Origin of the sequence: Paenibacillus rigui (genome assembly GCF_002234615.1) — a bacterium.
Lineage (GTDB): Bacteria > Bacillota > Bacilli > Paenibacillales > NBRC-103111 > Paenibacillus_S > Paenibacillus_S rigui.
On sequence record NZ_NMQW01000002.1, the window covers coordinates 115,344 to 173,014 of the forward strand.

Below are 57,671 nucleotides of genomic sequence, written 5' to 3' on the forward strand. Positions count from 1 at the left end.
CGCCCTCTCATGACCGGCAGCCTCCGGCCAAAAGGTCTTCAGCTCTTCGGGCGGTACTTGCCGCCATAAATTATAGTGCAGCGTCTCGTTTGGGACACTTTGCAGCAAAGCGTCCATACCGGACAGCCCGGTCACGGTATCCATTTCCAGCCCGTGGGCCAATAGCGTCGTCGTCCCCTGCGGCACGATGACCTCAGATAGCGTCTCTGGCGTCAATAATGTCGGTTCTATCGATACATGCGCATCAATGAACCCCGGCAGCACAAATCGGCCTTCACAATCATACTGCCCGATTGCCAATAAACTGTGCTCGTGTCGGATTGCTGCAATACGCCCATTCTTTATATAAAGACAGCCCTCCATGATTTCTTCCGTGTGAAGCATAACGAGTCTCGCATTCAAAAGCACCAGGTCAGCGGGCTTAAGCCCTTTTGCAACCTGTAATTCTTCTATCATTTGTTCAATGCTTCGCATGAGATCACCTCGCAAGCTTCCATACGTTCTTAAGAACTTAACTAAACTATATGCCTGCGTTATATAAGCGTCAATAAACATAACATGAGATTTGTGCAGTATTCTCAAAGAGCAGAACATTCCTTGTGCTTAATGCACTTCAAGCAGCAAATTACCTAATTTTATGACCGTAAACCTGACACAGTCTTAAGAATTTGTTTGATCTCTTCCCAATCCTCCGGTGTGTCTACGTCAAAAAAACGGGCTTGTTCCGGCTCCTCCACAATCACGCCGGAGTACTCCGACCCTACAAGCAGCCGCCTTGCGCCTAGATCCCCCTCCAGCTCCTGAAGCGCATCGAACATATCGTGACCGAACAATAAAGGCGGCTTCGGCTTCCCCCGGTCCCCGGATGCCACATAGGAAGGCCTCACCTCGGCATGCCGGTAGGTAAAAATAAGCCGCTCAATCATTTCCGAATTCACTAGCGGCTGGTCGGCTAAAACAATAACGACGGCTTCCGGTTTGAACCGTAAAGCCGCCGCTATGCCGCATCGGATGGAATACGCCATCCCTCGCTCCGCTTCAGGGCACACAACCCGAAACGCATTTTTATTGAAGCACCCTGCACCGTTTCCATCAGAAGGACATTCCTCTCCTTCCAGCAGAGAGACATCACCGCCCAACCAGTTGCAGCACTCACCCGGCTTGGTTACCGCAATCACAGGACACAAGGAAGTGTTTCTCAACTGCCTCCATGCAAACTCACCTAGACCGACTTCTTTCCGGGCCCATGCCGGGCTTCCCTTCACTGCCGACACCTCTATTTCCACCGTTAGCCCCAGCTTAGCGGACCCCATACGACGGCTTTGTCCTGCGGCCAAATAAATACCGGCTATGACGGTCATTGCCGTACACCCCCTTTAGGATACTGTCGGTCTGCCGAACGGCGGCATGTCTTCGGATTTGAATTAATTCCGCAACGATACTAACGGCTATTTCCTCTGCACCCTGCGCCCCAATGTCAAGCCCGACTGGCGCATGGAGCCAAACCGGAGGCTGTCGTCCATTCAGCAGCTGTGCTGTTCTTGATACCGACCCCAGAATGCCCAAATAAGCCAGAGGTATATCCCAGGCAAGATCCAAAAACTGTTTATCTCTTTGCAGCTGATGGCTCATGATAATGACATAATCGTTCGCGCCGAGGGCAAGCCGAGACACAAGCTCCTCGGGAAAGCCGATGATTCGCGTCACCCGATCTGCATAATCATCAGTTGAACAGACTGCATGCCGCCAATCCGCTACCGTCACGCTAAATCCCGCCCGAAGCGCCCCGTTGGCCACAGGAACCGCATCGGTTCCCGCACCAAAGATAACAAGACGCGGCTTAGCTTCGTACCTGCAGCTCCATAATCTCAGGCCGGCGGCTGGTGTAATGGCGCATGCCCACTCTTCGGCAGAGATGCTGTTGCCATTCGCCCGCCACGAGCCCACAACTTTATCCGTTTGCGCCAATAGCAGCCGATAGGCAGCTACTGCGTCATGAAGCTCCTCTGTCATAACCCTTTCGATGCGAATCCCTAGCCCTGCGTCCAGGCACCTTTTCAACTCCAGCAAGCATGCTTTTAAAGGTCCCTTCACTGGCTCAAGCAATATGCGTAGCAGACCGCCGCATCCGACGGCCTCCCCCCAGGACAAATCCTCCGTCGGACGCATATCGTAATCTACTATTTTCGCACATCCAGCTTCAAGCAGCTGAAGCGCATGCTCTGCCAAGTCGGCTTCCAGGCATCCGGGGCTAAGATGGCCAAGCGAGGTACCGTCATCCCATAGGACCATGGAAACGCCTTGCTTCCGGTAAGCATGGCCCTCCACCTCCACAATGGTAGCCAGCACGGCTGCCCGTTGCTTTTTCACGATGGCCGTTACAATGTCATGCAGCTCCATAGGCCTGCCTCCTCTTGCTGTACTTATCCCATTTGCCGAAACAAGAATACAAGCTTCAGACGGAGCAGATCGTTGACTTTCTTGAAATCGACCTGCAGCATTTCACTGATTTTCTCCAGACGATATGTGGCCGTGTTCCGATGTATAAAGAGCAGCTTCGCCGTCTCATTCACCTGCCCATCGTTCTCTATGAACGTCTCCAGCGTACGCAGCATTTCCTGAGCGTATTCCGGGTCCTTCTCCAACAAAGGCCGCAGCACTTGATCACTGTAAGCCTTCATCCCTGCTGGGGGAACATGCTGGAACAAATAAGCAAATTCGATCGTTTCAAATTTAAGCACCAGCGAATGAATTTCCAGCCGCTCCGCCATTTGCTTCGTTTCGACGCATTCTCGGTAAGCCTCAGCGAGCAGCTGCGGCTTCATTTTCTTCGTGCTGAGGAACAATCTCGGTCCTGCTTCAACCCCGTTACCGGCCATGGAAGAAATGCATTTTTCCAATATCACCTCAAGCTTATGGCCGTTCTGGAACGAATCCGAAGGAAACAGAGAGAAAATCCCCTCTTCCACATAAAAATGGATGACCGGCAGCTCCTTCAAAACCGGATGATACTGGAGCTCTTCCCGAATCTCACGCAGCATTTTCTCGCGACGCCTTGCCTCTGCCAATGGCGAAACCGTAGTCAGTACACATTGATAAGATCCGTTGAATAACTGAATGCCCAGTCCCTCCGCATAATCCGTCAGCGTCTCGATAGGTACGCTGCTGCGCAAATAACGAAGAAACAAGGAGCCTAGATCATTTTGCAGCGAATGCTCCAAATAATCCTTATAAATAAACCCCATATGATAGGAAATGATTTCAGCAGCCTGATGGAAGAGCCCCTCCTCCACCTTCATTAACGCTGCGTCCGTCGGATGAAAAATGGCATAGCCGATACATTCTTCCTTTTGAAATAACGGAATCCGGAAAAAGCGTCCTTCCTCTGTATACACCCACTGATAATGATCCTTCCAGGGCCAATTCCTTAACAAAAGCGGCTCCTCGAGCGGCGTCGAATTGAAAACAATATGTCCGCGGGACCCGATAACGGCCATAGGATAACCGATAATCCCGGCAACTGTATGGAAAAAGCTGTTGACTTGATCAGGCTTCAAAGCAAATTGCATCAGCTTTTTTTGCTTATCCAGCACAGTATGAAGCACCTTGGTGCTGCGCTGCAGCTCCGCTTGAAACAACCCGTTCATTTGATCGGAGAAAGTGAACTGATAGGGAAGCTCAATCAGCGGAAACTTCAGCCGGTTCGCTTCTTCTACAATCGGCTCGGGAATGCGGGTCCAAAACCGACCCAGCTTAATTCCTAATCCGGCACTTCCCCGTTTATCCAGCGTCCGAAGCAGTTGAATGGCTCCCTCCGGGTTATCCTTCATGAGATAAGCGGTTGTGAACAGCATCTCGCCGTCTTTGATCCAATCGGTAATATCAGGCGCATCCATGACGTTCACGGATTTGACGATCCGGGACGTGCCTGTATTCCCCGCAATCAATTTCCCCTCCGATAACGGATAAATCGATAACGCTTGCTCCACGGTTATATGCATGATCGTCATCCTCCCTGTTGAATCCATCCGAACGATATGAATTTATTATATGCCTTCTTCCAAGCGTAAGACAATACTCAATGTCATATTTACTAACATTAATAATGGAAAAATTCATAATTTTGTGCTTTTTCCTTCTTTTATGCTTTAAATTATGTTATTTTTCCTAACATTAAAAAGAGCCCTTTCCCCGATTGTTTGGGTAAGAGCCATTTGAAGGATTTTGTATTTCGGTATGCGGCCAAGGCTTAATTACATTCCCGTCATGCGATCCTTCAGCTGTTGAAGGATGACAAAGGCCGACACTCCCATCGGCTTGACGAATGCGTTCCACATCAACACGAAAGTAATGGTGATGCAGATGCTTTCCACCAGAAACCCGCTGAATTTCCCTGTGCTCATGAGCGGGATTTTCCATTTCCATGAAAAAGGCGGGAACGGCTGTATCCCCTGCTTGGTCAACACATCGCACAATAAATGCAGCGTATAAGATAAACCGCCCGCAAGCCACAGCGGCACAGATAGCATCAGGGAGGCAAAATACAACAACCCTCCCCAAATGGCAGCGCCATAAATCGTATGCGTCAAGCCACGATGCGGCAGCACGGCGCATACCATCAACAGCGCCCCGATGGTAGCCCACCAGGGGCCTGCCTCGAATGTGACCGCTGCATACAGCAGTACACCCCCCAGCAGGATCATCAGCAGCTGCCTGAACAGCCTATGGTTTACGAGACACGCTGCAATCATCAGCCCGCCGGCCATGTAGCTGTATGGTGGATAGAAAGCGGTCAGCCTGGCATACACGATAAGTCCAAGCCCGAGCAGGGCCAGCAAGATTTTTACAATATGGATCAGCTTCTTGGGAAGCGTCTTCTGGAGTAGCAGACTGTTCGGCTCATCGATATCCGGGAGCAAGGAGCCGATAACAGCTGCTGCTGCTGCCGGAAGCGTCACTGGCTGCCCCCACAAGGAAAGGACAGATAAAGTGATACCGGTGCTGACGATTAAATGAGTTCTTCCTGTCATAAGATATGGACTTCCTCCCAATGCTTGGCGCGTTCGCTAAGAACACGGGTATACCCCACTATCATACCACAGGATTCACAATCATGCGAATGTACGTTCTATATCTCATCATGAAGGAACAGGTTTACGAGTGAACAACGGCTTCACGTCCTTCACGACGGCTTGCATTTGTCCGGAAAATGAAAAAAAGGCAGCATCGCAGCTGCCTCAACTTTGCTAAACCTTTTTGTCCAATATGGAAAATACAATCGTCTGTCCGTCATTTTCCACATGAATTTCGACCGAATACGCCCCAACCTGCACAGTCGTATCCTCTACCTTTTGGCCAATGATTACCTGGTTGTATACCTTCATAAACTGTTCATCGAATGCCATGGCGTCATAGGCGAACAAATAATTGGTAAACGTTTTGATGGCTTCAAGGTTTCTTGCAAGCATCCCTTCCTGTACTTTTACCGTAACCCCATACGTCCGGTATTGAGGCTCCAGCCACAAGGCGGCTTCCTCTCCATGTACATCCGTGACCGTCGTTTTGCTTAAATCCTTACTCTTTGCTTCCGCATCTTTATACAGGCGAAGCGTCGTTTCTTCCAGATCATAATTCGTCCCTCTGCGTTTGGCCGCTTCCTGGAGCACATCGTAAGCCTGCAGCATTTTGGCATCAGGGAAAATGAGCTTTTTGTACCCGCCGTCCTGGGTCGGTACGATTTTTTCCAACCCCAGCTGGGCCGAGCCAGTAGTCTGAATCCGCTTATCCTTATGTATGATTCTTTCCAGAATAGCCAGCGACTCCGCCCGTGTCACATCGCGCCCGACACCGAAGTAACCGTTCGGATAGCCTTCCATGATCCCCTTTGTGAATGCCTCAGCTATAAATTTCTGCTCCCGCGGTTTCGCACTCTGTAAATCCCCGATAGAAACAGCCGTCTTTTGGCTGTACTCCTCATCCTCAAGGTATTCCGTTTCTTTGGCCGTGTAATAAATAATTTCAGCTACCTGCTCACGCTTCAGCTTGGCCTTAAAGTCAGGAAACTGACTTTTGTTAATGAATTGCAGGTCACTGGCAATATCGATAAAAGGCTTCGCCCAATAGCCGGTCGTACTGGGCTTAAAGTTGAAGGAGCGGTAATCCTGCTGCAAAATACTTTGGTTCAGCGCGCTTAAAGATTGCACGAAGTCGTTCGTCCACTTCCGCTCTCCGTTCGGGTACTGCTGAGAATAAGATAACAGCAGCATTTTGACAAATTGATCCGCAGTTACCGGCTCATTCGGACGAAACGTACCATCCGGAAATCCGTCCAAAATTCCTTCATCCACTAATCGGGAAATTGTTTTCTCCGCCCAGTGGCCCGAGATATCGCTAAACCGAGCCGAATCGACGGGAATAGCAGATGCGGTGCCGGATAAACCTATCCATAAAGCCAAACTCAAAGAAATCCATTGTACGACTTTCATTCGTCAAACCCTCTCTTTTTTGTTGAATGTCGATTTTTGTTCTAAATTGAACTAATATGTAGGAAGACCTTCTATAGAATAAAGGCAATGAGCAAAAATTGGTAGTGAACTGCAATCCTAAAATAATGGCGTTCTTCAAGTAGAGAACATTAGTTCGAAAGTCGTTTAGTCTGTGAAGAAAGTCACAAAATCGTATGCCTTTCGACCCCATTCTCAACGATGGGCTTCCGGCATCCGACTTTTTTCCTAAGGAACTGATGCCAATTTCTCTATTTGGGCTCATTCACAAAAGTTCCACATTCCCTTAACTTTCCTGTAACAAAGCTGGCTTAAGCTAAATGAATCCTTACTTATCATCTGGAGGTACCCTATTTATGAACACTTGGAGCATCACACTCGCCCTGCTGTTGGGCTTTCTATCCAATCCTTCCGCACCTGCGGCCGTGACAGAGCCGACTCCTGCCCCGACCCCGGCTTACGCCCAACCGGTCGAGCAGCTGCGTTTATCGTTTCCTGTCGTCAGTGACATTCACATTCAAGCCGATGACAAAAATTCACATAACAAGCTGAAAGCCGCACTTCAGGATCTTCAAGAATTACGTCCTCAAGCAGACGCTTTAATCATTAACGGAGACTTAACCGACGGCAAACCCTCCGATTACAAGAAGCTGACGGAATTATTAAATACGTCTCCGCACCCCAGCTTAATCTGGTCTTCGATCGGGAACCATGAGTTTTATAAAGCCTGGTACGATGCCAGAGGCAGGTGGAATCCGGACGGTTTCCCGAACGGTGAAACTGAGAGTGCCTCCATCCATCGCTTTCTCCAGTTTAACGGAGAATCGAGCGTATATTATGACAAGCAGTTGAACGGCTACCATTTTATCTTTCTCGGTTCCGAGCAATATCGCCAGTCCGATCCGAACAACAACGAAGATGCTTATTTGTCCGCCGAACAGCTAAACTGGTTGAAGCAAACCTTGCAGAAGGACGCGGGGAAACCGCAGCCCGTCTTCATTTTCCTGCACCAGCCTCTGCCTGACACCGTGGCAGGGACATCCAATTTCATTAATAACCGTGCCATCGTTCAGCACCAGGAGCTCAAGAAGATTCTGTCTGAATACCCGCAGGCCATCTTTTTTACAGGCCATACGCACTGGGAGCTTAAATCGCCCAACACTTTAGCTAAGGGCGCTTTTACGATGGTCAACACTTCGTCCTTAGAGCAGCCGTGGACAAACGATGCGACCGGTGCAGGACAGCAAGCGAGTCCGTCCGCAAGCGAAGGCTTGGTCGTTGACGTATACAACAACAAGGTCGTCATAAGGGGAAGAGATTTCGAGGCCAAACAATGGGTACCGGAAGCCCAATTTACGGTCCCGGCCGCTGCCCCGCAGACCGCTCCATAATAAAATACATACATTAAGTGTGCCACTCAGGCTAGCTGTGAGGAAGAATCGGCGGCAAGAGCTTACTACTTCGCTTTGTCTTGCAGTATCAGGGGAACATCGCATCTGGCGGTGAATGATTTGTCAATTCAAGGTTTGATAATTATGAGGGTAAGAAGGGCTGCCGTGGGACGGGGCCATCACTGGAGAATAACGGAGCAAATAAGTAGGGACCGAGGAGCCGTCAAATGACAGCACTCAGTCCCCCATATTTGGATATGGCAAGCAGCAAATCGTCGTGTACCGGTAAAATAAACTGAGCGGCGCCCAGCGTAAAAATTCCGCTTCGGTTGTGCAGCGTAGCATTTTGGACATGAATGCGATAATGGCTCATACCGGAAGACATATTTATAATTTCATTGCCGGAGGCACGTTTATTTTGAAAAGTAATCCCTTTGCCTCCTAAAGGTTCAAATGGCATGATACTAATAATATGTTCAAGCTGAATATGATAATTGGCATGAGGCTTTTGGTATACCAATTCCTTGGTTGAGACGGTAATACCGAAGTCACTTTTCTTGTGGGAAATTTTGAGCTCTCCTTCAAGCGACTTTATTTTAATAAATTGATAATTCATGGTTGTTGCCTCCTTCTGCATCATCAAACTGCGGGATGGGAGCTTCATAAATCATGTCCCCTCAGCATACCACAAAATGTTCAGGGTGAGAAACCTCTTGAATTCGATCACCCCCGACAAAAAAAAGGAATCGCACCGCTTCAGCAGCACGATTCCTCCTCCTTAAATAAGCGATTCCACGCCATCAATAAATAATTCGGTTCCCGAAATATGATGGGAGGCATCCGAAGCAAGAAAGGCGATAAGATTGCCCACCTGCTCGGGTTGACCCGGTCCATGCTCCAATGGCTGGCCGCCCTCCGGATATTTCACCGGAATTTCTATCTTTTTGAGCTCCGGTGTTTTGTGCGTGCTCTCATTGATATGCGTTTGGATGGAGCCCGGACAAATCACATTCACTCTGATTTTATAACGCGCCAGCTCCAAAGCGGCCATTTTGGCAAAAGCCACTTGACCGGCCTTCGAGGTGCTGTAAGCCGACATTCCGAAATTGGAAAATACGCGACTTCCATTGATCGAGCTTGTGATAATAATACTCCCGCCCTCTTGCTTCATATGAGGGATCGCATATTTTACAGTAAGAAACGTCCCCTTCAAATTCGTTGATAGAGTGTGATCCCATTCCTCGGGACTCATGTCCTCAATCGGTGCCAACACTCCGTTAATGCCTGCATTGGCAAAGACGATATCAATTTTGCCCCAGCGCTCCATGACGCCTTTCATCGCTTGCTCGACCCGCTTCGGATCCGAGACATCGACATCAGCGATCATCGCTTCGCTCTGGAGTGATTCTATCTCCTGCTTCGCCTTCTCCGTACGCTCATCCTGTAAATCAAGCAAGGCTACTTTAACCCCCTGCTCTGCCAAGACAAGTGCCGCGGCTTTGCCGATACCGGATCCCGCCCCAGTCACAACGGCCACCCGATCCTTGAGCTCGGGGTAAGAGGCTTTGGGCTTGTTCATCAACTGTATACTCACGACTGCACCTCGATTCTTTGCTTCTTTATTTGGCTTCAATGGAAACCCGTGAAGGCCCACGATTATTTTGCCAATAAAACGAAGCAATTATGAGGTCTCGTCTTCACTTCAACTTTATGCTACAATACGGGAATTGACGTTTGAATACGACGCTTTGGGCGTAGGAGGTTCCGGATTTATATGCTTATTATTGGTATCGCAGGAGGAACGGGTTCAGGCAAAACGACCGTCGCCCGCTCCGTCATTGACCAGCTTGGCAGCAACCAAGTCACTTTCATTTCACAGGACAACTATTACCGGAGTCACGATCATCTGGATCTCAAACAAAGGGAATCCATCAATTACGATCATCCCTTGGCCTTCGACAATGAACTCTTGTTGGCCCATTTGAAGCAATTGAAAGAGCAGGAGCGTAAAGTACAGTCACCCACCTATGATTTCTCCACCCATTCCCGTTCGGATAGAACGCTGGAGCTTCTGCCTAACCCCATTGTAATCCTGGAGGGTCTGCATGTGCTCTCCGATGAGATGATCCGCGGCATCCTGGATATTAAAGTGTTCGTTGATACGGATCCGGATGTACGGATTTTACGCCGTGTGCTGAGAGATATTCAAGACCGGGGACGTACGATCGAGTCCGTATATGAGCAATATTTAAATACCGTGAAACCGATGCACGAAGCTTTTATTGAGCCTTCCAAAAAATATGCCGACATCATCATCCCCGAGGGTGGACATAATGAAGTCGGCATTCAGATGCTTACAATTTTGACGGAGAAATATTTGGACCAAGCTCGGCAGCTGCAGTCTGCTTATCCTCATCCCATCGGAGACTAACGCGAGGATCATTCTTCAGCTTTACATTGCATAGCTTCAGCTGATTCTCAGACAGCTCCAGCAGCCCCCATGCTTGCATGTCTTCAATTCCTTGCGACGCTAGAAAGCTGTTGAGCTGCTGTTCCGCCTCTTCCCGTCCTTCCCAGTACTTGGTTCCATAATAGGCCAGCTGGTAGTTGTTGACGAGCATGCAGGTATATATTTGATTCGTTATTTTATGCTTCAATACTAACGGCATCCGTAGGCTCCTCTCTTCACTTAAACCATCAACAGGCACGCCTTACAAGCTCTACTGAAGCGGCTAAGCCCTATTTCATAGAATGGTATTCAAACAGAAAAAGGCACGATCTCAAGCGAGAGGGTGCCTTTTTCCTGTACTTGGATCCTTACAGGTATCGGAACGGGAAATATTTATAGATAAGGACTTTCATGCTTCGCTTTTAGCATATTCCAACGGCGTTCTACTTCCGTCTCGAACATTTTGTACGATTCTTCATATTCCGGCTTCGTCATATGCTTTGTTTTGCCCATCGTTTTGAGCCAATCGGACAGAGGCACCTTCTTGTTCTTCTCTTCCGGATTGTACGTAATGTTCGTCACGCCATGCTCCACCTCATAGAGCGGGAAGAAGCAGGAGTCTACCGCGGCTCCAACGATATTGGAGCCTTGCTCATCCTCGGACAGCCAGTTCAACGGGCAGGCGATCAAAATTTTACCGTACACGAGACCTTCATTTTGTGCATACCACTGGGCTTTAGCCGCTTTACGGACCAAATCCTGCGGGAACGCTTCGGAGCCCGTGAATACATAAGGAATATGCGTCGCTGCCATGATTTGAGCCGTATCCTTATGGTGGAACACCTTACCGCCCTGCTTGGAGCCTACGTTAGAAGTCGAGGTACGGTGACCCATAGGCGTCGAATAGGACAGTTGGGCACCCGTATTCATGTAGCCCTCGTTATCATACTCCAGAATAATCATTTTATGATTCCGGAGCGCCGCACCGATAGCCGGCCCCATACCGATGTCCATACCGCCATCGCCGGTAATCATCACGAACGTGAAGTCATCCTTTAAGTTCAGCTCATCCAGCTCGCCTCTGCGTTTGCGCTCCCAGAACATTTCGACCACCCCGGAAAGCGTAGCCGCACCGTTCTGGAACAGGTTATGAATGTAGGTCGCTTTATGCGCGGAGTACGGATAACCTGTCGTGACTACCATCGCACAGCCGGTGTGGAACAGAGCAACAATGTCGCCTTCAATTCCTTTAAAGAACAGCTCCAGACCGGAGAAAATGCCACAGCCCGGACAAGCGCCGTGTCCCGGTGCAATCCGCTTCGGTTTTTTCGTCAAAGCGCGCAGCGGCGGAATTCTTACATTCAGCTTCCCTGTCTCCTCGTCCGGAGTAACAGTGATGAGCCCGGTTTTCAAATCCTCATATTTCATCGGATTCAATACGCGTTTCGGCGCCTTTGCCGGATCTCCCGCCGTATGACCGTAATAGTCGAAAGGAACCTCGACTTTCCCTTTTTCCACCGCATCGATTGCGAATTGGAACAGGTTATGGCCATCCTCGGCATAAAAATCTTTACCGCCTAAGCCGTAAATCCGGCTGATCACCATCGTGCTGCTGTTGCCATGGGTAAAGAGCGCCGCTTTAATCTCATTGACCATGTTGCCGCCATGCCCGCCGTATGAATCGGCACGATCCCCAACGGTGATGGCTTTCACGTTTTTCAACGCTTCCGCGATTGCTTTCTGAGGGAAGGGCCGAATTAGATTCGGTGCAATCGAACCGGCTTTAATACCCTTGGCTCTCAACTGGTCCACGACATCCTTGATAATCTCGGAGGCGGAGTTCATCAGGAACACGGCAACCTCAGCATCCTCCATACGGTACAGGTCGAGAATCGGATAATCCCGGCCGGTCAGCACCGCATATTCCTTGCGGATCCGGTCAAATACGTGCTCCGCATTATACATCGCCTGCGACTGCTGATAGCAGTTGTTAATATAGTCCGGCTCATTCATATAAGGACCGACGGTAATCGGATGCTCCCGGTCCAGCGTATCGGCAAAGCCGGTCGGCGGTTTTTCGCCAACGAAAGCATGCACATCTTCACGCTTCGCGAACGTTTGAACGCGACGCTTCTGGTGGGAGGTAAAGTAGCCGTCGGAAGCAACCAGAACCGGCAGCCGGACTTCAGGGTCCTCCGCCAGCTTCAATGCCATAATGTTCATATCATACACGGCCTGCGGGTCACGGCACATCACAATAGGCCAGCCCGTATTCAGCGCATAATACAAGTCGGAGTGGTCACCGTGAATATCCAGCGGCCCCGATACGGAACGGCAGACTAGATTCATAACCATCGGGAACCGCGTTCCGGATTGGACTGGCATTTGCTCAAGCATGTAGAGGTAACCGTTTGCGCTGGTTGCATTAAACACACGGCCTCCTGCGGTCGATGCACCGTAGCAGACGCCTGCCGAGCCATGCTCTCCATCCGCCGGAATCAGCTTGATGTCATGCTGGCCGTTCGCTTTCATCAAATCGAGGAACTGCGCCACTTCGGTTGATGGGGAAATCGGAAAATACCCCATGATATGATAATTGATTTGGTGTGCCGCATAGGCAGCCATCTCATTACCGGATTCATATACAATTCGCTGCTCCACAGTCCCCTGGGAAATCTCTTTATTCATCTCGATTGCCAACTGAAATACCACCTTTCGGTAAGCTTGGGTTTGGGATATAAGAGAAAGCGTCCTTTGCTCCTGTGTTAATTCACTGCCAGGTCAAAGCGATGCGGTATCCTATGCTGCTCCGCGTATCCGTCGGTCTCTCTTGCGCTGGACAGCGCCTCCGTAGGGCATGCCTGTACACACTTCAAGCAGCCTTTGCAATATTGATAGTCAATCCCCTGCAAGAACATTTGCGGTCTGCCCTTCTTATCCGCCTGCTCATCCCACACGAAGCAGAAGTCCGGACAGACCGTATCACAGGCTGCACAGTGGATGCACTTGTCATCCTCGAATTGCGGCATCATCCCTGCGCGGGAAATGCTCAAATCCTTCAAAATACTATTGCCCGGATTTGTAATCACACCGCCCATCGGCTGCGTCTCAAAGCCGAGTACCGGCGTATCCTGACGGACAAACGTTGGCATCTGCTCACCTTCAGGGAGTACGAACGTTTGAAACTGAACCTCGTTGTATCCCCTTTCAAATGTATTCAATGCCGGCTGTACGGCTTGCGGATATTTTTTCTCTAACGATTTGCGGATTACATTTTTCATCGTATCGGGATTCAAGAACGGGCATAACCGGAACAAAGCACCCAGCATCGCCATGTTCACGCGGTTTTTCTCTTCCAGAGAAATGCCAATCGCGTCGATGACGGCAATGGTGCCGCCTTTCATTTTGAACTTCTCCTTCAGCTCCTCCGGCGACTTCGTTGAATTCACCAGAACAAGACTGTCCTCATAAATGCCGCTGACCACATTGATCGTTTTGGCCAAGGACTCATGGAAAACCCCTACGACATGCGGACGCTCCACCGGGGACGTGTCCCTGATGTTCGTGTCGATATCACAAAACCGGATATGCGCTTTGACGGCAGAACCTTTCTTTTCCGATCCGTAAGACGAGAAGCTGACCCCATTCAGGCCTGCTCCAACAACACCGGCTTCCGCCAGCATTTTACCGGCAAGATTGGCACCTAATCCCCCAATGGACTCCAGACGAATCTCAAAAAAACCAAGTTCATTTTTTTTCGGTAACGTAACCATTGCACGACTCCTTTCGAGAATAAACTGCAGCTAGGGTAAAGCATGGATTCAAATACTATTTATATTCTGAATAGATCGACAAATTCCTTTATTTCCAAAAATTTTTATTGTAAGCGCTTATAAATATGGCGTGAAACGGGCAGTGCCCGTACCGAATATTGTCGAATTACACTCGAAAAAAGCCGCTGCCATTCGAAGGCGCAATAGGCTCCGGATCCATTTCAAGCCCTGCGCTTTTACCATGAAGCGCTACATCTATCAACCATTGCGTGAACGCGGCCACCTTCATGGACTTCATTTCCTCGACTGAGAAAAACCCCGCCTGATCTACCTCGACCCCATCCGGTGTCGGCTCTCCATCGACGTATTCCATTTCGAAAGCAATGTAAATATTATGAATGCTGCGCGGCTGGTCACGAAGCGCTACAATGCTTTTGACACGGGTGTGAACGCCAGTTTCCTCGAGAACCTCCCTAACAACGGTTTGCTCAATAGGCTCCAGCTGCTCAATATAGCCGCCTGGGTTGGTCCAGTTGCCTTTGCCGGGCTCCTGGGCACGCCGCACGAGTAATATTTTATGATCCTTCATCACTAGAGCGCCGACTCCAACGCTGTAGTTGCCCCAATGAATCGAGCCGCAGCTCGTACATGCTCTACGCTCAACGCCATCCATCACTCGTGTCTCCATCGGATGACCGCACGCAACACAAAAGTTCACCGACATCCTCATCAACCATCCTTTGCTATGTATACGCCTGGGTGAAGCTTGCTGCTTACATCATGGCATTCACCTGTAATGATAGCTCGTTTCCCGGGAACGTGCCACATTTTTTTCCATGAAACCGTGCGAGATGGCTTCGCGCTCCGAAATGCCCTGGACCTCAGGCGGCCCAGTCACATGCATTGATTCACGAGCAGCTGTTGATACGGTTGCTGGTTCTGAACAAAAAAATGGCCCGGGGTTATCTACCGCCCCCAGGGCCTTGTCTATCGTAAGGGATCGAACCCTTGAGCACGAATCTGCGAGCCGTGCCGACATCCACCGGCAGCTCACAGCCTTCGGTTACGCCTCTGGCTTCATGGAACCGGCGGCTCCCGGAGCACCTGCCGAGGTAGCAGCGCTCACTTGGGGCACCCCGCTTGCTGCGGTATCCCGCTGCGTCAGCCCTTTAACCAGCTGCCCCAGATCGATGCCGCTGACGCTTTTGAGCATCTCAGGCGCCGTCGCCATCAGCGAGGTGACGTAGTTGCTCACCCGTGCAGCGCCTTCGCCGTGACCCGTATCGACAACGGTCAGCTTGTCGATCCCTCGCATCGGCTCGGCAACCTTGCCGGCCAGCTCCGGCAGCATCTTCACGATAATGTCGAGCACCGCCGCCTCGCCGAACTTCTCGAACGCCTCGGCGAGCTTCTGCTTCGCCTCCGCCTCGGCCAAACCGCGCAGGCGGATGACCTCCGCCTCGGCTGTCCCTTTGGCGCGCTCCGCATCCGCCACAGCCAAGCCTTCGAGGCGCTTCTGCTCGGCATTCGCCTTCGCTTCCGCCTCGATGCGGTACTGCAGCGCGTCGGCTTCGCGCAGACGCTTCGCTTTGTCCGCCTCCGCCGCCTGTTCGACGGCATAACGGTCGGCGTCCGCCTTTTTCTTCACCTCGGCGTCATACTGCTTCTCGCGGCGGAGAATTTCCTTCGCCTCCAGGTCAATCTCCCGTTCCTTCCGCACGAGCTCGACCTTCATTTGCTCCTCGACCACGCTCTGCTTGGACCTCGCTTCTTGAATATGATAAGCTTGGTCGGCCTCCGCTTTGGCCTGATCCTGCTCCTTCTTAAAGGAGGCTATCTTCAATTCCTTATCCTTGGCGCTCTCGGCAATATTCGTATCGCGCAGCAGCTCCGCTTTCTGCCCTTCCTCTTCCGCCTGCGCCTTCTGAATCCGGGCGTCTCTGACCGCTTGAGCCTCGGCAATTTCCGCATCCCGTTTCACGGCGGCGATCCTCGGCTTCCCGAGCGCATCCAGGTAGCCATGCTTATCGCGCAAATCCTTAATCGTAAACGATACAATTTGCAGCCCCATTTTTTTCAGATCTTTGGCGGCTACGCCCTGCACCTCTTGAGCGAATTTGTCCCGGTTCCGGTACACCTCCTCCACCGTCATCGATCCGAGAATGGCCCGAAGATGGCCTTCCAGAACTTCCTGCGCCTCTCCCTTGAGCGCTTCTGTCGGCTTCCCCATAAACTGCTCCGCAGCTGTCGCCACGTCTTCCACCGAACCGCCGATTTTGATAATCGCGACACCGTCGGCCATCACCGGAACCCCTTGCTCCGTATAAACCTCCGGCGTGGACACATCCAGTTTATGCGACAGCAAAGACAGGAACTGTGACTGCTGGAATACGGGCAAAATAAACGCGCCGCCGCCCCTCACGATCTTAATTCTTCTTCCCGAATCATCAGTCATAACGTTGCGTGTTCCCAAAAAGGAACCCGTCACAATCATCGCTTCATCCGGGCTCACCGTTTTGTACCGTGCCCAGAAAGCTAAACCTAGAACGAAAATAACTCCGACAACAATAACAGGTATAACAAATTGCTCAGGCATCAGGCATGTCTCCTTTGGTCTGGTTTAGTTCTCGATTCCAACCGGACTTACCGGTTCACGGAATCCTCCTCTTTATCAAAACAGGCAACGTACAGGGTTCCGTCTTTTACTTCAACCGTAACCACTTTCGTGCCCGCCTGGATAGCCTTACCTTCAAAGCTTGCCGCAATCTGATTCGTATGCCCCGCTCCCATTCGGACCAGCACCTCGCCGTAGCCTCCGGCCGGTATAGGAGTAATGACTTCGGCAATCGTACCTACCAGGTCCTGCATGGAGAAAGCGACTGAATTTTCACTCCGCTCCATGGGCTTGACATAGACGAAATAGACAAGAATCGAGACGGCCAAAGCACATACGAGGGAGGCAAGCAAGATTCCGGCATTTCCCCAGCTGCTGTAGCGTGTCATCACAATCCCGGCGCCACCGCATACGGTAATTCCGCTGAACAGCACCATCGGCTGCAGCATATGCAGATGTTCCCCGGACATGAAATCAAACAGACCATCCAGCGCATTGCTCAGCAAATCACCGAAAATAACAGTCACAACTGCAAACAAGACGCCGGTAATCAGCAGCCCCCAATATAAATCGAGCATGGACATCCCCCCTTTTCGCATCGGGCCCTGTAATAACTAATACGCTGTAAATCCAAACAAAGTTGCAAATGTTTTCCTTTTATGCTTCTCTTCGACAATTCCCGGGCCTGTTCATGGGAAAAGCAAAAAGCCAGGCGACCTCAATCTCCTTGAGCTTCACCCGACCTTCACCTGCTTTTTCGTAGCGTTCCTATTTATTTTTCAAAGCAAGCATTTGATATACTTCACGCGAATCGCCACGCAATATTTTTTGGGCACACTGCATCTGACTGGACCCGTCTCCATCCAGAAAAATACCGTCAACGATTCCCGCTGGTCCGAGGGTTTCCTTCACCGCCGCCCGAAACTGCTCGGCTGTCGAAGGCTTGTCCGTGACGACCAGCCATATTCGCTGCTTGTCGTCATAGACCATCCCGGACCGCAGCCTCGCTTCATCGTAGAAGGGAAGCTGTTCCAATTCAGCCTGTTGCAGCCATTCGGCTTCCTTCTGCAGCGACATGCTGATACCGCCCTGTGCCCAGTAATGACTGCGATCAGTCACCCGGAGCTGGCTGGCATCCAGAACAACCTGTACGGACAAGTCCTTTGTAATTTCATCCCAGACCAGCGTACCTTTGGGAACATCGATATTGAACCAGCCGGAGCCGTAATCGTTGGGCTGGCCTTTGATCGGCTGATCGTTAATAACCGCTATACTAAGCAAATCCCCGTTCCAGAAAAATCCCCCGTTGATTCCGAACTCACTGGTCCGCGTGACGTTACTCGTTATAGGCTTGAGTGTAATATTTTGCGGAACGGTCAGCATCGTATACAGCTTGACCCCGTTGTGCGCGGTCGCTTCCTTGTATGCGTAGTTGTGAGGCAGCCGGTAAAAGGAGGAGGGCTGAACCGCAGAGAACCACACAGCCATTAGATTTCCTAGCAAAAATGCCGCGACCATTAGCGGTAACGGAAGAGACTCCATCCATTTTTTCAGACGAAGGGGCAAACGTCCTCTCATTGGCATGCTCCTTTTTTCACCACAATAAAATTTATAGGCTTCCGAGATATCGGATATGAAAATTATATTTGGCGATAAAACCAGCCGCTGAACGCGGTCGCTCATCTTCGCAATGCTTCGACCAGAGGTTTTTTCACATCAGATATTCATAGATTCGTGCTGTACTCCCTATGAATATACTCTATGAATGCTTGCCCAAAATCATGCTAGGACTCGATGACTACGCCCTTTTTCAGCACCAGATTCGCATAAAGCGCTTTCTCTGAGGTTGCTACGATGGCGTAGGCCTGCTTTGCGCGCTCATAGAAAGCAAACCGTTCCACCTGCTCGAACTTCTCCTGCTCAGGCTCATGCTTGCGAACCAATGCCTTATACTCATCCCAAATCGTCGGTACGACAGGATCTCCCGGCACGACTTGCATCAAAGCAAGCGGATAGGCAGCATAGGAATCCAGAGGAAAAAAGGCCAGAATCGCATCCAGAAGCTCCGGGATCGAATGTCCATCGCAGCGAATCAGTCTTTGCGCGTGACTGGCTGCAGGAAAATTTCCGTCTGCCAAAATAAGCTCATCTCCGTGCCCCATCTCCATCAAAATTTTCAGCAGCTCCGGCGACAGTATGGAAGGAATTCCTTTTAACATTGCTCAGCATCCTCTCAGTCTATATTTTCAAAAGATATCCTATCGGTATCCCTCTCTGCTGTCAACCATTTGTTTCCAGCGATAAAGAAGGAGCTTGATGTCAGATGAAGAATGAATGGAACTCATGCGAATAAATTGGGTATTTTTGAAAGCATACTATACAAGACATTCACATAAGAAAGGAGTACGTTTAGGAGCAATCACCGCGGAAATACTGTCTCCTATGCTGTTAAAGATGATCCTTCGAATGCAACTTTATTTTGTTTCGATCGTCCTAAAAGAGAACCATGAAATCCAGTTGGTGGAAAATGAAGGGACCGATGATAAACTTATCGTCTAATGAATCATAACCATTGTTATCCTGCGAAAAAGGCGCAGCAAGTCCCCGATGCCGGACTTTTAAGAAAATCTTAAGGAAATCATCAGGTTGTCTATCGAAATATAAGGTATGATAAAACCAAGTTGAGATGAGGAGGAAATAAATTGAATCTGCAACCAACGTCTGCCGCACTAGAAAAAGTTATGTTTCTATATAAATTTATCCGTACCCCGAAAACCATTGGTAGCGTAACTCCCAGCTCGCGTTTCCTTACAAGTAAAATGATTGACTCCATTCCTTGGAGCGATGTGACTGCCGTTGCAGAATTAGGGGCCGGCACCGGTGTGGTTACCAAAGCCATTCAGCAAGCAGTCCAGCCGGGCTCCAAGGTGCTCGTATTCGAGCGGGACACCCACCTGAGACACCCGCTGCAAGCGCAGTTTCCTGAATTCAGCGTTTATTCGGACGCCTGCAGCCTGTATGCCAACATGCGAAAGCAAGGACTGGAGAGTCTGGATTGCATTATTAGCGGACTGCCTTTCGCGAATTTCCCTCAGACGACGCGTGACGCCATTATGGAGCAAATCGTCAAATCGCTGAAGCCGGGTGGTTTATTCGTTGCTTTCCAGTACTCCTTGCAAATGAAAAACCAGCTTAGCCGTTATTTCGACATTGAATCCATCCAATTCGTCCTGCTCAATGTCCCCCCAGCCTTTGTGTATGTCTGCAGAAAAAAACAGTAAGCTTCCGTAACTGGCATCCTCGCTTTCAATGCGTTACTATAAAGTTATAGAGCCTTCGGGCTGAAACGTTATGGACAAGCGAGGGGTTTAGTTTGGAAGAAGTAATTATCGTCGGCGCCGGACCTTGTGGACTGTCCGCCGCATTAGAACTGCAAAAACGAGGGGTCGATCCCCTGATCATCGAGAAGCATTGCGTAGCGCACTCCATTTATTTATACCCTACATACATGCAGTTTTTCAGCACTCCGGAGCTGCTGGAGATCGGCGGCCTCCCGTTTAACACGCCTCATGAGAAGCCTTATCGTAATGAGGCGCTGCACTATTACCGTAATGCCGCCTTGCGCAGCGGGGTTCGCATACAGTCTTATCACACGGTGGATCGGATTACGAGGGCGGACAGCGGTCATTTCGAGCTGCAAATAACGGATCGTTTCGGTAAAAGCTCAACAGCAGGCGCACGCCATGTCATCGTAGCCACAGGATACTTCGATCATCCGAACCTTCTTGGCATTCCGGGAGAAGATTTGTCGAAGGTGAGCCACTATTATCGGGAAGCGCATCCGTATAGCGGCACGCGCGTAGCTATTATCGGCGGAAGCAACTCCGCGATTGACGCTGCAATGGACCTGCTACGGGCTGGAGCCGATGTAACGGTGGTTTATCGTAAACAAGATTACTCTCCCAGCATTAAGCCCTGGGTTCGTCCGCTTTTTGAAAGCATGGTGAACAAGGGGCGTATCCGGATGCTGTTCAACTCTCAAGTCATTCGGATTGACGAAGCATCCGTTACCGTACGATCCGAGGGGCAGGAGCAAGAAATCGCCAACGATTTTGTTCTCGCATTAACCGGGTTCAGGCCGGATCGCGGATTGCTTACGGAAGCAGGAGCCCAGTTAAACGATGAACACGCACCTGTACATGACGAACTGACCATGGAAACCACAGTTGAAAATCTCTATATCGCCGGTGTTGCCGCATCCGGAAGCAACGCGAATGAAGTGTTTATTGAAACAGGCAGGCTGCACGGGGTTCGTATCGCGGACCATATTATATCCAGAGCCCGTGCTTAATGCATTCATTTCACTTGTAACCACACCCCCGTATTTTCCACAAAAAATACGCTTCCTCCCCACCCTGCCCGGTGGAGAGGAAGCGTATTTCTTTCTGGTGCCAGAGCTTAAAAAATGAGATCCTTTTCTCTCTGTGTCAGTCTTCTTCCCGCAATATCGACGACCAGTCTGCCGCCGGACAACCCCCAAATGCGGGTACCGTATTTTTCAGCGAATTCCACCTGATGCAGGCTGCAAAAAACAATGACCTTGTCCTTTTGACAAATGGATTTCAGATCCTCCAGTACCTTGATCGCCGCTTCGGGATCCAAACCGGATACCGGCTCATCGGCATAAATCACCTTCGCTCCGCGGATAAGCGCTTTCGCAATAGCTACCCGCTGCTTCTCCCCGCCGCTCAGCTTCTCCACCGGATCGTGGGCTTTGTCCAATAATCCGACCTTATCCAAATAGTCCATTGCTGTCATATGATCGTCATTGGAGGTTGTTCCGGTCAGCATTCGCCACCAGGCTTTATGCAGGAACAGACCGCTCAGCACATTTTTCAAAGCGGATTTCCGGGGATTCAGATTCGGCTTCTCTTCGAGATAAGCCCAATCCTTGCGAAGCTTCAGCTGCTCCAGCCCCCGCACACCCGAAATATCTTTTCCCTCGTATATGTATTGACCTTCATCCCACTTCTCCTTTAAGGACAAGCAGCGAAAAAGCGTCGTTTTGCCGCTCCCGCTCGCACCAACCAAAGCGATAAGCTCTCCTTCGTCGGCTTGAAAGCTGATTTTGGACAAAATGTTATGATCTGGCGGAAATGATTTCGATAAATTGCGTACAATAATCATCCGTTCGCGCTCCTTTTCCCACCTTAATCCTTAACTTCCCTTTAGTATAGCCTATCACAGTTACTCCAAAAAGTTTAATCTCCAGCGAAGGAGCCTGTCAATACATAAAAAAAACGGAAAGACACAAAGTAAAGAAACAAACGAACGAAAATAACCCGGGATAAACGGCTTCGCCGTCCACAAAAGAAAGGATGAACCCTGCCATGCATTGTTCCCGATTGGAAACCTGCGCTATCGCATTGACAGCGGTACTGCTCTTAACAAGCGCCAGCGGCTGTACGGCCAGTAAAACAACCCCGCCGCAGGGGATCCAACAAAGCTCCCAGCTCAACAGCACGAGCCTGCTGGAAAACGGGCCTATGCAGTCTCTAAGCCAAACCGGTACACCAAAGCTGCTCGATGGAAAAGAAAGCACGCTGAGAACCAACAAAGCGCTCAGCTTGGCCGACCTGCATCACAAATACAAAAGCACCTTTTTATTCAGCGGTCCCACTTCAAAAAGACAAGTTTCCCTTACGTTTGACGATGTGCCGGATCTGATTTATACGCCTCAAATATTGGATATCCTTCATAACTACGGCGTTCGGGCTACTTTCTTCGTCGTTGGTAATCGCGCTGCAGCTCATCCTGAAATAATCCGTCGAATGGTACGGGATGGCCACGCGATCGGCAGCCATACCTTTACCCACCCGAACTGCAACAAAGTCAGTGACACCAAGTTCCAAAACGAGATTACACGCACAGAGCAAACGCTCGCCAATATTACCGGCTACAAGCCTACCCTGTTCCGCCCCCCTTACGGCAATGTGACGGAGCAGCAAATTTTGTGGCTGGCCAGCCAGCAGTATCATATCATTAATTGGAATGTCGATTCCCTGGATTGGAAGGGATTGAATGCGGACCAAGTATCCGCCAATATTCTGGGTCATGTGAGACCCGGATCTGTCATTCTACAGCATGCCGGCGGAGGCGAAGGCGAGGATCTGACCGGAACGGTACAGGCTCTGCCCCATATTATTGAAAACCTGCATACCCAAGGCATCGATATGGTCACTATCCCTGAGCTGTTCCATATTTCTGCCGGCAAGTAGCAAAGCCATGAGTAGAACTGCCGTCGGACAATTCATGCCCCGGTTACTTGTCATCTAACGGATAGAAAATGACATCAACCGGGAATGCAGACCCTGCTGCAGGAGTAAATTCAATATCCATCGAAGGCTCGGTTCCATTCGTTCTAGCCAATATGGTGTAGCCTTGATAATCCATCATCACCCCGGAAGGCGGTGCCTGGACGATCCTTCCATCCACTTCAAAGGGGCCTCTAAACACGCCGCCGCGCGGCAGGAGCAGTACAGCCATTTTACGCGGATGGTCCAGATGAATTTTATAGACGACGCCATAGTTGCCCAGGTTTAACGAGTCTTCCTTGGAAAAGAAGTCCGTTCCTGTGACGAATTTATCGGAAGTCCCATCGCCAATGGCCAAGCTGGATGGCTTGCTGAAGTTTCGGGCATCGACGTTCCAGCTTACATCCGAACCGTTGAACGTCCCTCTCACGTTCCCGTTATAGGGCAGCCGGTTATAAAGACCGATTGAATCAAGGCCGGCTCCGGCATCCATGGCGACGAAAGAGAAGTATACCTCTCCGTCCGTTTCCACGTCATACAGAACATTCATTCCTTGCCCCGGGAAAAATTCCGGCATCTTTTTGTAGTAAGCTGTCTCATAAGGCCCCAACACCATAGTGTCCGGCTCCCTTTGCTCCTGATCGTCCTGTAAAAATTCGATCGAGGCTTCGTTACCGATCAAATTCGCATAGATAGAGGGGTATACTTCTCCCTTCCGCGTCGTCTTGATGGTTACCGTCCGATCCGGGCTCGGGTTGCGAACAGCGATAGCAAACTGAACTTTTTCATTCATGCCATTGACATGATCGGCGTACAGCCTAGCCTTGCCGTTTACTTTTTCCTGGTACAGGAATCCCTTTTCCGTGAAGGTTTCCGGGCTGTCGCTTACGATCAGCGGCCGTTCCGTGCTAAGCTTCGTCACATTAGGCAGCTGCGGAATTCCCCGCAAGTAGCTGCGAAGCGTCTTCTCCTCCTCCTTCACGAATGTGCCGACCGGCTCATGATACACCTTGTATTCGAACGGGTCCAAATAGGGCTCGTTACTAATCTCAACATTATGAGAAAACGTCTCACTGACCGTTCCTCTGCTGTCCGTTACCTGCAAGGAAACCTTAAATAAGCCCGGTTCAAAAATCGCCTCCGCTTTGCCTGTCCATTCCATGCTCGAGATTTTGTCGCCGTCCGGGTCATAGCTTGCATCTGTATACCGGATGGGCTCCCCCAGCCTGTACTTCTCCTTATCAACCGTAAATCTCGCGATCGGCTTCGCATTCGGCATCGTATCATTGTGAAAGGACTCACCGGCTTGCGGCATTTTTACATACAATAACTCGAGCCTGTTCCATTGTTGATTCACATTGGCTTTAAACTGGACATAGCCGTTCAGCCAATCCAGCCGGATATATAGCCTGTCATCATGAACCATAGCCGCTTTATCGAAGCTCTCCGCCTGCCCGTTGACCCGAAGCTCCTTGGATGCCAAAGCAAATTCAGCAAAGCCGGATGGCAGCGTGAGCTGCACAGTCGAGGTATCAGACTGCCACTTTACAGATACCCCCAGGAGCTCTGGTAAAATCACCGCGGGCACATAAACCTGTTCCTTGATTTGCAGCACCGGCGCATCCAGTGTAAGCGGCTGACCGTCCGCATAGGCTTGATTATCGCCAAAGTAGAATAAAGCGGAACGGCTCTGAGGTACGGTTCCCGATGCCGAAGCCTGGGTCGGGGTCACGATATAAGATGCAGGCAAAGTCAGCGCCACACCTAAAAATAATAAGGGCTTCATGATTCGTTTCAACCGTTGTGCCAGTAACATGTTAGTTTCAAACTCCTTTGTTTAATGAATTCATCCGTCTTTATTTGTCAGCAAGCGGAAGAACAAGCAACTCCAAAGGGAGTTTCGTGCGATCCGTTGCCATAAGCTCAATAACAAGAGCCGTATCCTGGGAATTTTCCGTCCGTCCCAGCAGCACAATTTCTTTGGGAGTCAGCCCTGCTTCCGGTAATTCCAAGGTTTGCCCGTTAACCCTCAGCGTCCCCTGAAAAAATCCGCCCTTGGGATGAAGCGCAGCGGCCAGCTTCCCTTTCGTTTTCAGCTCGATCCGGTAATGAACCCCTGCGTAACCAGGGTGCTGTGCTGCTTGCCCATTTCGCTTGTCTGTACCCGTCAGCTTCGGCTCCACCTGATCATCGCCGATCGTTAGGGACAGCTGGTTATTCAGTTCCCGGGCATCAATTTCCCATGATACCTCGGATACCGGGAATGTGCCTGTTTCATCCCCCACAGCTTGCGGGATTGCCTTGTACTTGCCTAAATCATAGGCTTGCAGGCCGGGTGGGGTCATGATGTAGGCGACGTCAATTTTTCCATCCGTCTGGATATCGTAAATACTTTGGACGCCTTGCCCCGGGCTGAGCACCGGACTCGCTGCATAAATGACGGCTTCGCCGGGCTGAATCGTCAGTTCTTCATCGGAAGCCGGAGCCGTCATATAATCTTCCAGCGTTTTGTAGGCTCTTACCGGATTATAGACCGAAGGTGCTGAAATCGACTTCCGGGTCGTCGTCACTTGAACCGGTTTGGATTGGTCTTGGTTTCGTATCACAATGGAGAGTTGACTGCTGCTGTTCATCCCGTTCACATAGCTTGTGTACAATCGTGCGGAACCGCTCACGGTATCTTCATATAAAAAGCCCGGGGCAGCCACAGGGGAGGTACGCATCCCTCTCAGCAGCGTCCTGTCCTCCGGTTGACGGACAAGGACGGGAACCGTCTGCTTTTTCTCACTACCATAAACAGAAGCACTGACAACACCGGCATCATAGGAAAATATACTGCCCACGGAGTTCGTATAATAAGGGTATTCTAGCTCGGTAAGATAAGATGAGTCCGTTACTTGAATGGTCTTGGAAAAAGGCTCGCTCTCATTTCCCCTGCCATCCTTAACCTTAAGCGTTACCGTATACGTTCCTGGCTTGAAATAAGCCTCTTCTTTGCCTGTCCATTCGTAACCCGGAAGACCTTCCGCATCCGGATCGTAGCTGAGATCAACGATGTGGACCGGTTCTCCCAACCGGTACACCGGCTTATCGAAGGCGAACTTCGCGATAGGCTTGGAGTTAGGCTGAGCATCGTCCGCTGTCAAAGCCGACTCTTTATAGGCAGTCGACACTTGTCCAATGTAGCGGATCGCAATGCTTCGACTGGCTTCGTCATACGTATATGTCATGTTAAGAAATGGAGCAATCCAGGACAATTTGACCATCAAACGGTCATTACGAAGGGAAGCCGCTTCGTCAAAGGCTATAATTTCACCGTTCACCGATACGGTTTGATGGTCTGCATCGAATTCCAGGTACGCTTTTGGGGTTACCAGACTAATCTTGCGTGTGGCTTCATTCCAGCTTAACTGAAGTCCCATTTGGTCCGCCAACCAACGGGAAGGTACAAATAATGAATCCTGCAGCACCACTGCTGGCTCTTCCAAAGTAGCGGGAACCCCGTTGACCAGGGCATCCGCCCTTCCGGGAAAAAGCTGAATTTGTGTCGCAGCCGTCGATACGGCCTCCACAGGAAGAGGCGCCTGCAAGCCTGCTGCAAGCGCCGAACCGCATAATGCAACGGTCGTCAATGTTTTTCTAAAGTTGCGAAGCATACATTCCATAACTCCTTTTCGATTTAATTACCTAAAGAGGATTGCATTCTACTCTATTCCCGCCATGGGCGTGACTCAACAAATACCATTTTGACTCCATCATATACACATACGCAGTTGTCCCCCGACGGTTTCTCTATCGGATGACAATTCCAAGACTTCTAAAAGTCTACCATGTATATAAACATCTGAAAACACAAAAACCGCCAATCTTCTTGATTGACGGCCGATGCTTTCATTGCCGAGTGACCCGGGCATAATTATTGAGGATTGGTTTGCTTCGGAATTTCATTCAGGCTTGCTGCTCTTTCTGCTGCTTTATCCGCATCGATTAAGGCTTCTTCTTCTGTAAACTTATTTTCCTTGAAATTCGGATTGTTGGCGGCTTTCGCTTTGCGGTTATCCACGAATGAGGTCACCTCCCATTCGCATAGTATTTCAAAAATTGAGCGGTTTATGTGATAACCACCAAAAAAATTAATACTGCGTCGACACCGATTTACATATTTTACAACCCAAACATATTATAATGTTTCGAGGTCGAGTTATTAAGTTCAGTGATTGGGGACGAGTTGTAATGAAACATGTGGAGCTTAAACAATGTATGGAGCTTATGCAAGAGCGGCTATACGAGTTGGTGGAACAAACCGGCAGCTTGGTGGATCCTCGCGTTGTGAAGCTAAGTCAGGAAATCGATGATTTAGTCGTCACCATGCAGCGCCTGCGTATGTGCCGGGAGCTGGACATGCCTCTAAAAAAATGAAGCCCTTTTCATAAGGTGGCTCTTGATAAACATTACATGATGTGTTATATTGAAATCAAGCAATATCAAGGATTTGAGCACAATTAACAATTCACTCGTAGCGACAATCCCCTTATTCTTGATGCAGCACAACGATCATGTAAAGGAGCGATATACTATGACTTACGAGGCTCAGAATCAAGAGGTAAAGAAAATTTCGGTTGAATTAACTTTGAATGAGGCACTTGCGCTGACCGGTGTCCGCTTTCCGCAAAATCATCAGCTGGAAGTCGATGCCATGCATAAAATCAAACGTTCCTTAGAGGACCAAATCATTCGGGATGCATCCCGCAGAACGGTCCAGTAAATTAACCGATTCTCCATAATGAAGTCAGGCCTTCTGCACCTCAAACCAATGAGGCTGCGAAGGCTTTTTTCGTTATGTTATATTATAATATGCTAAGAGTATGCAGGAGATGTATGACAAAGGAGCTAACGAATATGAAGCAAACCATCGAAGCGGCAATTGATCAGCATAAAGATAGATTTATAAGCATGGCACGGTTCATTGGAGAACATCCGGAGCTCGGGCATGAAGAATTCCAAGCCTCCCAGAGGCTGATGGAGGAATTGAAGCGGTACGGATTCCAAATTCAAAATCCGGTATTGGATTTACCGACCGCTTTTATCGGCACCTACTCCAGCTCGAAGCCCGGGCCAACATTAGCCTTTCTGTGCGAGTACGATGCTCTCCCAGAGCTGGGCCATGCCTGCGGACATCATCTGATCTGCACCATGGGCGTGGCGGCGGCTGTCGGACTTCAATCGGTTATTGAGGAGCTTGGCGGTACGATCCGCGTATACGGTACGCCGGCTGAGGAAACCAAAGGCGCGAAAGTGCCGATGTCAAGTGCCGGGTTGTTTGACGATGTCGACTTTGCCCTTATGGCTCACCCTTACTACACATACGAAAAATCAGGGCAATCCTTGGCCATGGATGCTAAACAGTTCGAATTTTTCGGCAAAGCGGCCCATGCCGCGGCCAGCCCTTACGAGGGCATCAATGCACTGGATGCGGTACTCCAGCTGTTTAACGCCGTCAATGCGCTGCGGCAGCAGCTTGAGAGCCACACGCGTATTCACGGGATCATTACGGAAGGCGGAAAGGCGGCCAACATCATTCCCGAATATGCGGTTGCCCAATTTTATATCCGATCGGCGAACCGCCCTTATACGGACGAAACCGTGAGCAAGGTGCTGCGCTGTGCGGAGGGGGCTGCCCTCCAAACCGGATGTAAGCTGAAAGTATCCAATTATGAGTATTCTTACGATGAGCTCATTACCAATGAAACTTTATCTGATCTGTTTACCCGCAATTTAATGGATATGGGGATTCCTGAGGCCGCCATTGAATATGGCAAAGACCACGGCTCTGTCGACCTTGGCAACGTGTCACGGCATTGTCCTGCCATCCATCCCTATATCAAGGTTATTGATGAGAAGCATCTGCTGCACACACCGGAATTCCGCGATTTGGCGATGAAGGACAGAGCGTTCGAGGGGATGCTGCAGGGTGCCAAAGCTTTAGCTTATACAGCCTACGACGCCATTAGCAAACCGGGCATGCTGGCCGCCATTCGGGAAGAGTTCAAGCGAAGCGTACAACCCTCTGTTTAATCAAGGGAAAACAGATTCATTGAAGATAGCATTGTGTTTGCCAAAGCAAAAACCGTCAGGGAATTTCGTCCTGACGGTCTCTTCGTGTGTAAACCCGTTTGCACGTCGGGGAGGAAATTGGGCATGAGGTTCCCATCGCTTTTCCACGCAAACGGCTAGCCGGTAGCCCCCAAAACTGCTTATGCAGTTCCCCAGCGTACGCCGAGCTCAGACAGCCATTTCCGGTAGGCTATGGACATCATGTCCGATTTCAGGCTTAGCTCTGCCTGCAGGTCTAGAGGCAGCTCCTCGGGCTTCTGGTTTTCCAGAATCAACGCATCCTGAGCCATCACCTCGTCATTGACCCTCCTGTATGCCGTCAAATCCCCCGGATCGAAGTTGATTGCGTGAATCGTGTAGGTGATAGATGTTTCCTCATCCACCGGGTAAGACATCATCATAATGCATAAGACTTTGCCGGAGGGCATCGTTTTTTTCAAAAAAGCAATAAGCGGCCTGCAGGCTTCTTTTACATAAACGACGGGATTCATCCGCCGCTCGGGATCCCCAAACGCGTATTCCTGCACAACCACTTCATCCGTTACCAGCCTCCCTTCCCTTCGATGCACTTTGTAACCGGGAATTTCGGCATAATCAGGATGACTTAAGTAGCCTTCATGCACCCACATAAGGTGAGAATAGTCCAGAAAGTTCTCGATCACTCTCGGACTGCTTGCATGCAGGCGGTACGGGCCAAAACGATGAGTTGCATAATGGGGATCATTGAAATAAGCGATTTCGGGAATAGGCGCGGACGGCTCTCCAATGCATAACCAGATGAAGCCGTATTTTTCTTCACAGCCATAAACTTGAGCTTTGGCCTTTAATGGTATTGCCGCTCCTGCGGGCTGGGCGGGTATACATACGCAGTTGCCATCCCCGTCAAATTGCCATCCGTGATACGGGCAAATCAATGTATCATTCTGTACAGAACCAATCGATAAGGCAGAGCCCCGATGGACACATAAATCCTTAAACGCATGAACCCCTAGGCGGGTTCGGAACACAACGACTCTTTCGTTCATCACAATAACCTGTACCGGGCGGTCCAGCACATCCCCGCTTTGCAATACCGCGAACCATTCCCCGGCCAGTACCTCATCCATCCTGGTGTGCTTCCTCATAGAACGCTCCTCCAATGACCGAGATTTCATCCGTTGTATTATTATCTAACCTAATTCCATCGGATTACGTCAATGAAGTAGCGAGGAGTTTGTCAAATGCAACAAATTCCCGCTGCATCTTTTCCGTCATAACGATATCTACATCAAGCATATTGACAATCTTATCATTTTGGAGGGAACATGGATAAACCCTCTTCTTCCGTACATGTCCGGTGACGTATCAGGCTTGCTCGAAGCATAGCCGGCGGCTTACTGCTTCCGCCTCACTTGGGTTCTCACGCAGCGTAGGGATCCATGCTTGCTTTTGTCTCATTACGTTTTCCTCTTTGGCATGTTTGCTATAACGCAAAAAAGCACACTCGTCAGGGACGAATGTGCTCGTGGTACCACCCTAGTTCACCTAGCGGAACATGCTCGCTCTCATGAAATTGCATGGTGCTTATTTACAAAACCTTGCCCAAAAACTCCTTTGTTCTCGGGTGCTGCGGATTTGAGAATACGTCCACCGGCTTGCCTTGCTCAACAATTTTGCCGCCGTCCATAAACACCAGCCGGCTTCCTACTTCACGCGCAAAGCCCATTTCATGCGTAACAACCACCATGGTCATACCTTCGGAAGCCAGCTGCTTCATGACATCCAGCACCTCTCCGACCATTTCCGGATCGAGTGCAGATGTCGGCTCGTCGAACAGCAGCATCGCCGGCGACATAGCCAAGGCCCGCGCAATGGCAATCCGCTGCTTCTGTCCTCCCGATAGCTGTTCCGGATAGCTGTTCGCTTTATCGAACAGTCCGATACGCCGCAGCAGGTCGTGTGCGATGGCATTGGCGCTCTGGATACTTAATCCTTTGAGCTTGCGTGGAGCCAGCGTAATGTTGTCCAATACGGTCATATGCGGGAACAGGTTAAACTGCTGAAACACCATGCCCATTTTTTCCCGCAGCTTGTTGATGTTCGGCTTGCCGTGGATCAGCGATACACCCTCGAAAGCGATATCTCCGCCCGTTGGCTGTTCCAGCAAATTCAAGCAGCGCAGGAAGGTGCTTTTGCCGGAGCCGCTTGGCCCGATGACGACAACGACTTCCCCTTTGTCAATCTCGATATCGATGCCCTGCAGGACCTGATTGCGTCCGAACGATTTATGCAAATCCGTTATCTTAATCAGAATTCTTCATCCTCCTCTCCGCTACACCCAGCAGCTTGGATAATGTAAACGTAATGACAAAGTAGATAACCGCAACCACAATCAATGGCTCGAAGGGCCGGAACGAATTGCCGCGAACCGTATCGGCATTATACATCAGCTCACTGATTCCAATAACAGACACAATGGAGGATTCCTTAATAATAACGATGAATTCGTTCCCCAGGGCCGGAAGCACATTTCGAATCGCTTGCGGCAAAATGATATGGCGCATAGCCATGCTGTGCGGCATCCCGAGTGATCGGGCGGCTTCCATCTGCCCTTTATCGATACCTTGAATACCGGCGCGGAACGTTTCGGCCACATAGGCCGCACTGTTCACGGATAGGGCGATGACCCCTGCCATAAATTCAGGGAAAGCGGTACCTAGGGCCGGAACATCAGGAAATTCAATGCCAAGCTTAGGCAGTCCGTAGTAGAAAAGAAATAATTGGACCAGCAGAGGAGTCCCTCTAATGAATTCAATATACGAGGTTGCGAAGACCCGTAATATGCCGATGCGGGATAACCGCATTAAAGCCAACACAATACCGAGAATAACGCCTAAAACAACGGTAAAAATCGAAAGCAGAATTGTTACCTTCGCTCCGTTTATGAAAAACATGTAATACTTAGGTAAAAATGAGAAATCCACCGGGTCACCTCCTGTAGGCTTCAAGTTCGCATAGACCGACAAAAACCTGTGGGGATAGTCCGCACAGGTTGAATGTCGACGTGCTTGTTTTATTATTCCACCAATTCGTTAGCTTCAATTACTAATTTATCAACCGCTTTTTCATTCACGAGCTTTTCCAACGATTTGTTCATAGCTTCAACCAGCTCAGGAGAGCCTTTCTTCACAGCAATAGCCGAACCGCTGTCCGGGTTTTCAATCTTGATGTCCGAAAGCACCAAGTCCGGATTTTTGGATAAATAAGCTGTTGCAACCGGAAGCTCAACGACAAGGGCATCTGTTTTTTTGTTTTTCAGATCCAGCATCAGATCGGAAATTTTGGACAATGCCTTCAGATCCGAATTCGGCATTTGCTCCTTAACAATCGTTTCCTGCGTAGCCCCTTTTTGTGCTCCGACTTTCTTGCCTTTCAGATCATCAATCGACTTGTACTTGTCTTTATCCTCAGCACGTACGACAACCTTCTGTACCGCCGTATAGTAAATTTTCGTAAAGTCAACGCTTTTTTGACGCTCTGGCGTAGGGGTCATACCAGAGATGACGAAATCAACATTGCCAGCTTCCAATGCGGCAAGCAAGCCGTCGAATTTCATATCCTTGACTTCCAACGGAACGCCCAGATCTTTGGCAAGCGCCTTGGCAATTTCGATGTCGAAGCCAACGATTTCATCTTTCTTATTCACTTCCTTGTGAAACTCGTATGGAGGGTAATCTGCGCTTGTTCCTACAACCAGCTTCCCTGCTTTTTTAATTTGATCCAGCTTGGTTTCTTTGGCCGCGGATTCTTGTCCTCCTCCGTTCTGAGGGGCAACCGCTGCCGGCTTCTGCCCGCAGGCTGCCAGAACAATAACAAGAGCCAAAAGCATAAGAACAAGTGATTTTCGATTATTTTTGAACATAGGTCAATTCTCCTTTCTAGACAACTCCAACATTATATAATAGGCTCTATCATTTGACAACTCTTTTAGACGCGTCAATCCGATCTATTTTTTACTAGAGAATCCGTTCGTCTCCTGTATAATCATCTGGTTTGCAAGCTAACTAAGGAGGGAGTCAAGCTCTCCGATGCCCCGGTATCGGTATTCGGAATGTACAGGATTTTATTCACAAATTTGTTGATGGCCCCATTCATATGGTATTATATACCAAAATAATCTTCTTTACCGGCGGTGTTTGGATCTTTCTGAAGTACAATCGGGTGACAAGCCCTCTTGGAAATTCCGAGCTGATCAGTTGAATATTTTCTTCACGGGAGTGCATATTACGCTATAGCCATGCATTGACCGGACCACCGGAAGCTTGAGCTCTCCTCACCAAATTAGAAGGCAAAGGTGGTTACCATGTCCATGGAATCCGGAAAAACAGGAGCTCTCCTTTCCCTATCTTCGGTTCCGTTCATCATGACACTCGGGAATTCGATGCTCATTCCTACGCTTCCCACACTGACCAGGCAATTACATGTGAGCTCTTTTCAAATAAGCTTAATTATTACGGTCTATTCCATGGTTGCTATCGTGCTGATTCCTGTGGCCGGCTACTTATCCGATCGCTTCGGACGCAAAATGGTTATGATCCCCAGCCTAGTTATTGCCGGAGTGGGGGGAGCCGTCTGCGCCGTCGCCGCATCGTTCATGGAACAGTCTTACTTGTACATTCTTGGAGGAAGGCTTCTGCAGGGGATAGGAGCCGCCGGCGCGGCCCCCATCGTGCTGCCCTTGGTCGGCGATTTGTTTCAAAAAGAAAGCGATGTAAGTGCGGGGCTAGGCCTTATCGAGACAGCTAATACGTTCGGGAAGGTGTTAAGCCCCATTCTCGGATCGCTTCTTGCGGCCGTCGTGTGGTACCTTCCTTTCTATGCAATTCCCGTTCTGTGCCTGGTCTCCTTGTTGCTTGTAGGGCTGCTCGTCCGCATTCCTAAAGATCGTGCAGACCAAAAATCACAGAAGCCATATTCAAGCTTCCGCAGCTTTTGGCAAGCCATTGTTGATCTGTTCCGCGACAAAGCCCGGTGGCTTATCGCCGTGTTCTTCACCGGAGCCGTTTGTATGTATGCTGTATTTGCGGCTCTTTTTTACTTATCCAATTTGTTGGAGGACACGTATGGAATTGATGGCGTTTCAAAAGGCTGGCTCCTCGCCATTCCTTTGGCGGCTTTATGCTTGGTATCTTTCATTACCGGAAAACTCATTGGGGAAAACAAACCGCTTATGAAATGGTTGACCTTTATTGGACTCGCCATAACTTGCGGCGCTCTTATTTGCTGCGGGTTATTTGGGGAAGCCTCCTTAGGACGGCTGCTTTGGCTTCTCGGGGCGATGGGGGCGGGGATTGGCGCTGCACTTCCGAGCCTCGATGCCTTAATCATCGAAGGGATTGAAAAGGAGCAACGGGGAACCGTCACCTCCCTGTACAGCAGCATGCGGTTTATCGGTGTTGCCGCCGGACCTCCAGTGGCCTCATTGTTTATGAATGCATCTGTGAACTGGCTGTTCTACAGTACGTCGATTCTGGGTGGAATTGCTGCATTATGGACCCTTATGGCCATTCGACCTGCACAATCACTTAAGCAAAAAGCAGCCTCCCGTTAAGCTGAGGCCGCTGAAAAAAGCTATGGTTGCATGGTCGGATCATTCTTCTGATCGCTGTTGTCCCCGGATTTTCTCAATTTCAACCCGCTTATTGCGGTCAAAATCCGGGGACAAAGGCGAACACTTACGGTTCTACAGAACGATTCCGTCCAATCCGCCAGTTTTCAGTGGCCTCGTTAAGTCGGGGAGCTGCTTTTTGTTGTTGTTTCCGTTTCTATAAAGCTGTATGAAGAGATGAAATCGTACAGCTGCTTGGTTAAACCGCCTTTACCGAAGCGGAGAATGGTTCCGTTGTTGTCCCTGCCAAACTTGCTCTGCATCTCTTCGAGAAAAGCAAGAATGATATGACGCCGGTGCACAATATGGGCGCAGCCGAAATCATAAAGCCATTGGTCAATCGTATTATAAATGCCGCGATTTAATCCGAAGGCTTCAAAGCAATAGCTGACGAACAATATATCCGGAAGATGCTGCAGCTCCGCCGAGGTTATCGTTGGACTGGTGACAAATGTGGGAATCATGGCCTTCTCGCTCCCCTCGTTTTTTGAACGATCACACAGAAACGATTCCAATGGAAGGTTGGGCTTGGGTGTTTCGCAGTTGAACCTCCCGAATGAATGTCTCTGCTGCTGACGTCAGGCGTGGAACAATATCTGCATCCAGCTTATACCCATCCTCGCTGCGTTCAACCTGAGTATCCTGAACGAATACTCCTTGCAGTATAAGATACGCCCCCAGTGCAGACAAAACCGGCTTGAAGCTGTGATCTATAGCTAATAAGTGAGAAATGGTTCCTCCAATAGCGATCGGCAGCACTACCTTGCCCTCCAGCCCTTTTTGCGGAATTAAATCAAGGAACGTTTTGAGCACGCCGGTGTAAGACGCTTTATAGATCGGAGAAGCGATAATTACTGCGGTCGATTCCTCAAGGAGCTGATTCGCTTCAACAACCGCCGGATGGTCGAATTGACCATAAATTAATGCTTCTGGAGGCAAATCCCGTACCTTGATCGTTTGAACGTCCAGATCTGCTTCCCGAACTTTGGTTTCGATTCTCTCCAGTACTCCATCCAAACGCGACTTCACTGTCGCACTTCCTGAAATAATAACAACCTTTGCCATACGACCTCACTCCTTAAACTCATTCTATATCAAAAAGACTTCCCACAAGCTGACTACATGCCAGCCAATCTCATGAGAAGTCTCCGGTGTTCCGGTAGACTTGTTAGCTTGATCTAGGATCTGCTTTTCGATTGATGCTTCCCGTCCGCTGCATCCTGGTTACGAAGCGCAGCCTCCGATTCAAACCGTTTGCGCTCCGTACGTTCTATCTGAACAATTCTTCCATCATGCACGACGATTTGAACCGTTCCATACTCCAAACCGTTCACCGAATTCAAAATTCTTTTGCTCCAAATGTCGTCCACTTCCAAAGGCTTCGCCATCGCTATCCCTCCATTTTATATTATTCCTATATTTATACTCGGATTATAAAGGTAAAAATACCTTTGTTAAATAGTCCAATCGAACCAATCATTTTTCTTTTTCTCTAAGGATTGCAGCCAATTTTTGGATACCTGCATCAGTTGATTGTACGATTGTGACGAAGAATAAGTATGATCCGCCTGGAATATGACTTCCTTTTCACATTGCCCTTGGGAGCGAAGCCAAAACAGCTTTTGATACAGGAAGCAGTAGTCTACGGGAATGATTTCATCACTTGTCCCATGCACAACCAGCACATCTCCGGAAAATTTGCGCGTCTGCTCGAAAGGCTGGTGCTTGGTTAAGGATTCGAAGTAACCGGGTTTGAAGGAATACCCCAAATAATCGGAGCTGCCGAATTGTACGGCGTCCTCATACACCTTTTTGCCGGTAATTTTCACGATATCGTTAAAAGGATGCGCCACAGCTGACCACAGCACAAGCGACTTGACACGTTTATCACGGGCCGCTGTAAGGATGGCAACCGCCCCTCCAAGGCTATGTCCCAAAAGGATGACGCGGTTCGGATCCACGCAGTCGATTTCCAGAGCATAATCGATCACTCTCCGCGTCTGGTTTATCATCGCATCCAGCCCCCCGGAGCCGTAATCGCCCGTACTTTCTCCGCACCCGGCGTAATCGAAACGGAGCACCATGTAGCCCAGCTCGCTGAATTCACGTGCCGCTTTGATGAACAGACGGTCCACACCGATCCGGTTCCCTATGAAGCCGTGCGCAATAATGATGATAGGATTACGGGAATCCGTGGCTTGCGGATAATGAAGAGTTGCCGTTAACTCCTCTTGGTCGCTTTGAATTGTGATATGGTGTTCCATGACAACTCTTCCTTTCCTGCTCGGATGGTTTTATATGATAAGGTAGTATGAGTCAAAACTGGATTAAATATGAACCGGAAGCGGATCGATCTTGAGTCCGTTCTCCAGCGTCTGATGTGCGTTCTCATTGAATAAATAAACACGGTGAATCAGGACGTGGACCGGATCGCCCGGTTTCAGGGTCTCTTGCTCCAACGAGCGGTATGCAAAAAGAATTTGGCCGTTCACCTCGACCTCCGCCTGCCAGTTCGTGCCCCGGAAATATACGTTTTTCACCGTACCGATCTCTGCAGCGGATGGAAATGAGATCTCGTTCGAATAGCCGATCTCCACAAATTCAGGCCGAATGATGGCTTTGGCCTGTTCCAGGCTGGCCTTCTCGAAGCCCTTGAACTGTTCAATACGCTCTACTTGATTCGATTCCCCGATAAAGCCGGCCACGAAGGGCGTCTGCGGATGCTGATAAATATCAATCGGTGCACCCTGCTGTTCGAGAGCCCCTTGATGAATGATCATAATTTGGTCGGCTACCTCTACAGCTTCCTCTTGGTCATGCGTGACGAAGATCGTCGTAATCCCTACCCGGTTAATCATGTCCTTAAGCCAAGTCCGAAGCTCCTTACGTACCTTCGCATCAATCGCAGCAAAAGGTTCATCCAGCAGCAGCAGCTGCGGCTCAGGCGCAATCGCTCTTGCAAAAGCTACCCGCTGGCGCTGACCGCCGGACAGCTGATGCGGAAGCCGTTTCTCCAGTCCCTTCAGCCCGGTCAGCTCGACAAGCTCGGTCACTCGGGCCTTGATCTCCTGCTTGCTCCGCTTCTGAACGGTTAGCCCGAATGCGATATTATCATATACGGTCATATGGCGAAACAACGCGTAGTTCTGGAAGACAAACCCGATGCCCCGTGCCTGGGGAGGCAGATGGTTCACCTTTTGCCCGTGGAACAAAATGTCCCCCGAATCCGGCTCCTCCAGTCCTGCGAGCATCCGCAGTATCGTCGTTTTCCCGCCTCCGCTCGGACCCAGAAGTCCGATTAACTTTCCCTTTTCGATCTCAAAGCTGACGTCTTTGGTAGCTTGAAAGCGGCCAAAGCTTTTCATCAAGTGTTTGGCTACAATGTGCATGCTCCCTTACTCCCTTTCCTGCTGTGTGCGGTGAAACTTCCACTCCACAATGCTTTTGACGATAAGTGTAACGACGGCCAACAGCACTAACAGCGAAGCCATAGCGAAGGAGCCGGCGAAATTGTATTCATTGTACAAAATCTGAATGTGCAGCGGCATCGTGTTCGTCGAGCCCCGAATATGTCCTGAAACGACTGAGACGGCTCCGAACTCGCCCATCGCTCTTGCGTTGCACAGGATAATTCCGTAAAGCAAGCCCCACTTGATATTCGGTAGCGTCACCTTCCAGAAAATACGCCAGCCTTTCGCTCCAAGCGTTACCGCCGCCTCTTCCTCCTGAACGCCTTGCGCCTGCATGAGCGGAATCAGCTCCCGGGCAACAAATGGAAAGGTAACAAAGACGGTAGCCAGCACAATCCCCGGCAATGCAAAAATGATTTTCACGTCATGCGCTGCAAGCCACGGACCGAACCAGCCCTTGGCGCCAAACAGCAGCACATAGATCAAGCCCGAAATAACGGGAGATACGGCAAACGGAAGATCAATCAACGTCATCAGCAAATTTTTGCCTTTAAAACGGAACTTGGTGATGGCCCAAGCTGCCGCTAACCCGAAAATCAAATTCAGCGGAACTGCAATGAGTGCGGTTAGTAAAGTTAAACGAATGGCTGCTGCCGCATCCGGCTCCACTAACGCCTTCATGTAAACCTCTGTTCCCTTGCGGAAGGCTTCCACAAATATGGATACGAGGGGCAGCAATAGCAGCAAGCCTAAAAATAAGAGCGAAATGCTAATTAAAATCCATTTAACGACCGTCGGTTCGGTAATGTGCTTCGGCCTTGCGACCGAGACCGAACCTGCTTTTACGGTTGCCACATATCCGGCCATGGGGGGATCCTCCTAAAGGCTTTTCTAAGGAAAAGCCAACTTCGTAAGCATTTGCTGGGCTTTTCGATAGAAAAGCCTACTTCGTAAGCATAAGCTGAGTTTTTCGCAAGAAAAACTTGCATCGTAAGCATAAGCTGATTACTGTGTGTTAAATCGGTTGGCGCGCCATTGCAGGAAGTTAATGACCAGCAGCATCACGAAGGAGATGACCAGCATCACGAGCGCTATGGAAGTGGCGCCTGCATAATCGTACTGCTCCAGCTTCGTCATAATAAGCAAAGGAGCGATCTCGGTCTTCATCGGCATGTTGCCGGAGATGAAGACAACGGAGCCATATTCACCGACGGCCCGGGCAAAAGCCAGTGTAAAGCCGGCTAGCAATGCCGGGAACAGCTGGGGAAAGATCACCTTCGTGAAGGTTTTCCAGCGATGAGCGCCCAAGCTGACAGCCGCCTCCTCGATTTCCTTTTCCAGCTCCTCAATCACGGGCTGAAGCGTCCGAACGACGAACGGGATGCCAATAAAGGTTAACGCCAGCATAATACCTAATGGGGTAAAGGCTATTTTTATACCCAAGGGCTCCAGAAGGCTCCCTACCCATCCGTTCTTGGAGTATATCGTGGTCAAAGCAATACCCGCGACTGCCGTAGGCAGAGCAAACGGAAGGTCTACCAGGGCATCGACGAACCGTTTGCCGGGGAACGTGTATCTCACCAATACCCACGCCAGAATGAAGCCGAACACCGCATTTACCAATGCAGCTCCGAAGGCCGTACCAAAGCTGATTTTATAAGAGGCAACCACCCTTGCATCGCTTATGGTGTGCCAGAACTGCGCCCAGGTCAGGCCGGACGTTTTTATAAAAATGGCGGACAGCGGGAACAGCACGATCAAGCTGAGATACATCACCGTAAAACCCATTGACAACCCGAAGCCGGGCAATATACTTCGTTCCTTCCAAGCTCTAGCCATGGATTCCTCTCCTCTGACGCATATAAACGCAATGAATTTACTTAAGGCTTATAAATTTGATCAAATACGCCGCCATCGGCAAAATGCGTTTTTTGGGTTTTGGTCCAGCCCCCGAAAGGCTCTTCATCTACCGTGAACAGGTTCACCTTGCCGAACTGATTTTCGAATTTTTTGGCTACCGACTCCAAGCGCGGACGGTAGTAATTTTTGGCTGCGATCGTTTGGCCTTCCTCTGTGTACAAGTACTCAAGATAGGCTTGAGCTACTTCACGCGTCCCCTTCTTATCTACCACTTTATCTACAACCGCTACAGGAGGCTCGGCAAGAACACTGATGGATGGCGTGACGATTTCGTATTTGTCCTTACCAAACTCATTCAGGGACAGGTAAGCCTCGTTCTCCCAGGCAATCAGCACATCCCCGATCCCGCGCTGTACGAAGGTCGTCGTAGCATCCCTCGCGCCGGAATCCAGCACAGGCACGTTTTTGAACAATTTACCCATGAAATCCTTCACCTGCGCTTCGTCCTTGTTGAACTTTTTGTAGGCATAGCCCCATGCAGCAAGATAGTTCCAGCGGGCACCGCCGGACGTTTTCGGATTCGGCGTAATGACCTGCACGCCCGGCTTGATCAAATCATCCCAGTCCTTAATCCCTTTCGGATTTCCTTTCTTGACCAGGAAAACGATGGTGGACGTATACGGTGTGCTGTTGTCCTTCAATTTCTTCTGCCAATCCTTCTGGATGAGCCCGGCTTCCTGAATGGCATCGATATCATAAGCCAAGGCCAGCGTGACGACATCCGCTTCCAGGCCGTCGATGACGGATCGTCCCTGCTTGCCGGAGCCACCGTGCGATTGCTTGAAGGTAACGTCTTGACCGGTTTTGTTTTTCCAATAGGTTATGAACGATTTATTATACTCCTGATACAATTCCCGGGTGGGATCATAAGAAACGTTAAGCAGCTCAACCGGTTTAGCTGACGCTGCCGGCTTGCTTTCCGGTGTTCCGGACGGAGCCGCCGAGTTGGAGGACGACGCCGCGCCTCCTCCGCAAGCAGTTAAGCCGACTAAGGACAAGCTGAGCAAGCTGACAACGGACCACTTTTTCCAAGAAAGCACAATAGCATTTGACATATATATTTCTCCCCTCATCTATTAAAGCAATATGGATTTAGTAATCTTGATCGTCCATAGGGTGTCAATCGACTCTTGTTGAAATCTCCGGTGGTCCGGTTGATTAAAATAATTCCGATGTGATTACTATGATTTATAGTCAGTATATTATCATCGCTGGTGAAATGTGTCAATCGCTTTTTTTTGCCACAATCGAATTTATAAGCTTCCGAGTTCATCGGATGTGAAGCAACAAAAAAACCCCCTTCAGGAGATGCGTCTGAAAGGGGCGGATGCTTGCTTTTGCCACAATAGCATTAAAATTTATAAGCTTCCAAGTCGTCGGAGGCGAAAATTATATTTGGTGATAAAACCAACTAGGGAATGCGGTCGCTCATCTTCGCAAGGCTTCGATAGAGGTTTTCTCATGGAGTCGATGCTTGCGCTGAGCATTCACTACAATAACCGAAAATTTCGAACCGGTGGTTCACAATTTGAAAATCAGACGGGAGATCCACCTGTTTCATCGGGCAAAACTCAAAGGTGACCGTCTTCTCGCACTGGATACAGATCATATGATGGTGATGATGCGATTGGCAGCGCGCGCGGAACTTCAAGCTGTCGTTCAAATGAAACTGCTCCAGCACACCCATTTCACTTAGCAAGCGCAAGTTGCGATACACTGTGTCGAAGCTGACGCCGGGGTATTTTTGACGCATCGATTCATAAACGTCCTTGGGCGACAAGTAGCCCTCCGCCTCCGCGAACAAGGTTGCCAGGCTCTTCCGTTGGTCGGTAATTCTCCAGCCGTGATTGGACATTGCCCGCAGCATTTCTTGAATCGTCTCATGCGAGTCGTGTTCATGCTTATGTTTAGCCATTAGTTATCCCTCAATTTTGCAGCATACTTAATTTAATAATGCCTTATCCAGACAGGAGAGTCAATCTTTTTGCACACCTTCGGACAGCTCCAACGCAGCCAAATCGGCGGCCAGCCGTTCCTTGGAAAAGTGCTCTCCGATAAAGACGGCCACATTCGGCACGTTCTCCTTCGGAGTAATTTTCACGAAATCCATCTCGCGGTACGCGTATTGAAACAAAAACAAGCTGTCGCTCCCCGTATCCGAGAACTTCAGGATGCCTTTGGCGCGATAAATCTCTTCCGGAAGCCTGCCGACCAAAGCCTCAAACTGCTCGCTGTCAATGGGATTGTCGAAGTAATGAGTATACACCATCACATGATCGTGGGAATGATGCTTCTCCCCTTCTGCCGCGTGTTCATGCCCTTCATGCCCCGCATGCCCGTGCTGATGGGAGGGATGCGAGCAAGCATCGCCATCCTCATGGGAGCAAACATGAGCTTCCTTTTGTCCCCCGGACTCAGGAATCGGTACCGAGCCAGCGCTCCGTTCAAACAAGGACAGATCCACCTGACAGTGAACGGTAACCGTTATAGGCGCAACAGGATTCCATTCGCGGACCAGCTGCTCGATCTTCACCAGGTCCGACGGCTCGATCAAATCCATTTTATTCAGAATCAGGTGCGTTGCACAGCGGATTTGGTCCTGCATCAGCCGGTACGTTTTGCCCGTACCTTTCTGGTGGCGTTCATGGAGCTGGACAGCGTCCACGACCGTAACGACCGAACGAAGCTCCAGCTCCGTCAGCAGGGAAGCATCCGTGACCCCGTCCAAAATCTCAATCGGATTCGCCGCTCCGGTACACTCCACGAAAATGACATCCGGCTGATGCTCCCGGATCAGATCACGAAGCTCCAGCCCCAAATCTCCGCGGATCGTACAGCATATACAGCCGCTAAGCATTTCGGTCATGGGCACGTCGTCCTCAACCATCATTCCATCCAGGTTCACATCCCCCAGCTCGTTCATCAGGACGGCGGGCTTCAAGCCTTTCAACTTATAATAATCCAGCGCCTGCGTCAGCAGTGTCGTTTTGCCGCTGCCCAGAAAACCGGATAAAATATGTACAGGTACCGCTTCTCTCATTGTGATTCGCTCCTTGTCCTAAGCTTTACTCATACATCTTATCCTTAAAATTGTAGCTCTACGGGCGTGCAAAGTCAATTATATGTAATTATTACTATTAAACATACGCCATTTTAGCTGAACCCCTTCTATTTTGTTACAATGATACATACTAGCTTAAGGACCGAATCATTCCTGCTCTTCAAGGAGGCCAGAACATGCTGAATCGACTGTTAGGCCCTTCCATTCAGATCGATCCGACATTTCCTTATTATAAAAACCGCTCCGAGCAAAGCATTGCTGACGAGCTTGCTATGGCAGGCTATCGGGTGGTGCATTATTTTGTTACTGTCGAGTCTGAGGTGAACGGCAAGCTCGTTGACTGTTTGAAGGCTAACGGCTTTGCCGTATGGGCTATGGTGCTGGGCAATGGCACTTATACTACCGCCCATCTCCCCCAAGACTGGCCGGACTGGCAAATGACGCTTCTGAAGCCGGTGAATGACGGCTATTACCGTCTTTCTCCGTTCAGCTACCGTTACGTGGCCTGGAAAAAACAAGCATTGGTTGAGCTTGTAAAAGCTTATCCGTTCGACGGCATCGAGGTTGCAGAGCCTTATTTCCCGGAATGGAACGGACTGTCCAGCGGCGTTTACGGGGACGTAGGCCCTTACGCAAGAGCAGCCTTCAAGCAGCAATACGGCTCCGACATCCCCGACTTCAAGTATCGTTCCTCGCCTTATTACTACAAAAACAATCCGGCGCTGTACCGCCAATGGATCGAGTTTCGGGTAGACGCGGTGAACCGCTACTTAAATGAATGGATTAACGGCAAGCACGGCATCAGAGCCGCGCGCCCCGACATCTGTGTGGCCACTTGGTCGCTCGCCGTGGACGCGGGACCGGATGCAGTCGAGAAGCTAAGAGAGCTTCAGGGCAACGACGCCTTTTCCATGGTATCCATGATTCGCCCCGATGTACATTTCATTCAGACCCACTGGCCCGACTGGATGCGCCCACGTCTCAAGCCCGATTATATCAAGCATTACGAGCCTTTCGTGGCCAAACTCAAAATCATACATCCCCGTCTTCCGCTAGGTATTCAAACGGATATCGGTTCTCTGAAGCCCATGCGCAGGAGCCGCCAATGGCTGGAGGCCTTCGCCCAAACGGCAGTTCAGCTTGGTTATGCAACCTGGACGGCTTATGAGTATCATCTCGGTCTGTACATGTACGAGGAACCGCCCTTGCCGATGCAGGCTGTCAGAGTTCAACGGAACCAGGTGCTATTGCTCTGCAGCAAACGGATCGATCCTGAAACGGCGACTACGAACGGCAGGTTCCAGCTGGCAGACGGGGAGCAAGAATTACTTAATCAGCCGGATATACAGATCCGGGTCCTGAAGGTTGACGGCAGCAGCATTGTGCTGGATTGCCCAAGCTTCCCGACGGGATCGTTTCAGCTCAAAGTTTCACACATCCAGGATACGCCGGAATTGTTCCTTTTTCCCGAGAAAAGGGCGAATGTACTGACATCCCCTGTGACATTAACCGTTCCCGCTATGGAAGGGAGACGCGCAATCCGGAGGCCGCTGAAAAACGGCGGAGTGAACGGAATCGTTCTGTAGAAGCGTAAGCGTTCGCGTTTGTCCCCGGATTTTGACCGCTATAAGCGGTTTGAAATTAAAAATTCCGGGGTCAACAGCGATCGGAAGAATGATCCGTCCATGCAGCTCGTACCTTTTTCAGTGGCCTCGCAATCCGCGGAAGCATTGACCGATGATAATGAAAGCAGCCAATAAATTTCCACTTGGAGGGAATGATATGGAAGTCTTACTCCGTGTACATCCAGCGGGTGGAGTGCAGCCCATATCATCTTATTCAAGGAGCGGGAATCAGATTGACATCAACGGCAATCTACAGCAACGAAGAAAAAATCAATGCCATCAGCCACGGGATCGGCGCGGTGCTCAGCCTGCCTGCTCTGATCGTGATGGTGCTGCAAGCATTGAAAAGCGGGCTGTGGACTCATATGTTGAGCAGTATTGTTTATGGCATGAGCCTGCTCATCCTGTACAGCTGCTCCACCGCACTGCATTGCGTGAAGGATCCGCTGCGTATGGAACGATATGAAATGCTGGATCACGCTGCAATCTATGTGCTTATCGCCGGAACGTACACCCCGCTGCTGCTCATTTCCGTGAAGGGCTCGTTCGGCATAGCTCTGCTCTCTCTTATCTGGCTGCTGGCCCTGATCGGCATCTTCCTGAAGCTCCGCTATCCCGGAAGGTTTATGGGCTGGTCTATCGCCCAATACATGGGAATGGGCTGGCTCCTTGTCGCCATCGTCCCTTCTCTTCGGCAGACACTGCCCGACGAAGGGCTGATGTGGATCGTCGGAGGCCTCTTCCTTTACGGATTCGGCTGTATCTTTTACTTCTGGCGAGGCATCCGTTACCATCATGGCATTTGGCACACCTTCGTATTGGCTGGAAGCGCATGTCATTTTATCGCAGTCTATTGTTATGTGTTGTACGTCTGACCAAATTCATAGAATTGCGAGAATTAGGTGCACCCGAGACAACCTCCTTAATACAATAGCTAGTAAATGGCTGAAGGGGTGCAACTATGCTGAACAAAGCAAAACGCGTCAAAATCATCGAGCGGCATTACGGGCGCAAAACCGTCGGTCCCCGAACCGTCTATCGGCTTGTGCGACGTTCCGTCAAACAGAAGAAACCCATTTCCGTCATCCGGCTGGGCGATGTGATGGCAAAGCTGCTTGCACGGCATGATGTGGAATCCTTGGATCATGTCGCCTCTTTTCTCGGTATCGAGCTGCCGCCTTCACCCGAGCTGCTGGAGCGATTGGACCACGCGGTGCGCGCCTCGGATATCGTAGGGATGTCCCACTATCGGAAAAGCCGCCAGCTCATTAAAGCCTATATGGAAGAAACCGGCTGGAGTCCGAAAAAAATAGCCGATTCGTTTATCAACGATCAGCTGTATGAAAAAGGATATTTGCACAAGCTCATCCGCAAATGCCGGGTTGCCCTCGTCGGCCGTGCCTCCCCGGAAGCGGCGCGGCAATTAAGACGCAAAGGCTTCCGGGTCGTCCTGACGGTAGACCTGAATCATGCCGACGCCATCGAGGGAGCCATGCAAAAGCTGAAGCGGTACCGGCGTAAATACAATCTCGTGCTTGTGGGCGCAAGTGTGCCCGGGCGCATTCTGTGCTCCCGATTGAAAAGAGAGCTGCGCGTGACCGCTGTGGAGATCGGTCATATGATGGATGCGCTTGCCAAGCCGAAGGATTGGAGAAAGCCGAATAACCGCAGACGGTTCAAGCAGCGCTTTTTGCGTAAAAACCAAAAGCGAGGCCAGACGTTATCGGTCATTAGGCTGGGAAGAGGGAATATACGAATAAGAAAAATCGCGTCCGGCTTCCTTTCGAATCGAATCGGCCGCGTCCAAAGGTAACGCCACTCGTTGTAATTATCGAGACACCGGTTCCAGTGACAGCTGTCCGGTGTTTTTGTCTTTCAGCACAAGCCGACCCTCTACCTGCTGCCCGTTCTCATCCGTCAAGGTCATCCGGGCGGTGCTGCCCTTCTCGATCAGAAAGCGAACGGCGCTCTCCGTCAGCTCGGCTCCGTAGCTGTCCTTCCAGATCACAAAGCCGCAGCCGGCTTTGTACTCCGTGCAGCCGTAGCCGCGCTTGCCCATGATGATGCGGCCCGCGCATCCGGGCCGCGGGCATGCCGCGATGCCGGCACGCACCGCGGCATACGCTGCGCTTGCGCCACCGGGCGCAGCCGCAGCCGCCACAGGCGCAGCTGGCGCCTCAGGCGGCGTGCTCGCCGCGAGCGCCGGGCTGCGCCGCTGGCGCGTACCTGCGGCAGCCGCAGGCGCGGCCTCGGCGTCGCCGCCGGAGCGCTTGGCGCGCGTACGCTTCGCCGGCGCGGCGGCCGTGCCCTCAGCGGCTTCGGCGGAAGCCGCCTCGCTGCGCTTGCGCGAGCGCTTAGCCGCGCCTGCCGGCTGCGCGGCTGCGCCTTCGAAGGCCTGCTTCGCGGCCCTTGACTGCACCCGAACCTTATCGATGATCAGGTTCGTGAATTTCTTCACGTTGGCCATGAACTGTTCGTCCGAGGCCAAGCCCCGGGCAATCTCATTGAGACGCCGCTCCCAATGGCCGGTCATCTCCGGCGACGTCAGCAGATCGACGCCTGCGCCGCGAATCAGCTCCACCGCTGTACGCCCCTTCTGCGTAATGACGATCCGCTTGCCCTGCATGACAATGTAGCCGACATGCTTAAGCCGCTCGATAACGGAAGCCCGGGTAGCCGGTGTACCGAGACCGGAGTCCTTCATCGCATCGCGAAGCTCCTCGTCCTCCACCTGCTTTCCGGCTCCCTCCATCGCCTTCAGCAGCGTGCCTTCCGTGTAGGCCTTCGGAGGCTGGGTTTCCTTTTCCTTCGCTGCAATGTCAGAGCAAAGAACCCCTTGCGCCGGGTTCAAGCTGAACGGTGTACTGATCTCTTCCTCGGCTGCCTGCTCCTCATCTTCCGCTTTATCTGCGGCCTTCCCACGCTTCGGCTTCTCCTTCTCTTTCTTCTGGTCGGCATAGACGACCTTCCAGCCAAGCGAGAGCAGCTGCTTAATCGTGCTTTTGAACGTTTCCTGCTCCACCTCGGTCAGCACCGTATGAACTTTGTATTCGGCGGCGGGAAAGAAATGGGATAAGAAGCGCCGCACCACCAAATCGTACACCTGCTGCTCGTCGCTGGAAAGCCCATTTGCTTTCTTATGTGTCGGCAGAATGGCATGGTGATCCTCGACCTTGGCCGGATTGCAGACCGCCTTATTATTTTTATGAACAAATCGCTTCTCCGCCTGCTCCACCAGCTCGGAATACGCAGTGCCTCGAAGCTGGTCCAGCGCGCGATGCATCTCCGGAATATTTTGCTCATTCACATAGTTCGAGTTGGTCCGCGGGTAGCTGATGACCTTATGCTTCTCATACAGCGCCTGCGCAATATCGAGCGTCTTCTTCGCCGAGAAGCCGTATTTGGCATTCGCTTCCCGCTGCAGCAGCGTCAAGTCATACAGCTTGAAGGGATACTCCTTCGTATCCTTGACTTCATAGCTGGCAATGCGTCCCGGCTTTCCTTTCAGCTTCGTTACCAGCGCTTCCGCTTTGGCAGGATCGGTAATCCGGTCCCCCTGCCACATGCCCTTGTACTCGCTCTCGGGGAAATCCGGCCCGCCTGCTTGGGTGAAGCGCGCCTCCACATCATAAAACTTATTGGAGCTGAACGCTTCAATTTCCTTTTGCCGATCGTATAAAATCGCCAAAACCGGCGTTTGAACCCGTCCCACGGATAAAAGCTCATTATGCTTCGTCGTAAAAGCGCGCGAACCGTTCATCCCGATCAGCCAATCCGCCTCACTGCGAGCCTTGGCCGCTTTCGTCAAATTGTCGTAATCCGCGCCTTCCCTCAGCTCGGCGAAGCCTTTGCGGATCGTTTCCGGCGTCAAGTCGGATATCCACAGCCGTTTGACCGGCTGGGTCAGCTTCAAATGCCGCTGGATGAGCGAGAAGATATGCTGCCCTTCGCGCCCGGCATCACATGCGTTCACCAGCCGTTCACTCCGCTTGGCCAGCTCGGCAATGACCTTGAGCTGATCCTTCGTCTTCGGATTCGGTATCAGCTTGAACCGGTCCGGAATAATCGGCAGGTCGTTGAAATTCCATTTTTTATACCTGTCGTCATATGCGTCCGGCTCCGCGAGTCCGATCAGGTGGCCGATGGCCCACGTAATAATATATTGTTCACCTTCAATGTACGTACGATGGTTTTTCGCCTTCGGATCGATCGCCGCCGCAATGTTACGCCCCATATCCGGTTTTTCCGCAATAATTAAAGTTTTCACGCTTACCAATCGCTCCCTGCTGGGTAGTGCCTTTGATTCCATACCTCGCCCATCGTATCGAAAAAATGCCATTTTGTAAACCATGGACAGGCTCAGGAGCTACCCGGAGGCTGGCATCATCAGCCAAATTTTCGTACCCTCCTCCTCTTTACTATCGATGCGCAGGCCGTATTGTTCCCCGAAAACCATTTGGATGCGACGATGCACATTCAGCACCCCGATCCCCCCCTGTTTGCTGCCTATCGTATCCCCGTTATCCTCTGCAAGACGGTTCGTCTCCAGCCTCTCCCGAAGCTTGTGAAGCTGCTCCGGTGTCATTCCACAGCCGTTGTCCTCCACCGTCACCCAGAAGAAGCCGTCCTCTTCGCCGGCATCGATCCGAATGGAATGATAGTCCTCTACGCCGTCGGGAAAGGCATGCTGGAAGGCGTTTTCGACCAGGGGCTGAAGGGTCAGCCGCACCATTTTTTTCAACAAATATTGTGGAGGAACTGCGACATCGATTTCAAACTCCCTCTCAATCCGATGCTTCAAAATGACCGTATAATTCAAAATATGCTTCAGCTCATTGGCAACCGTGATCTCTTCCAGATTTGTCTGCACCGAGTAACGCAGCATATAAGCCATCGATTTGACGATGTCCGTAATTTCCGTCGAATCCTTCAGCGCGGCATAACACACAATGGTTTCAAGGGTATTGTACAGAAAGTGGGGATTAATCTGCATCTGCAGCGATTGAAATTCGGCCTTTTGCCTCTCCAGCTGCGTTTCGCGGTTGATCAGCTCGGCCTCATACACCTGTTTGACGAGCTCCGAGAGACGGCTCACCATCAGATTGTAGCTGATCGTCAGCTGATCGATTTCCCCTTTGGGATCGGAAACCGGAATCGTCATCCAATTCCCTTTCTCTGTCTGCCGCATTCCGTTCTTCAACGCCCGAATCGGCCGGGTAATCGAGGTACCGAACCGGTGGGACAGCCACAAAGCCACGGCCAGCGTACATAACCCGACCACGAGCGTCGTTGTCCGAATGTTGGCTACCGGCTTTTGCAGCTCGTCCAGCGGCATGGAGCAAATCAAGGTCCAGCCCGAGTAAGCCGATTTGCGGGTCACGAACATCCGCTCCTCACCTGCCTCCTCTCCTTCGAATGTATGGGCATCCTGGCTCTGCACCTGCTGCTCCATCGCTTCCGGCCAGCGTGTGCCGATCTTATCCTGGTTCGGATGGTATACAATCTCTCCCGAGCTGTCCGCGATGTAGAAGTAGCCCTTCTCCCCCAGATCGATGCCGCCCCATAATGTCGACAAATCCTTCGATTGGATCTCGATAGCGAGAATACCGTTGAAATCGCGGGAGGTTAACCCTCTAATTTTGCGGGCCAGTGTAATGATCGAGTCTTTGCGTTCCGGCAAAATCGTTCGATTGAGCACGCTCAGCGTGCCGTCGTTATTCGTTTTTTCCTTAAGCAAGGAGAGATGCTTGTTGACCTCTTTGGGACTCATCGTCTGTTCATAGCCGCTGTTCAGGCCGAGCACTGCATTGCCATGATAGCTGATAATATAAATGGCAACGACTTCCGGATTCCGTATAAATATCGGCTTCATCCCGATTTCCTTGATTAAGGAGGAGTAATTGTAATAATCGTAGCCTTCCACCACAGGCATGTCGATGAACTGCTTCACATCCTTGTTGGACAAGAGAGACGTCATAGACCGCTCGTACGTTTGCAGGTACAGGTCTGTTTGATAGAGCGCGTTATTCGCGATTTGTGACAGCTGTCTGCTGCTTTGGGCATTCAGCTCGTTCGAAGAACGGGTATAGGTGAAAATACCGACGGAGGTCAGCGAGAGGACGATGACAACCATGAAATAAGTAAACAGTCTTCTTGATAAGTTGCCTCTCATCACTTGATCCCCAGCTTGCTGCGGAATTCCGTTGGCGAGAGTCCGGTCATTTTCTTGAACATTTTGGTAAAATGCGGATAATCCTCGTAACCCACCTCTGCCGCCACATCGCTCAGCTTGACATGAGGCATCGCCAGCAATGCTTGCGCTTTCTCGATACGGCGTTTAATCCGGTATTGCACGAAGGTTTCGTGGGTCATCTTCTTGAATAAGGAGCTAAAATACGTTGGTGTCAGTCCCACCATCTCGGCAACCTCCTCCAGCGTAACCTCCTGGGATAAATGGTTGTCAATATAGGCCCTCGCTTCCTGCATCGGGTCTTTATAATTCCCGCTCCGGTTTCTCTCCAGATTCGAAAGCATACTCCCGAGCTGTGCCTCAAAAGCTTCAAATGCCTCCTCTTTACTGTCAGCCTGCAGCTGCGGATAATCGGTTGCAATGGCGCTGGTTTTGCGGTGCAGTCTTTTAGCCAGCACATTCAAGCAATCCAGGAGCAATTCCTTCAAGGGGGACAGGTTCATGTCCGAATGCAGACAGTATGCCTTCCATTCCTGCGTCAAGCGCTCCAGCTCATCAGGCTGCAGCAGCCATATCGTTTGCTCCACCTTCTCAATCCAATCTTCGTATTTCTTAAGCGAAATATAGCCCTTCACCTTGGCTTTGAACAGCTTGTCCAATATCTCGTCCATATCCGGCTTCGTCACCGGCTTCAGCAAATAATGCTTCACCCCGTAGGACATACACTTCTGCGCATACGTAAAATCGTTATAACCGGAAATGACAACCACTTGGATCCGGTCATCAAACTCATGAATTAACCTGCTCAGCTCCATCCCGTCCATCTTGGGCATACGAATATCGGTAAATACGACATCCGGTGTCTGCTCACGGATCATCTCCATGGCCCGGACCCCGTTCTCTGCCGTTCGGATTTCAAGCATTGGAACGAAATATTGCTCTGCCATCCGAGCCAGCCCTTTACGTATTATCGGTTCATCATCTACAATCAACAGCCGCATCGTCCCGTGCACCTCCTTTGGCAAAAAGGGAAAAGCATCTGCCTGGAAGCGGAAGCCGCCGGACAGATGCTCGAACTATTATTTATTGTTTAAACATGGATACGCCGTCTTTACTGTTAAACCTTTCCGTTGCTTCCTTGATAATCTCATTACCGCCCTTCGTTTTGTACTCTTCGATGACTTTAGGCCAATCCGAGATCGGTTCCTTGCCGTAAATCATTTTGACCATGTGATCAATAATGAGCTTCGGTCCTGTATCTCCGAGAGGAGTCAGGTCCGGATACTTGGAGAAGGCTTTCAGATCGGGATAAAAGCCGATACCCGGCAGCCCTTCTTTGGTTAACACGGTGTCAAACGCTTTCAAAATATCTTGGCCGTCCTGATTCAAGCCCAGCTGAATTTTGTTATAGGTTGCGTCCTGCGCCATCCATAGAGTACCGTAACGGAACCCTTCCTCCTGCGTTTCCTCTTTGTTCGTCGGGAACTTATAATTGATTTTACCATTATCTACGGTATAATTCTCCCCTTCAACCCCGAGGCTGAAAAATTTAGCGGCTTCCTCCGTCGTCATCCATTCAAAAAACTTGATGATGCCGGCCGCCTTGTCTTTATCGACATTCTTATTCACATAAAACGCGCGAACCATTGGGGCATACAGGAAGTATCCGCCTTTGCCCTCCGGTCCTTTCGGGGAAGCGATCACATCCACCTTGGCCGTTGGAACTACCGCTTTAATGCTCGTGCGATAATCCTTAAGCCCGCTTCCTACGTTCGCGGACCACATTCCCGCTTTGCCGGCATTAATGTTTTTGCTGTAGTCGGTAGAAGAAATCGTGGCGAAGTCTTTCGGAATTAAACCTTCGTCATACATCGTTTTCATTGTTTGAAGCGCTTTTTGCGTGTTCTCGACATCAAAGAACTTGGGAACGACCTGATCGCCCTGCTTCTCGAACTGATCCTTGTAAGGAAGCACGTCGAAGGCTCCAAGGATGACGTCGGCGTACTTGAAGTTCTCGCGCATCTGGTAAGGATTTTCCACGCCCAGCTTCTTAAACGCTCTCATCACGTTCAAAAATTCGTCCACCGTCTTAGGCACCGACAGTCCGGTCTTTACCAGCAGATCGGTCCGGATATACGTTCCCCGGCGCGACGGATTCGTCAAGTAATCCGGAATCGCATAAATTTTTCCTTTGTAGGATACCGAGTCCCACGCCGCCTTCGGTATTTTCTGCAGCAGATTGGGAGCGTACTGCTTCAACAGGTCGTCCAGCGGCATGAAGACGCCCGCCTCTACCGAACCCGACATATCCTTGCCTGTCGGCATATCCAAGCTTCCCAATACGTCAGGAATGTCATTGCCAGCAAACAATACGCTCATTTTCTCCCGCTGAATCAGCCGAACGTCCAGCTCTGTGTTCGTCAGCTTGTTTAAGCGCTGCACCCACTTGTCTTTGTTCAAATCCGGAGAGCGCTGCGCATATCCGTCCCCCGACGTGATTGGAAAGGAGACCGAAAATTTCAAAGGTCCCTTATTCTCGGTCTTGCCGCCCGAGCCGTTGGCCGGCTCCTTGTTGTCCGTGGTGGAGCAGCCCGCTAAAGACCCTGCAGTTAATACTGCAGCCATGACCAGACTCACTGTTTTGTTCATCGTACCCCTTCTCTCCTTCACATTGTACCGAAAGGCCGGTCAACAACGCCCGCTGCGCGGACGAATCATTCTCCATTGCTGCAAATCCTTCCCCAGAACGATTCCAGCCGCACAGCTCCTTATTCACCAAACCTCCGGCTCCCGCATTCATCCTGATTTGGTGAATACGTTTTCATTATCATAGCCTAATGCGAGGGTAAGACCTACGGACAAAATTAAGGCCGCTTGTGTTTATTTACGATTTGACGGAGCCCACGAGCATTCCTTTAATAAAATGCTTCTGCAGGAACGGATACACCAGCATAATAGGAATGGTAGCGATAACGATGACCGCCATTTTCATCCCCTCGGGCGATAAATTCAGAGCAGATTCCAGCGCCGAATCGGATGCGCCGAACTGATCGGTAATGACCATTTCCCTCAGCCTCACCTGCAGCGGGATCAACGACCGATTGTTAATGTAGTAAATGGCGGCCGAATACGTATTCCAGTTCGATACGGCGTACATAATCCCCATCGTAGCCATCGCCGGCTTGGATAAAGGAAGAACGACATTCCTGATGATCCCCATTTCCCCGCAGCCGTCGATCCGCGCCGAATCAATGAGTTCATTGGGCAGATTCATAAAGAAGGAACGCATAACGAACAAGTTGAATGCGCTGATCGCGGTCGGGATCATAAGCACCCACAAGGTGTTCAGCAGCTTCAGCTGCTTCAAGAGCAAATAATTCGGAATGAGCGGCGCATGAAAAATCAACGTGACCAGCACCAGAATAAGTATGATTTTGCGTCCCGCATATTCTTGTCGGGATAAGGGATATGCAAGCGAAGCCGTCGCTGTCAAATTGATCAGCGTCCCGCATACGGTAATGATCACACTGTTACGGAACGCAACCCAGATCGACGGATCCTTCAGAATCGAGGCATAATTGGCCCCTGTGAAATTCACCGGCCAAAAATACACCTTGCCCATATTAATCGCCGCACTGTTACTGAACGATTGGGCAATGACATGCAGCAACGGAAGCACCATCGTTAACCCAAGCAATGTTAATAAAATGAGGTTGAACACATTGAACATTCGCTGACCTCGACTGATAATCATGGTTGTCTCCTGCCTTCTAATGAGTTAATATAAGCCTTCTCCGGTCGCCTTTTTACTGAACGTATTCCCGATCAGGATAAGCAGAAATCCGACAACCGATTTAAACAGCCCTATGGCCGTCGTATAGCTGTACTGCCGATCCACCAAGCCTGCTCTGTATACATAGGTGTCTAAAATCTCCCCGTTCTGGCTGTTCAACGGATTGAGCAGGATATACACCCTCTCGAAACCAAAATCGAGAAAATTACCGATGTGCAGCAGAAATAAAATCGTGATCGTCGGCAAAATGGCCGGAATGGTAATGGACAAGGTTTGACGCATCCGATTCGCTCCGTCGATCTCCGCCGCTTCGTAAATGTCCGGGTTGATCCCGGCAATGGCCGCCAAGTAAATAATCGTTCCCCAGCCGCTATCCTTCCACACACCCGCTCCGATAAGAATCGTCCGAATGTAGGCATTATCTCCAAGGAAATAAATCGGGTCGATGCCAAATAGGGACAGCACGTGGTTCACGAATCCGGTCGTCGGGGAGAGCATACCCACAACGATCCCTCCTACGATAACCCAGGATAAGAAGTGGGGCATGTAAATGACAGTTTGTACGAACCGCTTGTACAGCGCCGATCTAAGCTCATTTAACAGCAGCGCCAGAACGATCGGAACGGGAAATGCAAAGCATAGATCATACAGTCCGATCAGCAGCGTGTTTTTTAAAATGTTCAAAAACTCATCGTAGGCAAACATCCGCTGAAAATGCGCCAAGCCTGCCCAGGGGCTTCCGGTCACACCCTTGAAGATGTTATAGTCCTGAAAAGCGATGACGGAGCCCATCAACGGAATGTATTTGAATACGATAAAAAATAAAATACCCGGAATCGATATCAAATACAGCGGATAATATTTGCGGGCGAATGCCCACCTTGCTTTTTTATGGGGGAAAGCGACCCGAATCGAGTCCGTCGGTTGAATCTTGCTTGCCATGGTGCACCTCTCCTCAAGTGAATAATGGACTTTTGTGTCTATGGGCTTATCTTACTAGCCGCAGCGCTTTTTCATCTAGGGACTCGTTTCCGCTGTCTTGTGTTTTTTTACGTTTTCCTCCGGCCGCTTCCGGCTTGCCATCCCTCCCTTTTTCTGGTTGCAAATCCCAAATGAACTATGTTATATTAAATCTCCTGTTAAGAAGAAAGCACGGATCTGAATGGAGGTTGTATTCTTGGAAGCCAGTGTGCAGAGCGCATATGAAGAAGAGTTGAAACGATTAGAGGAAACGTTTACAGAAATTGACCGTCAGCTGGCAGTGTTAAAGGACATCCCCCCTTACACGGGACAGGATCACACGGAGCAAGTATTGGATTCGATTCGGGAAACCCGCCGCCGCAACCTTGCCGTAGCCCAATCCGAGCCTTATTTCGGCAGACTGGACTTCCAGGAAAACGGCCACGATCAAGCAGCTCCATTATATATAGGGAAGGTCGGCGTCGAGAAGGACCCGTCGCTGGAGCTGATGGTTATTGATTGGCGCGCCCCGGTTGCCAGCCTGTTCTACTCTTTTACCGGCGGTACGGATGCCGTGAGCTATGATTCTCCCGATGGTCTGGTTGAGGGGCTTGTATATTTGAAACGCAACCTTGTCATTCGCAAGCAAATATTGCAGCGGGTCGTCGACACGTTCGACCGCTCGGGCGATACGATGGCGGTTACGGATGAGTTCCTGCTGTACCGTTTGGGCGAGAACAAGGACAATAAGCTGAGAGACATCGTATCGACAATTCAATCCGAGCAGGACGCCATTATCCGCGCGGTGAAAAATACGGCTCTCATTATTCAAGGGGTCGCTGGCAGCGGGAAAACGACGGTCGCCCTGCACCGCCTCGCGTTCTTGCTCTATCAATACCGGGATCAGGTGAAGGCGGAGCGGATGATTATTTTTGCCCCCAACCGGATGTTTCTTGATTATATTTCCGGTGTGCTTCCGGAGCTCGGCGTCGGCCACATTCAACAAACGACCTTTACCGATTGGGCGCTGGAGCTGCTGGAGCACGAAGTGAAGCTTGCAGACCAAGCCGAACGGCTGCGCTTCTGGTTCCAGACCGGGACCGGGCGTCCAGCCATGGATGACACAGCGCCAGGCCGCTGGAAGGGCTCGATTCGGTTCAAAAGCTGGCTGGATCAAGTATTGGATCATTATGAAGCCACGGCCGTTCCTCATGCGGACTTCATTCCATGGGAGGGCGCCAAGCTGAAGGCGGCTGCCATTCGTCAATGGTACGACGTGGAGAACAAGCATGAGCCGCTGATGAAACGCCGCGAGCGTGTGCTGGCCAGAATGAAACGGTGGATGGAAATGGAGCTGGAAAAAGTATGGGAGGTTCATCTGAAGAAGGAATACAAGAAGAAAGCCTCTGCCAAGCTGCGCGACTATACGAAGCATTGGACCGCTTATACGCCATTCACCTTCTATAAAGAGCTGTTCCGTACCGACGGCCCTCCTGCGTTTCTGCCTCAAGAGCTTCATGCGGATCTCCCGGTGGAGCTGCTGGCGGCAACACAGGCTTATTTAAAGAAAAAAACAGTCCAGCCGGAGGATTTCGCTGCACTGCTCTATATTCGTATCCGCTTCTTCGGCATTCATGGCGATCTGACCTTTGATCATACGGTTATTGATGAAGCCCAGGATTTCTCGCCTTTCCAGGTGGCGGTTCTTCATCAGCATACGAGGAATCAATCGTTTACGATATTGGGAGACCTTTCCCAAGGCATTCATGCCTATCAAGGGATTCGCGAATGGACCGAATTCACCGATCTATTCGATGGTGGGACTACTGCTTATTATCAACTCAATCGAAGCTACCGCTCGACAATGGAAATCATTTATTTTGCCAACGAGGTATTAAAAAACGGGC

General features: G+C 50.4%; 53 protein-coding genes (2 of these 53 cut by a window edge). 13 read left to right on the top strand and 40 right to left on the bottom strand.

The window, feature by feature from the left end; all coding sequences use genetic code 11:
• The 6 genes from CF651_RS01245 to CF651_RS01270 all read right to left on the bottom strand — a co-directional run.
• On the bottom strand, window positions 1–474 hold the beginning of the coding sequence (locus CF651_RS01245) for an adenine deaminase (RefSeq protein ID WP_094013022.1). 1,290 nt of this gene lie to the left of the window's left edge; only the first 474 of its 1,764 coding nucleotides appear in the window; the start codon lies at window positions 472–474; its stop codon lies off the left edge, out of view.
• A gap of 161 nt (window positions 475–635) precedes the next feature.
• Window positions 636–1,361 (bottom strand): nucleotidyltransferase family protein, encoded by a 726-nt coding sequence (locus CF651_RS01250; RefSeq protein ID WP_094013023.1) that lies wholly within the window; start codon window positions 1,359–1,361, stop codon window positions 636–638.
• A complete protein-coding gene (locus tag CF651_RS01255; RefSeq protein WP_094013024.1) occupies window positions 1,300–2,400 on the bottom strand; it encodes an XdhC family protein in 1,101 nt (366 codons plus the stop codon). Before CF651_RS01255 ends, CF651_RS01250 begins: the two co-directional genes overlap by 62 nt.
• Window positions 2,401–2,423: 23 nt before the next feature.
• On the bottom strand, window positions 2,424–4,001 hold the full coding sequence (locus tag CF651_RS01260; RefSeq protein WP_094013025.1) for a PucR family transcriptional regulator: 1,578 nt from the start codon (window positions 3,999–4,001) through the stop codon (window positions 2,424–2,426).
• 252 nt (window positions 4,002–4,253) lie between these two features.
• Window positions 4,254–5,030: a metal-dependent hydrolase gene (locus CF651_RS01265; RefSeq protein WP_094013026.1), complete on the bottom strand. Its 777-nt coding sequence runs from the start codon at window positions 5,028–5,030 to the stop codon at window positions 4,254–4,256.
• 216 nt (window positions 5,031–5,246) lie between these two features.
• Complete coding sequence (locus tag CF651_RS01270; RefSeq protein WP_094013027.1) at window positions 5,247–6,485, bottom strand: S-layer homology domain-containing protein; 1,239 nt, start codon at window positions 6,483–6,485, stop codon at window positions 5,247–5,249.
• 374 nt (window positions 6,486–6,859) lie between these two features.
• Between CF651_RS01270 and CF651_RS01275 the strand changes: the two genes are divergently transcribed.
• Window positions 6,860–7,894 (top strand): metallophosphoesterase family protein, encoded by a 1,035-nt coding sequence (locus tag CF651_RS01275; RefSeq protein ID WP_094013028.1) that lies wholly within the window; start codon window positions 6,860–6,862, stop codon window positions 7,892–7,894.
• Window positions 7,895–8,117: 223 nt separating this feature from the next.
• Here the strand turns inward: CF651_RS01275 and CF651_RS01280 are convergent, their stop codons facing one another.
• Both CF651_RS01280 and CF651_RS01285 read right to left on the bottom strand, forming a co-directional pair.
• Complete coding sequence (locus tag CF651_RS01280) at window positions 8,118–8,510, bottom strand: hypothetical protein (RefSeq protein ID WP_094013485.1); 393 nt, start codon at window positions 8,508–8,510, stop codon at window positions 8,118–8,120.
• A 162-nt stretch (window positions 8,511–8,672) separates the two neighbouring features.
• Window positions 8,673–9,473, bottom strand: coding sequence for an SDR family oxidoreductase (locus CF651_RS01285; RefSeq protein ID WP_094013029.1), 801 nt, complete (start codon window positions 9,471–9,473; stop codon window positions 8,673–8,675).
• A 195-nt stretch (window positions 9,474–9,668) separates the two neighbouring features.
• On the opposite strand from CF651_RS01285, the gene udk reads away from it, so the two are divergent.
• Complete coding sequence (gene udk, locus CF651_RS01290) at window positions 9,669–10,325, top strand: uridine kinase (protein ID WP_094013030.1); 657 nt, start codon at window positions 9,669–9,671, stop codon at window positions 10,323–10,325.
• On the opposite strand, the gene CF651_RS31860 is transcribed toward udk, so the two are convergent.
• The 8 genes from CF651_RS31860 to fucU all read right to left on the bottom strand — a co-directional run bounded on the left by CF651_RS31860 (window position 10,249) and on the right by fucU (window position 18,949).
• A complete protein-coding gene (locus CF651_RS31860; protein WP_144028999.1) occupies window positions 10,249–10,563 on the bottom strand; it encodes a hypothetical protein in 315 nt (104 codons plus the stop codon). The genes udk and CF651_RS31860 overlap by 77 nt on opposite strands.
• 173 nt (window positions 10,564–10,736) lie before the next feature.
• Window positions 10,737–13,043, bottom strand: coding sequence for a thiamine pyrophosphate-dependent enzyme (locus CF651_RS01295; protein WP_094013031.1), 2,307 nt, complete (start codon window positions 13,041–13,043; stop codon window positions 10,737–10,739).
• A gap of 65 nt (window positions 13,044–13,108) precedes the next feature.
• Complete coding sequence (locus CF651_RS01300; RefSeq protein WP_094013032.1) at window positions 13,109–14,116, bottom strand: 2-oxoacid:acceptor oxidoreductase family protein; 1,008 nt, start codon at window positions 14,114–14,116, stop codon at window positions 13,109–13,111.
• A 166-nt stretch (window positions 14,117–14,282) separates the two neighbouring features.
• Complete coding sequence (locus CF651_RS01305; protein WP_094013033.1) at window positions 14,283–14,840, bottom strand: NUDIX hydrolase; 558 nt, start codon at window positions 14,838–14,840, stop codon at window positions 14,283–14,285.
• A 339-nt stretch (window positions 14,841–15,179) separates the two neighbouring features.
• Window positions 15,180–16,712: a flotillin lipid rafts scaffold protein FloT gene (locus CF651_RS01310; RefSeq protein ID WP_245855589.1), complete on the bottom strand. Its 1,533-nt coding sequence runs from the start codon at window positions 16,710–16,712 to the stop codon at window positions 15,180–15,182.
• 47 nt (window positions 16,713–16,759) lie between these two features.
• Complete coding sequence (locus CF651_RS01315; protein ID WP_094013034.1) at window positions 16,760–17,308, bottom strand: NfeD family protein; 549 nt, start codon at window positions 17,306–17,308, stop codon at window positions 16,760–16,762.
• 190 nt (window positions 17,309–17,498) lie between these two features.
• Complete coding sequence (locus CF651_RS01320) at window positions 17,499–18,308, bottom strand: phosphodiester glycosidase family protein (protein WP_245855590.1); 810 nt, start codon at window positions 18,306–18,308, stop codon at window positions 17,499–17,501.
• Window positions 18,309–18,514: 206 nt separating this feature from the next.
• The gene (gene fucU / locus CF651_RS01325; RefSeq protein ID WP_094013035.1) at window positions 18,515–18,949 is read right to left on the bottom strand and encodes an L-fucose mutarotase; all 435 of its coding nucleotides are present in this window, start codon (window positions 18,947–18,949) and stop codon (window positions 18,515–18,517) included.
• Between the two features lie 522 nt (window positions 18,950–19,471).
• Between fucU and CF651_RS01335 the strand changes: the two genes are divergently transcribed.
• Both CF651_RS01335 and CF651_RS01340 read left to right on the top strand, forming a co-directional pair.
• Window positions 19,472–20,011, top strand: a complete 540-nt coding sequence (locus tag CF651_RS01335) for a class I SAM-dependent methyltransferase (protein ID WP_144029005.1) — start codon at window positions 19,472–19,474, stop codon at window positions 20,009–20,011.
• 92 nt (window positions 20,012–20,103) lie between these two features.
• Window positions 20,104–21,081, top strand: coding sequence for a YpdA family putative bacillithiol disulfide reductase (locus CF651_RS01340; protein WP_094013038.1), 978 nt, complete (start codon window positions 20,104–20,106; stop codon window positions 21,079–21,081).
• Window positions 21,082–21,188: 107 nt separating this feature from the next.
• Here CF651_RS01340 and CF651_RS01345 read toward each other — a convergent pair whose 3' ends face one another.
• Window positions 21,189–21,917, bottom strand: a complete 729-nt coding sequence (locus tag CF651_RS01345; protein ID WP_094013039.1) for a phosphonate ABC transporter ATP-binding protein — start codon at window positions 21,915–21,917, stop codon at window positions 21,189–21,191.
• Window positions 21,918–22,120: 203 nt separating this feature from the next.
• Between CF651_RS01345 and CF651_RS01350 the strand changes: the two genes are divergently transcribed.
• Window positions 22,121–23,008, top strand: coding sequence for a polysaccharide deacetylase family protein (locus CF651_RS01350; RefSeq protein ID WP_094013040.1), 888 nt, complete (start codon window positions 22,121–22,123; stop codon window positions 23,006–23,008).
• Window positions 23,009–23,051: 43 nt separating this feature from the next.
• Here the strand turns inward: CF651_RS01350 and CF651_RS01355 are convergent, their stop codons facing one another.
• The 3 genes from CF651_RS01355 to CF651_RS32115 all read right to left on the bottom strand — a co-directional run bounded on the left by CF651_RS01355 (window position 23,052) and on the right by CF651_RS32115 (window position 27,107).
• Complete coding sequence (locus CF651_RS01355; protein ID WP_094013041.1) at window positions 23,052–24,860, bottom strand: stalk domain-containing protein; 1,809 nt, start codon at window positions 24,858–24,860, stop codon at window positions 23,052–23,054.
• 40 nt (window positions 24,861–24,900) lie between these two features.
• Window positions 24,901–26,700 carry a stalk domain-containing protein gene (locus tag CF651_RS01360; RefSeq protein ID WP_179232641.1) on the bottom strand — a complete coding sequence of 600 codons (1,800 nt, stop codon included), beginning with the start codon at window positions 26,698–26,700 and terminating at the stop codon, window positions 24,901–24,903.
• Window positions 26,701–26,960: 260 nt separating this feature from the next.
• Entirely contained in the window at window positions 26,961–27,107 is a 147-nt protein-coding gene (locus tag CF651_RS32115) for a hypothetical protein (protein WP_179232642.1), read from the bottom strand.
• A 197-nt stretch (window positions 27,108–27,304) separates the two neighbouring features.
• Here CF651_RS32115 and CF651_RS01365 point away from each other — a divergent pair, with 197 nt between their 5' ends.
• From CF651_RS01365 to CF651_RS01375, 3 genes are all read left to right on the top strand, one after another.
• Window positions 27,305–27,463: an aspartyl-phosphate phosphatase Spo0E family protein gene (locus CF651_RS01365; protein WP_245855591.1), complete on the top strand. Its 159-nt coding sequence runs from the start codon at window positions 27,305–27,307 to the stop codon at window positions 27,461–27,463.
• 157 nt (window positions 27,464–27,620) lie between these two features.
• Window positions 27,621–27,809, top strand: coding sequence for a hypothetical protein (locus CF651_RS01370; protein WP_094013044.1), 189 nt, complete (start codon window positions 27,621–27,623; stop codon window positions 27,807–27,809).
• A 134-nt stretch (window positions 27,810–27,943) separates the two neighbouring features.
• On the top strand, window positions 27,944–29,119 hold the full coding sequence (locus tag CF651_RS01375) for a M20 family metallopeptidase (RefSeq protein ID WP_094013487.1): 1,176 nt from the start codon (window positions 27,944–27,946) through the stop codon (window positions 29,117–29,119).
• Window positions 29,120–29,298: 179 nt separating this feature from the next.
• Here the strand turns inward: CF651_RS01375 and CF651_RS01380 are convergent, their stop codons facing one another.
• The 4 genes from CF651_RS01380 to CF651_RS01395 all read right to left on the bottom strand — a co-directional run bounded on the left by CF651_RS01380 (window position 29,299) and on the right by CF651_RS01395 (window position 33,059).
• Window positions 29,299–30,282 carry an aromatic ring-hydroxylating oxygenase subunit alpha gene (locus tag CF651_RS01380; RefSeq protein WP_245855592.1) on the bottom strand — a complete coding sequence of 328 codons (984 nt, stop codon included), beginning with the start codon at window positions 30,280–30,282 and terminating at the stop codon, window positions 29,299–29,301.
• Between the two features lie 443 nt (window positions 30,283–30,725).
• Complete coding sequence (locus tag CF651_RS01385; RefSeq protein ID WP_094013046.1) at window positions 30,726–31,448, bottom strand: amino acid ABC transporter ATP-binding protein; 723 nt, start codon at window positions 31,446–31,448, stop codon at window positions 30,726–30,728.
• On the bottom strand, window positions 31,441–32,121 hold the full coding sequence (locus CF651_RS01390) for an amino acid ABC transporter permease (RefSeq protein WP_094013047.1): 681 nt from the start codon (window positions 32,119–32,121) through the stop codon (window positions 31,441–31,443). Before CF651_RS01390 ends, CF651_RS01385 begins: the two co-directional genes overlap by 8 nt.
• Before the next feature lie 92 nt (window positions 32,122–32,213).
• Window positions 32,214–33,059 (bottom strand): ABC transporter substrate-binding protein, encoded by an 846-nt coding sequence (locus CF651_RS01395; RefSeq protein WP_094013048.1) that lies wholly within the window; start codon window positions 33,057–33,059, stop codon window positions 32,214–32,216.
• Between the two features lie 447 nt (window positions 33,060–33,506).
• On the opposite strand from CF651_RS01395, the gene CF651_RS01400 reads away from it, so the two are divergent.
• On the top strand, window positions 33,507–34,748 hold the full coding sequence (locus CF651_RS01400) for an MFS transporter (RefSeq protein WP_094013488.1): 1,242 nt from the start codon (window positions 33,507–33,509) through the stop codon (window positions 34,746–34,748).
• 176 nt (window positions 34,749–34,924) lie between these two features.
• Here CF651_RS01400 and CF651_RS01405 read toward each other — a convergent pair whose 3' ends face one another.
• From CF651_RS01405 to CF651_RS01450, 10 genes are all read right to left on the bottom strand, one after another.
• The gene (locus CF651_RS01405; protein WP_094013049.1) at window positions 34,925–35,269 is read right to left on the bottom strand and encodes a hypothetical protein; all 345 of its coding nucleotides are present in this window, start codon (window positions 35,267–35,269) and stop codon (window positions 34,925–34,927) included.
• A gap of 31 nt (window positions 35,270–35,300) precedes the next feature.
• A complete protein-coding gene (gene ssuE, locus CF651_RS01410; protein WP_094013050.1) occupies window positions 35,301–35,870 on the bottom strand; it encodes an NADPH-dependent FMN reductase in 570 nt (189 codons plus the stop codon).
• A gap of 113 nt (window positions 35,871–35,983) precedes the next feature.
• Window positions 35,984–36,193, bottom strand: a complete 210-nt coding sequence (locus CF651_RS01415) for a YezD family protein (RefSeq protein WP_094013051.1) — start codon at window positions 36,191–36,193, stop codon at window positions 35,984–35,986.
• 66 nt (window positions 36,194–36,259) lie between these two features.
• A complete protein-coding gene (locus tag CF651_RS01420; RefSeq protein WP_094013052.1) occupies window positions 36,260–37,069 on the bottom strand; it encodes an alpha/beta hydrolase in 810 nt (269 codons plus the stop codon).
• A gap of 63 nt (window positions 37,070–37,132) precedes the next feature.
• Window positions 37,133–38,194: a sulfate/molybdate ABC transporter ATP-binding protein gene (locus CF651_RS01425; RefSeq protein WP_094013053.1), complete on the bottom strand. Its 1,062-nt coding sequence runs from the start codon at window positions 38,192–38,194 to the stop codon at window positions 37,133–37,135.
• 6 nt (window positions 38,195–38,200) lie between these two features.
• Window positions 38,201–39,082: a sulfate ABC transporter permease subunit CysW gene (gene cysW / locus CF651_RS01430; protein ID WP_094013054.1), complete on the bottom strand. Its 882-nt coding sequence runs from the start codon at window positions 39,080–39,082 to the stop codon at window positions 38,201–38,203.
• 138 nt (window positions 39,083–39,220) lie between these two features.
• Window positions 39,221–40,054: a sulfate ABC transporter permease subunit CysT gene (cysT, locus tag CF651_RS01435; RefSeq protein WP_094013055.1), complete on the bottom strand. Its 834-nt coding sequence runs from the start codon at window positions 40,052–40,054 to the stop codon at window positions 39,221–39,223.
• Between the two features lie 41 nt (window positions 40,055–40,095).
• On the bottom strand, window positions 40,096–41,190 hold the full coding sequence (locus tag CF651_RS01440; protein ID WP_094013056.1) for a sulfate ABC transporter substrate-binding protein: 1,095 nt from the start codon (window positions 41,188–41,190) through the stop codon (window positions 40,096–40,098).
• Between the two features lie 404 nt (window positions 41,191–41,594).
• Window positions 41,595–42,050: a Fur family transcriptional regulator gene (locus tag CF651_RS01445; RefSeq protein WP_094013057.1), complete on the bottom strand. Its 456-nt coding sequence runs from the start codon at window positions 42,048–42,050 to the stop codon at window positions 41,595–41,597.
• 60 nt (window positions 42,051–42,110) lie between these two features.
• On the bottom strand, window positions 42,111–43,175 hold the full coding sequence (locus CF651_RS01450; RefSeq protein WP_179232643.1) for a CobW family GTP-binding protein: 1,065 nt from the start codon (window positions 43,173–43,175) through the stop codon (window positions 42,111–42,113).
• A 197-nt stretch (window positions 43,176–43,372) separates the two neighbouring features.
• Here CF651_RS01450 and CF651_RS01455 point away from each other — a divergent pair, with 197 nt between their 5' ends.
• The 3 genes from CF651_RS01455 (at window position 43,373) to CF651_RS01465 (ending at window position 46,634) form a co-directional block, all read left to right on the top strand.
• A complete protein-coding gene (locus CF651_RS01455; RefSeq protein WP_245855594.1) occupies window positions 43,373–44,782 on the top strand; it encodes a poly-beta-1,6-N-acetyl-D-glucosamine N-deacetylase PgaB in 1,410 nt (469 codons plus the stop codon).
• Between the two features lie 272 nt (window positions 44,783–45,054).
• A complete protein-coding gene (gene trhA / locus CF651_RS01460; protein WP_179232644.1) occupies window positions 45,055–45,696 on the top strand; it encodes a PAQR family membrane homeostasis protein TrhA in 642 nt (213 codons plus the stop codon).
• An 86-nt stretch (window positions 45,697–45,782) separates the two neighbouring features.
• Entirely contained in the window at window positions 45,783–46,634 is an 852-nt protein-coding gene (locus CF651_RS01465; RefSeq protein ID WP_094013060.1) for a GT-D fold domain-containing protein, read from the top strand.
• 15 nt (window positions 46,635–46,649) lie between these two features.
• Here CF651_RS01465 and CF651_RS01470 read toward each other — a convergent pair whose 3' ends face one another.
• From CF651_RS01470 to CF651_RS01495, 6 genes are all read right to left on the bottom strand, one after another.
• Window positions 46,650–49,088 (bottom strand): DNA topoisomerase 3, encoded by a 2,439-nt coding sequence (locus CF651_RS01470; protein ID WP_094013489.1) that lies wholly within the window; start codon window positions 49,086–49,088, stop codon window positions 46,650–46,652.
• Between the two features lie 99 nt (window positions 49,089–49,187).
• Window positions 49,188–50,993 (bottom strand): cache domain-containing sensor histidine kinase, encoded by a 1,806-nt coding sequence (locus tag CF651_RS01475; RefSeq protein WP_094013061.1) that lies wholly within the window; start codon window positions 50,991–50,993, stop codon window positions 49,188–49,190.
• Window positions 50,993–52,012 carry a response regulator transcription factor gene (locus CF651_RS01480; protein WP_094013062.1) on the bottom strand — a complete coding sequence of 340 codons (1,020 nt, stop codon included), beginning with the start codon at window positions 52,010–52,012 and terminating at the stop codon, window positions 50,993–50,995. Before CF651_RS01480 ends, CF651_RS01475 begins: the two co-directional genes overlap by 1 nt.
• 82 nt (window positions 52,013–52,094) lie before the next feature.
• Window positions 52,095–53,660 (bottom strand): type 2 periplasmic-binding domain-containing protein, encoded by a 1,566-nt coding sequence (locus CF651_RS01485; protein ID WP_094013063.1) that lies wholly within the window; start codon window positions 53,658–53,660, stop codon window positions 52,095–52,097.
• A gap of 235 nt (window positions 53,661–53,895) precedes the next feature.
• The gene (locus tag CF651_RS01490) at window positions 53,896–54,765 is read right to left on the bottom strand and encodes a carbohydrate ABC transporter permease (RefSeq protein ID WP_094013064.1); all 870 of its coding nucleotides are present in this window, start codon (window positions 54,763–54,765) and stop codon (window positions 53,896–53,898) included.
• A gap of 24 nt (window positions 54,766–54,789) precedes the next feature.
• On the bottom strand, window positions 54,790–55,746 hold the full coding sequence (locus CF651_RS01495; RefSeq protein WP_094013065.1) for an ABC transporter permease: 957 nt from the start codon (window positions 55,744–55,746) through the stop codon (window positions 54,790–54,792).
• A gap of 235 nt (window positions 55,747–55,981) precedes the next feature.
• Between CF651_RS01495 and CF651_RS01500 the strand changes: the two genes are divergently transcribed.
• Window positions 55,982–57,671, top strand: partial view of a HelD family protein gene (locus CF651_RS01500; RefSeq protein WP_094013066.1) — the 5' portion only. 470 nt of this gene lie beyond the right edge of the window; only the first 1,690 of its 2,160 coding nucleotides appear in the window; its start codon is at window positions 55,982–55,984; its stop codon lies beyond the right edge, outside the window.

What these genes read in the sequence shown, in the direction of transcription:
- CF651_RS01250 (WP_094013023.1), bottom strand. Translation starts at nt 1,361, where the DNA reads ATGACCGTCATAGCCGGTATTTATTTGGCCGCAGGACAAAGCCGTCGT.
- CF651_RS01255 (WP_094013024.1), bottom strand. Translation starts at nt 2,400, where the DNA reads ATGGAGCTGCATGACATTGTAACGGCCATCGTGAAAAAGCAACGGGCA.
- CF651_RS01260 (WP_094013025.1), bottom strand. Translation starts at nt 4,001, where the DNA reads ATGCATATAACCGTGGAGCAAGCGTTATCGATTTATCCGTTATCGGAG.
- CF651_RS01265 (WP_094013026.1), bottom strand. Translation starts at nt 5,030, where the DNA reads ATGACAGGAAGAACTCATTTAATCGTCAGCACCGGTATCACTTTATCT.
- CF651_RS01270 (WP_094013027.1), bottom strand. Translation starts at nt 6,485, where the DNA reads ATGAAAGTCGTACAATGGATTTCTTTGAGTTTGGCTTTATGGATAGGT.
- CF651_RS01275 (WP_094013028.1), top strand. Translation starts at nt 6,860, where the DNA reads ATGAACACTTGGAGCATCACACTCGCCCTGCTGTTGGGCTTTCTATCC.
- CF651_RS01280 (WP_094013485.1), bottom strand. Translation starts at nt 8,510, where the DNA reads ATGAATTATCAATTTATTAAAATAAAGTCGCTTGAAGGAGAGCTCAAA.
- CF651_RS01285 (WP_094013029.1), bottom strand. Translation starts at nt 9,473, where the DNA reads ATGAACAAGCCCAAAGCCTCTTACCCCGAGCTCAAGGATCGGGTGGCC.
- udk (WP_094013030.1), top strand. Translation starts at nt 9,669, where the DNA reads ATGCTTATTATTGGTATCGCAGGAGGAACGGGTTCAGGCAAAACGACC.
- CF651_RS31860 (WP_144028999.1), bottom strand. Translation starts at nt 10,563, where the DNA reads ATGCCGTTAGTATTGAAGCATAAAATAACGAATCAAATATATACCTGC.
- CF651_RS01300 (WP_094013032.1), bottom strand. Translation starts at nt 14,116, where the DNA reads ATGGTTACGTTACCGAAAAAAAATGAACTTGGTTTTTTTGAGATTCGT.
- CF651_RS01305 (WP_094013033.1), bottom strand. Translation starts at nt 14,840, where the DNA reads ATGTCGGTGAACTTTTGTGTTGCGTGCGGTCATCCGATGGAGACACGA.
- CF651_RS01310 (WP_245855589.1), bottom strand. Translation starts at nt 16,712, where the DNA reads ATGCCTGAGCAATTTGTTATACCTGTTATTGTTGTCGGAGTTATTTTC.
- CF651_RS01315 (WP_094013034.1), bottom strand. Translation starts at nt 17,308, where the DNA reads ATGCTCGATTTATATTGGGGGCTGCTGATTACCGGCGTCTTGTTTGCA.
- CF651_RS01320 (WP_245855590.1), bottom strand. Translation starts at nt 18,308, where the DNA reads ATGAGAGGACGTTTGCCCCTTCGTCTGAAAAAATGGATGGAGTCTCTT.
- fucU (WP_094013035.1), bottom strand. Translation starts at nt 18,949, where the DNA reads ATGTTAAAAGGAATTCCTTCCATACTGTCGCCGGAGCTGCTGAAAATT.
- CF651_RS01335 (WP_144029005.1), top strand. Translation starts at nt 19,472, where the DNA reads ATGTTTCTATATAAATTTATCCGTACCCCGAAAACCATTGGTAGCGTA.
- CF651_RS01345 (WP_094013039.1), bottom strand. Translation starts at nt 21,917, where the DNA reads ATGATTATTGTACGCAATTTATCGAAATCATTTCCGCCAGATCATAAC.
- CF651_RS01350 (WP_094013040.1), top strand. Translation starts at nt 22,121, where the DNA reads ATGCATTGTTCCCGATTGGAAACCTGCGCTATCGCATTGACAGCGGTA.
- CF651_RS01355 (WP_094013041.1), bottom strand. Translation starts at nt 24,860, where the DNA reads ATGTTACTGGCACAACGGTTGAAACGAATCATGAAGCCCTTATTATTT.
- CF651_RS01360 (WP_179232641.1), bottom strand. Translation starts at nt 26,700, where the DNA reads ATGCTTCGCAACTTTAGAAAAACATTGACGACCGTTGCATTATGCGGT.
- CF651_RS01365 (WP_245855591.1), top strand. Translation starts at nt 27,305, where the DNA reads ATGGAGCTTATGCAAGAGCGGCTATACGAGTTGGTGGAACAAACCGGC.
- CF651_RS01370 (WP_094013044.1), top strand. Translation starts at nt 27,621, where the DNA reads ATGACTTACGAGGCTCAGAATCAAGAGGTAAAGAAAATTTCGGTTGAA.
- CF651_RS01375 (WP_094013487.1), top strand. Translation starts at nt 27,944, where the DNA reads ATGAAGCAAACCATCGAAGCGGCAATTGATCAGCATAAAGATAGATTT.
- CF651_RS01380 (WP_245855592.1), bottom strand. Translation starts at nt 30,282, where the DNA reads ATGAGGAAGCACACCAGGATGGATGAGGTACTGGCCGGGGAATGGTTC.
- CF651_RS01395 (WP_094013048.1), bottom strand. Translation starts at nt 33,059, where the DNA reads ATGTTCAAAAATAATCGAAAATCACTTGTTCTTATGCTTTTGGCTCTT.
- CF651_RS01400 (WP_094013488.1), top strand. Translation starts at nt 33,507, where the DNA reads ATGGAATCCGGAAAAACAGGAGCTCTCCTTTCCCTATCTTCGGTTCCG.
- CF651_RS01405 (WP_094013049.1), bottom strand. Translation starts at nt 35,269, where the DNA reads ATGATTCCCACATTTGTCACCAGTCCAACGATAACCTCGGCGGAGCTG.
- ssuE (WP_094013050.1), bottom strand. Translation starts at nt 35,870, where the DNA reads ATGGCAAAGGTTGTTATTATTTCAGGAAGTGCGACAGTGAAGTCGCGT.
- CF651_RS01415 (WP_094013051.1), bottom strand. Translation starts at nt 36,193, where the DNA reads ATGGCGAAGCCTTTGGAAGTGGACGACATTTGGAGCAAAAGAATTTTG.
- CF651_RS01420 (WP_094013052.1), bottom strand. Translation starts at nt 37,069, where the DNA reads ATGGAACACCATATCACAATTCAAAGCGACCAAGAGGAGTTAACGGCA.
- CF651_RS01425 (WP_094013053.1), bottom strand. Translation starts at nt 38,194, where the DNA reads ATGCACATTGTAGCCAAACACTTGATGAAAAGCTTTGGCCGCTTTCAA.
- cysW (WP_094013054.1), bottom strand. Translation starts at nt 39,082, where the DNA reads ATGGCCGGATATGTGGCAACCGTAAAAGCAGGTTCGGTCTCGGTCGCA.
- cysT (WP_094013055.1), bottom strand. Translation starts at nt 40,054, where the DNA reads ATGGCTAGAGCTTGGAAGGAACGAAGTATATTGCCCGGCTTCGGGTTG.
- CF651_RS01440 (WP_094013056.1), bottom strand. Translation starts at nt 41,190, where the DNA reads ATGTCAAATGCTATTGTGCTTTCTTGGAAAAAGTGGTCCGTTGTCAGC.
- CF651_RS01445 (WP_094013057.1), bottom strand. Translation starts at nt 42,050, where the DNA reads ATGGCTAAACATAAGCATGAACACGACTCGCATGAGACGATTCAAGAA.
- CF651_RS01450 (WP_179232643.1), bottom strand. Translation starts at nt 43,175, where the DNA reads ATGAGAGAAGCGGTACCTGTACATATTTTATCCGGTTTTCTGGGCAGC.
- CF651_RS01455 (WP_245855594.1), top strand. Translation starts at nt 43,373, where the DNA reads ATGCTGAATCGACTGTTAGGCCCTTCCATTCAGATCGATCCGACATTT.
- CF651_RS01465 (WP_094013060.1), top strand. Translation starts at nt 45,783, where the DNA reads ATGCTGAACAAAGCAAAACGCGTCAAAATCATCGAGCGGCATTACGGG.
- CF651_RS01475 (WP_094013061.1), bottom strand. Translation starts at nt 50,993, where the DNA reads ATGAGAGGCAACTTATCAAGAAGACTGTTTACTTATTTCATGGTTGTC.
- CF651_RS01480 (WP_094013062.1), bottom strand. Translation starts at nt 52,012, where the DNA reads ATGCGGCTGTTGATTGTAGATGATGAACCGATAATACGTAAAGGGCTG.
- CF651_RS01485 (WP_094013063.1), bottom strand. Translation starts at nt 53,660, where the DNA reads ATGAACAAAACAGTGAGTCTGGTCATGGCTGCAGTATTAACTGCAGGG.
- CF651_RS01490 (WP_094013064.1), bottom strand. Translation starts at nt 54,765, where the DNA reads ATGATTATCAGTCGAGGTCAGCGAATGTTCAATGTGTTCAACCTCATT.
- CF651_RS01495 (WP_094013065.1), bottom strand. Translation starts at nt 55,746, where the DNA reads ATGGCAAGCAAGATTCAACCGACGGACTCGATTCGGGTCGCTTTCCCC.